Raw genomic sequence first — 57,671 nt, forward strand, 5'->3', positions numbered from 1 at the left:
GCTGCGCCGATGGTAGTGTGGTTTATTCCATGCAAGAGTAGGTCACCGCCAGGGGCTTTATCCCAACCCTCGTCACTCACGTGACGGGGGTTGTTCTTTTTTATGGCTCACGCGCTTGCGCGCTGCCGTCTCCGCTTAATCCGAAACGCCTCTCCTGCCGGGAGGCGTTTTTTTGTGTGCACTTTCGAGGCTTTCACGCCAACGCCAACACCGGTTAACACCTATGATGCATGTACTAGCCACCGCGATCGGTGTTGCTCGGGAGATCCTTCAGCGTGTTTGTCCAAGTCGAAACTCGGCGGCGTCCGCGTCTGCAGTGGGCAACCACTTTGTTGGTCATTGTCTGCGTGATGAGCTTTGTGGCCTTTGCCTTGATGCCATTGCCGCAACGGGTTTCGATGTGGCTGGAGTGGGGCACGGTGCCGGCGAATATCTTCGATGCGAAAGAACCGATACTCAGGCAATTACATGATCCCGCCCTGCTGCGGTTGGTCACTGCCTTGTTTATCCATTTGGCCTGGCTGCATTTACTCGGCAACCTATTGTTCTTGGTGATTTTCGGCCTGCCGGCTGAGCGTACGCTCGGTTCGCTGTGGTTCTTATTGTTGTTCGTACTGGGCGGCGTGGTTTCGAACTTGGTCGGCGCGTTGTCGCTGGCTGGAGTGCGTGCACCGATCATTGGCTGCAGCGGCGCGGTATCAGCCGTACTGGGCGCTTATATCGCTTTGTTTCCACGCGCAAAATTAGGATTGGTGCTGCCTCTGGGGCTGTTTCTGGAGTTTGTGCGGGTACCGGCTTTTCTGCTGATTGGTATCTGGGTGTTGCTGCAACTGATCTTTAGCTACGCCGGTCCAAGCTATGGCGCCGTGGTGTGGTGGACGCACATCGCTGGATTTTTGTTCGGGGTGGTATTTGCCCTGGTATCGCGTGATGCCATCGCGCGTCGCTTACGCGGCTAAACTGACGCCATGCGCCATAAGAAACTTTATAAAGTCACCTTTCTGCATCTGGGCAAATGCTACGAGCTCTATGCGCGACATGTCGCATCCAGCGGGCTTTGGGGGTTTACCGAAGTCGGCGAACTGGTGTTTGAGCCGGTAGGCGAGGGGCTGTTGATCGATCCCACCGAAGAGCGGCTGCGCGAGGAGTTCAAAGACACGCGCGTACTGCATTTGCCGATGCAGACAGTGTTGCGAATCGAAGAAGTCGAGCGCAAAGGTTCACTGGCCATTCGCGATGCCAGTGATGGGCAGAAAGTGATGCCGTTTCCGATGCCGCCGCGCGAACGTTAGGTTTTGGCCAGGCCATGATGGCGAGCGAAATGCGATAGCAAGCGGCGGGCGATCGGGGTGGCTCCCACTTGTTTGAAAGTGTGCCGCGGATCGAAGCCTTCGCGCTGCATATCCTCGCGTTTGCGATGGATATAGGCACGCATCACGTCAGCATTGAATTCAGGATGAAACTGCGTGCTGATCGCGTGCTGGCCATAACGCAATAGCTGATTGGGATCACGCGCGGATTGCGCCAGCACGGTGGCACTGGAGGGTGGCTCGATCACGCTCTGCTCATGGGTGGTATGCGCGCGAAAATTCGCTGGCAGACTGGCAGCGAGAGCATCGTGCTTGGCGTGAGCCAATACCTCGATCGGCACCGTCCCGATTTCACGGCCGCCCGGCAGATAATCCACTCGGCCACCCAAGGCATGAGCCATCAGTTGATGGCCGTAGCAGACGCCGAATAAGGGAAGCTCGACATCCATCGCATTGCGAATCCAGCCCGCGGTCCGCTCACTCCAATCGGCGCGCTCGGTAACCATGGCCGCGGAGCCGGTAATCAGCGCACCGGCGACTTCATGCGGTGCCGGCAAACGCTCGCCAGCGGCTACATCGACGATGCGTAGTTTCTGCAATGCCAACTGAGCGCTGATACGAAACCAGTGAGGGAAATCGCCATGGCGGGCGCGGATCGTGTCGGGAGCGCGTCCCGTGCGGATGATAAGAACTGGCTTCATGCGTATAGAGTCGCTGCAATATCAATAACAGGTAGGTGTTCTTTATAGCGGATCAGGCATGGCTTCGATCGGCGGTAGCACCATAAGCACTTCTTTCACGGTGGTCAGACCGCGCGCTACTTGGGTTGCCGCCGAGATGCGCAGCGGACACAGGCCTTCAGCCAATGCCGCCGCACCGAAATTACCCAGATCCAATTGAGCTGAGATCAGACCGCGCAGTCGCGGGGAGAGTTGCATCATCTCGTAGATACCCGTGCGGCCCATGAAGCCAGTGTGTCGGCATTCCAGGCAACCGACGGGCTTGAAGACCTGCTCCGGCACCGGCACCGACCAACCATGAGTGAGCGCGAGCCATTCGTGTGGATCCTGTTCCGTCGCCTGCTTGCAGTGCGCGCACAGCGTTCGCACCAGGCGCTGCGCCACTACGCCGGTCAGGGTGGATTGAATCAAGTAGTGCGGTACACCCAGGTCGAGCAGACGGGTGACGGCGCTGGGTGCATCGTTGGTGTGCAGGGTGGAGAGCACCAAGTGGCCGGTAAGCGACGCCTGCACGGCCATCTGTGCGGTTTCCAGATCGCGAATTTCGCCGACCATGATGATGTCCGGGTCTTGTCGCAACAGGGTGCGCACGCCGGTGGCGAAGTCCAGATCGATCGCAGGCTGTACCTGCATTTGATTGAACTCGGGGCTGACCATTTCGATCGGGTCTTCGACCGTGCACACATTGATTGCCGGCGTGGCCAAGTGCTTCAGCGTGGAATACAGCGTCGTGGTTTTACCCGAGCCGGTGGGGCCGGTAACCAGCACGATGCCGTGCGGCCGCTCGACCATACTGCGCCAGCGAGCGCCTTCCTCGGCGGAGAAACCCAGTTGGCCGAAATCTTTAGCAACGATGTCTGGATCGAAAATGCGCATCACCATCTTCTCGCCGAAAGCGGTGGGCATGGACGAAATGCGCAACTCCACCTCACGACCAGTGGATGAGCGAGTTTTGATGCGGCCATCTTGCGGGCGGCGTTTTTCGGCCACATCCATGCGTGCGAGGATCTTGATGCGGGCCGTTACCGCCGTCATTACGGGTGGCGGCAATTCGAACACTTTGTGCATCACACCGTCGATACGAAAGCGCATCTGTCCGGCTTCGCGACGAGGCTCCAGATGGATGTCCGAGGCGCGCTGTTCAAAAGCGTATTGCAGCAGCCAGTCGACGATGTGCACGACGTGGCGATCGTCCGCGCCGACTTCGCCGTTCTTGCCCAGCTCAACCAGTTGTTCAAAATTGAGGATCGCGGATGAGTCATAGCCACCGGTCTGCTTGGCGTCCTGCGCTAGCTGAATCGAGCGCTGAACACCGTAGAACTCCAACAGATAGCGATTGATGTCCAGCGGATTGGCCACCACGCGGCGCACGTCTCGGCGCAACATGTGGGCCAGGTCGCTGGCCCAGCCGGCATCAAACGGCTCGCAGGTGGCAAAGGTCACTTCGCCGGCAGCGGCAGCCACCGGCAGAATTCGATGCCGCTGCGCGTAAGCATGGCTTACCACCTGGGTTACCACGGCGGCATTGATCTTCATCGGATCAATCTTGAGATAGGGCAGGCCGGCCTGCGCGGCGAGCCATTCGGTCAATGCCTCAAGACTGAGCGGTCGGCCCGGCATACGCTGGTTTGGCAGTTTCGCGTTCGCCAGCACGACCAGCGGGTGCAACTCCACGGTGCTGCGTCCGCTACGAGCACCCATGCGCACGTGCTTGGCGTCTTCAGCCAGCAGGTAGCCATCCACCACCAAGCTAGCCAGCAGCTCATCAAGTGCAAGGCGGCCGCGACGGCCGAGCAAGGACGCGGATTGCGGTAATGCGACCATGCAACGATCTCTCAGGTCAGGTTTCGCCGGCCGAAACGCCGGCGACGAAAGCGGTCGCAGCTATACTACCCCGCTTTATTCCAGGTCACGGAAAGCTATGTCCGCGCGTACCTTCCAGGATGTGATCCAGACCCTGAACCGCTATTGGGCGGCGCAGGGTTGTGTGTTGTTGCAGCCGCTCGATACCGAAGTCGGCGCTGGCACGTTTCACCCCGCTACTTTCCTGCGTTCACTCGGCCCAGAACCGTGGGCGGCGGCGTATGTGCAGCCCTCCCGCCGCCCCACCGACGGCCGTTACGGCGAAAACCCGAACCGTTTGCAGCATTACTACCAATACCAGGTGGTGATGAAGCCCAACCCTGAGAACATTCTGGAGCTCTATATCGGCTCGCTGAAGGAGCTTGGCCTTGATCCGCTGGTGCATGATCTGCGCTTTGTCGAGGACAACTGGGAGTCGCCGACACTGGGTGCCTGGGGGCTCGGCTGGGAGGTCTGGCTTAACGGGATGGAGGTGACTCAGTTCACCTATTTCCAGCAGGCCGGCGGCTTGGAATGTCGCCCGGTGACGGGCGAGATCACCTATGGCCTGGAGCGCTTGGCGATGTACCTGCAGAACGTGGACAACGTCTACGACCTGATCTGGACCGATGGCCCGCGCGGCAAGGTTACCTATGGCGATGTGTTCCATCAAAACGAAGTGGAGCAGAGCACCTACAACTTCGAGCATGCGAATGTTGCCGAGCTGCTGCGCTGGTTCGATGTTTGCGAGGGCGAGGCGAACAAGTTGATCGCAGTGAATCTGCCATTACCCGCTTACGAGCAGGTAATGAAGGCAAGCCACACATTCAATTTGCTCGATGCGCGTCGCGCGATCAGCGTTACCGAGCGCCAGCGTTACATTCTGCGTGTGCGCACTCTGGCTCGCAGTGTGGCCGAGACCTATGTGGCGCAGCGCGAGAAGCTCGGCTTTCCGGGTCTGAAGCATAAAAAGGAGCAGGCCGCATGAGCGCCGCCAAGTCATTGCTGATTGAGCTGGGTACCGAGGAGCTGCCGCCGAAGGCGCTGGATGAACTGGCTGCTGCTTTTCAACGCGGTATCTGCGACGGGTTGTCCAAGCGTGGCATCGATGCCGATCTGGATCTTGCCAAGGCCTATGCATCGCCGCGACGTTTAGCCGTTTTTGTTCCACGTGTTGGAGTTAAGCAAGCTGATGTGAATGGTTTGCAGATTGGCCCTCCGGTCTCTGTGGGGTTAGACGCCAACGGGGAGCCCACTGCTGCTCTTCGCGGATTCGCCGCCAAGTTTGGTGCGTCCGTTAAAGATCTATCTCGTGGTGATTTTGTTGGCATTGAGAAGTTCTTTTACACCTGGAGTGCTCCAGGTCAGCCGGTAACGGCGCTGCTGCCAGAAATTGTCATTGAAGCCCTAAAGAGCCTGCCGATTCCCAAGTCGATGCGGTGGAGCGATCACGACTACAGCTTTGTACGCCCGGTGCATTGGTTGGTGATTTTGCATGGTGCCGAGATCGTCGATGGTGAAGTGTTTGGCTTGAAGAGCGGCCGGCAATCGCGCGGACATCGCTTTATGCATCCGCAACCGGTGCATATGGCCGATGCCGACAGTTGGCTGGACGCGATGCGTGCCGCCAAAGTGCTGGCCGATCCAGTCGAGCGTGGAAAGAAAATTGAACAAGAATTAGCAAATGCTGGTGGTAGTTTGCGTGGCAAGACGGGACGCCTAGATTTAACTGTTCATTTGGATGTAGACAATTTAATTGAGGTAAAGAATCTTACTGAGTGGCCGATTGCGATCACATGCAGTTTTGACACTGAGTTTCTGTCTGTACCGAAAGAAGTGTTAATACAAACGATGCAGCTAAATCAGAAATTTTTCCCGGTCTTGGACGAAGGTAATAAGCTCACCGAACACTTCATCGGCATCGCCAATATCCAAAGCAAAGACCCGGCCGAGATTCGCAAGGGCTACGAGCGGGTCATACGTCCGCGCTTTGCCGATGCCAAATTCTTCTGGGATGAAGACCTGAAAACCCCGCTCGCGGGTTATCAGGATGCGCTAAAGAATGTCACCTATCAGCAAGCGCTTGGTAGCCTGTGGGATAAGAGTGTGCGCGTGGCCGAACTGGCACGCATTATCGCCAACCGCGTCGGCGTCGATGCTGGCCAGGCCACTCGTGCGGCGGCGTTGAGCAAATGCGATCTGCTGACCCGCATGGTCGGTGAATTCCCCGAGCTGCAAGGTGTGATGGGTCGCTACTACGCCGCCCATCACGGCGAGCCGGCTGAAGTAGCCGATGCATTGGATAGTTACTATCAGCCGCGCTTCGCTGGCGATGCCATCGCTACCGGTAAGGTGGGTCAGGTACTTGCCGTGGCCGAGCGGCTGGATACGCTGGCCGGTATCTTCGCGGTGGGCATGAAACCCAGTGGCAACAAAGATCCTTTTGCGTTGCGTCGCGCAGCGTTGGGTTTGGCGCGCACGCTGGTCGAAGGTAGGTTGGAGCTTGATCTCAAGGGCAGCTTTGTCGAGGCCTTGGAATTGCTCCCAGAGGCCGCGCTGGCTGCCGGTTTGAAGCCAGGTAAAGATGGCAAGGCTGCGGTGCTCGATGCCGGCAAGCGTCGCGCCGAACTGGTTGGTGACTTGTGCGATTTCGTGTTCGATCGCCTGCGCGGTTACTACGCCGAGCAAGGTTTCAGCAGCGAACAATTCGAGGCCGTACTGGCGGTACAACCGGCCAGCCTCGCCGATTTTGATCGCCGCCTGCGCGCAGTGGCCGAGTTCGGTCGGCGGCCTGAAGCGAGCAGTCTTGCCGCCGCAAACAAGCGCGTCGCGAATATTCTGCGCAAACAGGCAGAAGAAGCCGGTGCATTGACGATCGGTACCACCGTCGATCCCGCGCATTTCGAAGCGGAGGCCGAGAGCCAGTTGGCAACCGCGCTTGATGCGGCCAAAGCAGACACGGCCGCGTCCTTACATGCAGGGGACTACACGGCGGTGCTGGCTCGGTTAGCCCAGCTACAAGCCCCAGTGAATGCCTTTTTCGATGCCGTGCTGGTGAATGCCGAAGACCCGGCAGTACGCGCGAATCGTTTGGCTCTGCTAGGGCAGCTCAAGGCACAGTTCACGGCGATTGCGGATATCGCCCGTTTGTAAAGAGCGGCATCCTTCTCGTGAAATAAAAGCGGCAGCCATGGGGCTGCCGTTCTTATTTCAATGAATCACGTTGTCCACGTTGTCTTAGGCCGTCCGGCGATTGTGCTTGATGCGCTCGGCAAGCCGGTGATTGAACGCAACCATAGCCGTGGCCTCTACATCGTTGCCGCCTGGGCCGAGAATCTCGTAGAGGTCGGCGAGCATGTCGGCATTCTCCGTCAGGGAGAGTCGGCTCTCGGCCAGGTCCAGCTCCGACTGCAGAATGCGCAGAGCCGTATTCAAGCGCTGCGGATCCATCGCCAGCCCGCTTGCATGCAAGGTGTCCGCGGCCGTGCGCAGTTTGGTGCGATGGCGGTGCGATAGCGAAGATTCACTACCGGGCAGCTCCTCACCCGAAGTAATCGCCTCCGATTGAATGGTGCCTTCGCCGGCGACCAGCCAGACCAGCGAAATACCTAAAGTGCGCGCCAGCGTTACGCAGCGCGCGCGCGACGGGTCGGTGTTGCCGTCACGCCAGCTACGTACCACGCCCTCGGAAAACCCGCACATGCGAGCGATCTCGGTGACGCTGCCTACACGCTGGATCAATACCTTGACGCGATCAGCGAAGGTTCCTGCGGACTCATTGACCGTATGTTGTTGCGTAGACATGGCTGTTCCCGGGCAGATTAGGTGGAATTTCGACACATCCAGCTTTCTAAACGCTTACTTCTGGCATATCTGAATGGTGACGAACGTGTAGATCTTTACGTAATCTTCGTATGAACCAGCAATTTCTTTCGGCGATGGATCTTACGAAAGAAAGCTTGCGTGGGGTAGAACGCGCGACATCCCGTTCTGGACGACAGCGTCATACGCGTGGATTCATGTTGCAGATTTTTTAAAACGCAAAGTTTTATAACGCGCGGGCATGCCGTTGGTACATCGGACAAAGTCTGAGTATGTCCAGAAGCCGGGAGCCATGACGGTGTCCAGCTCGCGAATTCCGCGTACGGATATAGAAATTGCACTGCAAAGTGGTCCCCCGACGACTACGCAGATCGCAAAGCTGGGCTATAGATTTGCAAAAGCTTGAGCTAAAGGCTTACCCGGAAACGTCAAATAAAGTTGCAGTACAGCGTTGACGGCGACCGTCTATTGCTTTAGGTTCGTAAGTTCTTGCTGGTAACCGATGCTCTTGGAGGGCAGCGGCTACCGGGTCCATGTACGGCATTGTCGTCCATTGGTGGCCACCAGCGTATCGCAAGATTCGGCTGGCGGACAGGAAAGCTAAGGATGCCCACAGCCCTTTCGGTTGTGACATGTAAAGGGTTTTACGACGCCGGGGGGGATCACATCCGGTTATGAACGATAGATAGGGAGATCGCGAAACATGAAGTTTCGTAAGGTACTTAGTAACAGGCTTGCGGTAAGCGTTCGATTCGCACTGTCCATCAGCGCACTTGTGGCGGTTGTCCCGGTGTTTGCCCAGGCCGGCAATAGCGATCAGGGCAGGCCCGAGACAGCCAAAAAACTGGAAACCGTTACCGTCACTGGCTCACGTATCCCGCGAGTGGATATGGAAACAGCGCAGCCAGTCCTGACCATCGATCGCGCGCAAATCGAGAAGCAGGGCGCCGCATCGGTCGCAGACCTTCTGCAAAACCTGACCGAGGCTGGTTCTCCAACGATCAGCCGTGCCAATGCGTTGTCCTCGGGCGAAGACGTTGGCGGCTATTACATCGACTTGCGCAACATCGGCTCGACGCGCACCTTGGTGCTATTGAACGGCAAGCGCTTGGGCGCCACCACCTCCGGGCGCCAGGATCTCGGACAGATCCCCGCCTCCGCAATCGACCGCATCGAGATCCTCAAAGACGGTGCGTCATCCGTCTACGGGTCCGACGCCATCGGCGGCGTGGTCAATGTCATCACCCGAAAAAACTTCAAGGGTGCGGAAGCCAATGCTTATCTTGGTCAATACGGCCAAGGCGACGGGGCAGCGCAGGTCTACGATTTTAGTCTGGGTACGTCCAATGAACGCAGTTCGTTGATGCTCAGCGTGCAGCAGTACAAGGAGGATCCGGTATGGGCGAAGGATCGCTCTTATAGCCGTTATCCCAACGGTTCACGCTATCCCACGACGGGCTGGAGCCTCGTCAGCCAAAACGGCGCATTCAGCGGGCTGTGCGGTGCCGGTGGCGATCCTGCATGGTGTACTTTGACCAAAGGAAGCGACCCGCGCGATATCGCCAATTACCGGCCGCTTGCGCCATCCGAACGGACAAACTTTGCTGAGCAGATGATGCTGCAGACCGGCTTGGAGCGCACGTCGGTATTCGTCTCTGGACACTACGATGTCGCCAGCAACGTTCGCTTCAATGGCGAGCTGCTTTACAACAAGCGCAGCACGCGCCAGCAGATCGCCGGCTATCCATTCAGTACCGGTGGCTTCGATATGCCGCTGTCCGGCGAAAGTTACTTCAACCCGATCGGAAAGGATGTCGCGTTTCTCCGCCGTGGCTGGGAGGTTCCCCGCACGACCAACAGCGAACTGGAATCGTTTCGTTTCGTGGCCGGGTTCGAGGGAGGTTTTGATATCGGCGATCGGTTGTGGAACTGGGATGTCAGCGCACTGCACAACCGTAATGACTTGCTGAAGACCGGACACGGTGACTTCAACCTGGTGCATGCACGGAACGCCGTGGGGCCTTCCTATCTCGGCAGCGATGGCAAGGTGCATTGCGGGACCAGCGCCAGTCCGGTTAGCGACTGCGTACCGTGGAATCCGCTTCTTCCCTATGGGCAGGCGGGTCACGGGTCACTGGCTGATCCAGCCCTGCAGACCTATTTGTTTCCCGAGTTTCACGATACGGGTCGCACCACGACGACCATGTACAGCGCCAACCTCGCGGGCAGCCTGTTCTCGCTGCCGGCTGGTGACGTCGGCATGGCCATCGGCTACGAGTACCGCCGCGAGCAGGGTCGCTTCGCGCCGGATGCGTTCAACCAGTCGGGCTTGAGTTCGGGCCTGCCTGCAACCGGTACCTCGGGCAAGTACGCGGTCAACGAGGGTTATGTGGAGTTCGATGTGCCGGTACTCAGCGACAAGGCATTTGCGCGAGAGCTGTCGCTGAACGCGGCGACGCGTCATTCGCGCTACAGCAACTTCGGCAACACGACCAACAGCAAGTTCGGTGTCAAATGGAAGCCGATGGACGATCTGCTGGTCCGTGGAAGCTGGTCCCAAGGGTTCCGTGCGCCGTCGATCGACAACTTGTACGGTGGCGCGAACGGCACGTTTGCCTTCTACACAGACCCCTGCGATACGGTGTCGGGCAGCGCCAAAGGCAATGGATCGGTCGCAGCGCGTTGTAGCTCGGGCTTCGGCGGCCAAGCCGTGTTGAGCCCAGGCTTCGTGCAGTTGGGCCAGGGCGGATCGCCGTGCACGAGCTATCCATGCCAAACCAACTACCAGTTCATCTCCGGCTCCAACGATAAGCTCCGTCCCGAGACGGCAACCACGAGAACCCTCGGGCTGGTCTACAGCCCTAGCTATGCCCAGGGGTTCGACGTCTCGCTGGACTGGTACAAGATCCGTATCGACAATTCGATCAGCACCGATAGCGTGACCGACATCCTTGAGGACTGCTATCTGCGGGGCATTACTGCCCGTTGTTCCTCATTCACGCGCGATCCGAGTACCGGCGCCATCACCAGCATGTTCTTCGGGCTGACCAACAAGGGCTGGCTGGAAACGGCGGGATACGACATCGGGGTGAACTACCGTTTGCCGAAGTTCTCGTTCGGGCAGTTCAAGCTGCAGTGGAATACGACCTATGTGGACTATCTGAACGAGAAGAGCGATAACAACCCCGATACCAAGGTCCAGCCACTCAACAGCTATGCCGGCAACTTCCGGGTTCGGTCGAACGTCATGTTGGATTGGGCACTAGGCGATTTCGGTGCCAACTGGTCAATGCGCTACTACTCCGGGATGAAAGAACGTTGCGTGGCCGTAGCCATGGCCGAATGCAACGATCGAAATCACGTTGCGCCCGACACCGGGGCGCGTCCGTTGCGCCGGGTAGCGTCCACGATATTCAACGATATGCAGTTCCGTTGGAACGCGCCGTGGAATGCCACCATTGCTCTTGGCGCCAATAACGTCTTCGACAAGGTGGGGCCGACCATGTACTCCCAGCCCAATAGCGCCTTCCCGTACTACGGCGGCTTCGATATCGGCCGCTTTTATTACCTGAAATATCAGCAGCGCTTCTAGGCACCGGCCGTTGCGGGTCAAGGCAGGGCGATCCGGTAACGGGTCGTCCTGTTTTTTGGATCAGGGTTCACGCTTTACAACATACGAACGCGCATGGATCAGTGTGATTCTATTGACTTTTCCGTACGGCCTTCTTTCCGTTATGATAAAAGCTTCCCCCGTGAGAATGTGCGGCGCGTAGGCGTCTGGCAGGTTTCGCGCCCCGAATTGACAGTTGATTGAGGTTTTTCCCATGCGCAGGTTGGTTTGGTCGCTGATGTCGGTTGCAGTACTGGCTGCGGCCGGTTGCAACTCCTCGGATACGTCGCAGCAGGCGACGGACAAGAATGCTGGTGCCACTACGCCGGCAGCCAAGGCCAATGTGGTGTCTGGCACGGTGGCTTTGCGCGAGGCGGCTCAGTTGTCGCCGGCAGCCAAGCTGGAGATCAACCTGGTCGATGTGTCGGCAAGCAATGCCAAGCCTTTGGCCAGTAAGACGATCAGCCCGGTGGCGTCGCTGCCGCAGTCATTCGAGCTGGAGTACAACTCGGCCGATGTCGCTCCCTCTGATTTGTATGTGCTGCAGGCGGTGCTGACCGATGGCGATCGCCGTTATGTCATGCCGATCCAGGCACCGATTCAGGCGGCTGCATTGACCCAGGGCTCGCCCGGCCCGGTGTCGACCCAGCTAGTGGCCGAGCAGACCCCCGGCGAAAAAGAGTTAATCGCGTTCAAAGATGTGCAGGCGCATATCGGTGGCATGAAGATCACCCCAGGCACCAAGCTCGATAAAGACGTTTCGCGTAGCTGGCAGGTGTTCCGCGAAGGCGGCACGGTGAAGTTTATCCGTGAGCAGGTCGATTACGGCGACAAAGGCTTTACCAGCACCGACTACGCCTACAAAGACGGTAAGCCCTGGGTCGTTGTGCAGCAGAAGAAATCCGGCAAAGACGCCAAGCCGAGCTTGACCGAGCGTGCAAGCTGGAATGCCGATGGCGCTTTGGTGCTGAAGCAGAACGAAGCAGGCGGCAAGACGCAGCCGCTCAATGAAGATGACGCGGCGAGCCTGCAGAAGCAGTCGCAGTCGATTCTGAATCTGGCGACCGGCGGCAAGGGCAAGTAAGCCAACCTTAGCCGTTGAGTGAAAAAAAGCCGTCCGCGCAAGCGGACGGCTTTTTTATGGGTGGCGTAGAAGGCTGGAACAGCACAAGTCCCCACGGCTTGCAACCTGATTAGCGTCAACCCTCAGCTAACGTGAGTAGTTCGCTTGAGAGTCAACGCTGATCTGGTGCTTGCAAGGGACGGGCGCGGTACTTAGAAGCCGACTTTCACGCCCAGATTGACGCTGTTGTACTTCTGGCTGTTGTCGTTGAATCGACCGCTATAGCCCACCCAGCCACTGAGGTTCGGGCTGAGTTGGGCGGTCAGGCCGATATCGGCGCTGCCCCAGGTCTTGTCCGGGTTGTAGCCGCTCAACGCGAAACTGCCGGGCATGCTGTTCAGGCCAGCCGTGATGTTGCGCGGGTCGGCCTTGCTGTCGTGGTTCCAGGCAAGTTCGACGTAAGGGGTTAGCTTGGTGCCGCCGGCCTGCCACTCGCCCTGCAGGCGCCAGCCGAGGGTCGAGATCAACGCGTCACGCTGCTGCCTGCCGAACCACATGGCGGAACTGTCGTTGCCGCCTTCGCTATAGCCGTTGACCTTGACGCTCTGCCACTCGACATTGGCGAAGGGACCGGTGCGCAGGTTGTCGAAGTTGAACCACCAGCCGCCGGTAAGGCCGCCGCCAAGACGCGAGCCGTCGGCCTTGCCGCCTTCGCTGAGGCGTGCCGCGCCGAGATTGATGCGGCGGTCGATGTTGGAGAAGTTCGACTGACCGAAGGTGGCGTAGCCGCCCACATAGCCGCCGCCGGCGTGATAGGTGAGGTAGCCGAGGCCGCTGATGTCCTGCAGCTTGTAGCCACCGCCGCCGCTGAAGCTGGCATTGTGATTGCCGATGCCCAGGGCGATACCGGCGGAAATATGCTCGTTGGCGCGCACGTCGGCGCCCACCGTCAGGTTGACGTTGTTGCTTTTGGTCTTCGGCGAGCTGTTGCTGCCATCGAAACGCTGATTGGAGTAATCGATGTTGGCGAAGAAACGCGTGTCGCTGCCTACTTCGTCGGCCAGCATCTGATTGCGGATCGCGCGGGTCTGTGCGGTAGCGGCAGCCAGCGGAGCTTCGCCGAGCAGCGAGATGTAGCCTGGCGCACGGATGATCGAGGTTACGTACTGGCCGAGCATGGCATGGGCTGCCGTGGTCGGGTGCACGCCATCGGCGAACAAATACGTTTTATCGGTGCCCGGCGCATAGCTGAAGGGCAAGCCCGCGCCCTGAGGGCCGCACTGCACCGAGTTTGAGCCCGCGCCGCAGGCGGGAGTGGTGACATTGGTAAAGCCATAAGCCGCCGGATTGGCGATGACTTCATTGAGCAACTGGAACGTATTGGCCGGGATGACGTTCAGGCCATTGTTGCTGAGCTGGGTGATGCCGGCATTGAGTACGCCGTTGAACAGCAGCGAAAGCTGCGTACCGCCGGCCTGCGCCGCCGGGCCGCCGGCGGCAGACTCGGGCGTCTTGCCGATGTCAGGCAGGTTGTAGACCACCACATACTTGGCGCCGGCCGCCTGTAGCTGGCCAAGCAAGCCAACTTCGGTCTTGGCGGCTGCAGCGACACCGGCTGCCAACACATTGGGATCGGTCGACGTGGCAGTCAGATAGAAAATATCGTTGGCGCCGCCCCATACCTGATACAGCGCCTTGGAGTCGGCCGCGCCGCCATTGGCGCCCAGATACATCTGTAGCTGCTGCGGCATCGTCGGGATCGGACCCGCCGACGAATTATTGTTCAGGCCGGCGCCGCCAAAGGCGTAGTCGGTGCCGCCGGTAAGCGACGGGGTCAGCGTAAAGCCGAGTGATTTAGCCACGTTCTCCGCGGTCGTGGTGCCCGGATTGGTGGTGAAGCGCAGCGGTGGCTGGATGCCTGGCGCGGTGGCGAGCGAGATGTTGCCGCTGTCGCTAAGGCTGTCGCCGAAGACGACGACCTTGCTGAAATCAGTGGCGACAGCAGAGGTGCTGAACAGCAGAGCGGCGGTAATCGCGCCGGCAAGATAGCGAGTGCGGTGCATGTCGGTAACGCTCCTGGGTCATGATGGCTTGTTAACCAAATGTTGACGGTAATGCATGTCCATACGTAAGCGCATGCTGCGCTGCGTCGAGAGAGTACCGATAGAAGCGGTGAGCCCCCTCCCGAACCCTCCCTTACCTGCGGCCTGATGAGCTAAACGCTCGCCTCATTCAGCCCCCTCCCTTGCTTGTCCCAAAACGGGGACTCCCTACGGTCGCAGGGGAGGGAGAAAACATAAGCGGAGATTCGACGCTCATCAGGTGCAAGCAAGGGAGGGCCTTTGAGGCTTTAGCGTTTCATAGCTCGCGTCAACGCATCGGCAAAGGCGCTGTTGCCAGGAGCCGGCGCTGCGGGCTTGGGTGCGCCGCCGCTCGGGCGTGGTCCGCGCTGGTCGCGTGAGCCACCGCCACGGCCCTCGTTGCCGTCAGCCGGGCGTCCGCCCCGTGCCTGGCCCGGCTCGTCGTCCAGGCGCATCGACAGGGCGATACGCTGGCGGGGCAGATCGATCTCCATCACTTTGACTTTGACGATATCGCCGGCCTTCACCGCATCGCGCGGATCTTTGACGAAGGTGTGCGACAGCGCAGAGACATGGACCAGGCCGTCTTGATGCACGCCGATGTCGACGAAGGCGCCGAACGCGGCCACGTTGGTGACGCGCCCCTCCAGCACCATGCCGGGCTTGAGGTCTTTCAGATCCTCCACACCTTCGGCGAAGCTCGGTGCGACGAACTCGGGACGCGGGTCGCGGCCCGGTTTCTCAAGCTCTTTGAGGATGTCGCGCACGGTCGGCAAGCCGAAGCGCTCGTCGGTGAATTGCTCGGGCTTGAGGCCACGCAGGAAGCCGCTGTCGCCGATGATGGTTTTCACTTCACGGCCGCACTGGGCGATGATCCGCTCAACCACCGGATAGGCTTCTGGATGCACCGAGCTGGCGTCGAGCGGGTTATCGCCGCTCGATACGCGCAAGAAGCCGGCGCACTGCTCGAACGCTTTGTCGCCCAGGCGCGGCACTTTCAGCAGGGCCTTGCGGTTGGCGAAGGGGCCATTCGCGTCGCGATGCTTCACCACGTTCTCGGCGACGCTGGCCGACAGGCCCGCAACACGCGACAACAGTGCCGCCGAGGCGGTATTTACGTCCACGCCCACGGCGTTCACGCAATCCTCCACACGGGCATCCAGTGCGCGCGCCAGCTTTACCTGATTCACGTCGTGCTGATATTGGCCTACGCCAATGGCTTTCGGCTCGATCTTGACCAGCTCGGCCAGCGGATCTTGCAGGCGACGGGCGATGGAGACTGCGCCGCGCAGGCTCACGTCCAGTTCGGGAAATTCTTTGGCGGCTGTTTCCGACGCGGAGTACACCGACGCGCCAGCTTCGCTCACGACCACCTTCGACAGCATCAACTCGGCGTGTTTTTTCATCATCTCACCGGCGAGTTTGTCGGTCTCGCGCGAGGCGGTACCGTTGCCGATCGCAATCAGGTTGACGCCGTGCTGTTTGCTCAACTGCGCAAGGCGCGCTACGGATTCATTCCACTGATTGCGTGGCTGATGCGGATAAATCGTGTCGGTGGCGAGCAGCTTGCCGGTGGCATCGACGACGGCCACCTTCACCCCGGTGCGGATACCCGGATCCAGGCCCATTACCGTTTTGGCACCTGCCGGTGCGGCCAGCATCAGGTCCTTCAAATTGTCGCCGAAGACGCGAATCGCTTCATCCTCGGCGCCTTCGCGCACGCGTCCGAACAGATCCAGCGTCAGATGCAGATGCAGTTTTACGCGCCAGGTCAACCGCACGGTTTCGCGCAGCCACGCATCGGCAGGGCGATTGCGATGGGTGATATCGGCGCGTGCGGCGACACGGCCCTCGCCTTCGAGATGGCCCTGCTCGGCATCCACGTTGGGCGCGAGCTCCAGTTCGATGACGCCCTCGTTGCGCGCGCGCATCAGCGCCAGCAAGCGGTGCGAGGGAATCTTGCCGATGGGTTCGATATGGTCGAAATAGTCGCGGAATTTCGCGCCTTCGTTCTCTTTGCCGGCGACCACCTTGGCGCGGATCTGGCCCTTGTCCCACAGCCAGTCACGCAGCTCGCCGACCAAATAAGCATCTTCGGCAATGCTTTCCATCAGGATCGCGCGGGCGCCATCGAGCGCGGCGCGCACGTCGGCCACGCCCTTCTCGGCGTCGACAAAGGCCTCGGCGAACGCTTCCGGCGACTGCGTGGGGTCTTCACGCAAGCCTGTCGCCAGCGGCTCCAAGCCGGCTTCGCGGGCGATCTGCGCCTTGGTGCGGCGCTTGGGCTTGTAGGGTAGGTAGAGATCCTCCAGCCGTGCCTTGGTGTCGGCGCTGAGGATGTCGCCCTTCAATGCATCGGTGAGCTTGCCCTGTTCCTCGATGCTGGCGAGGATCGCTTCGCGGCGCTCTTCCAGCTCGCGCAGATAACGCAGGCGCTCTTCCAGCATGCGTAGCTGGGTATCGTCCAGGCCGCCGGTGGCTTCCTTGCGGTAGCGCGCAATGAACGGAACGGTGGCGCCGCCGTCGAGTAGATCTACGGCCGCCTGCACTTGTTCGGGCTTGGCGGCGATGTCTTGGGCAATACGTTGTTCGATGCTGAGCATGAGGCTGAATCGGTTCCTTGGTAGCCGGCACGTGCCGGGTCAGACGAAGCGAGTAGGGGATGATAGCAAGCCGGGTTTTCGGGCCAGGATTGGCGAATGGATCGCGACACATAGAAACGGCGCCGAACCTAGGGGTTTCGGCACCGTTTGTGGCGCGACAGCATCGTCACTGGCAAAAAATCAGGCGCTGAACGAGTCAGTGCTGTTGTCGGTGCGCTTTGGCTGGCCCTTGGCCTCATTAGCGCGGCCATTCAGCACCAAGGTGCCGGCGATCAGGTCGTGCAGGCCCTGTTTGCGTTGAGTCCAGGCGACCATCAAGAAACCAATGCCAAAGATCAGCGAGCTCAGGTATTTCGCTGGATAGCGGGCGAGCGCGCGCGGCAGGCTGATACGCGCGCCGTGCATGTCAGTGACGCGAATCCCCAGCGCCAGCTTGCCGGGGGTGGCTTGCCAGGCGGAGCTTTCGCACAACGCGAAATAAAGCCAGGTCACTACGGTGATGGCGATGATGGCTGGAACCATGACCGAGTAGTACTGGCCGAAGGCGGCAAACAACGCAGTAGGGTCACTCGCCGCCGAGGTTTGCGCATCGGCCACGGCCGCTTGCAGCGCGGCTTGCGCCGCATCCCCGCCCATCATCTTTTGAATCAGCAAGCCGGGAATGTAAAGAATGATGGTGTCCAGCAGATAGGCGCCGACGCGCTTCCAGAAACCCGCGTCGTCTTCGATGGAAGCCATCGCCGGCAGTGGCTGCGGCAGCGGTGTCGGCAACATCGGCGGGACGGATGCGGGTGGGGCCACCGGCCGTTCTTCGGGAAACAAGATAGCCAGCGACTGCCAATCGGCGAGTCCTTCGTACCAGCCCAGATCATCGCGGCTTACCTGGCCGCTACGCAGCCATTGCCGAATATCACCTTCGTTGTAAGGGCCATGACGCTCCCCATCTCGGCCGATCCAGACTTCCATCCTAGGCACTCCGTTCATGATTTAAGCCACGCATGATGCCACGGCTTGGTGATCGCCTTGTCTGCTTTATGCGCCAAGGTGTGTGGGGCACTCGCTATGCGGCGTTGCGACGCTTGATATGCACCAGCAGCAGCGAGATCGCCGCCGGGGTAACGCCGCTGATCCGCGCAGCCTGGCCGATGGTTGCCGGCAAGCTGCGCTTGAGTTTGAGCAAGACCTCGATGGAGAGGCCACGGACCTTGTCGTAGTCGAAACTCGCCGGAATGGCTGTGTGCTCGTTGCGGCGCTGGCGCTCGATTTCATCGCGCTGGCGTTCGAGATAGCCGGTGTACTTGGTCTGCACCTCTACTTGGGCGGCGACATCCGCGCGCTCCACCGCCGGGCCGAGCTCGCTGACGGTGGTGAGCTTGGCGTAGTCGAGCTCCGGCCGGCGCAGCAGATCCAGCGCATTGGTCTCGCGGCTCACGGCGATGCCGAGCTGGCGCTCGATCGCCGCACCTAGCGCGTTGTTCGGCGCGGCCCATAGCGTGCCAAGGCGCTGTATCTCGCGTTCCACCGCCTCGCGCTTGGCGCGTAGCGCGTCGAAGCGTGCCTGCGGCACCACCCCGAGCCCGTGGCCGGTTTCGGTAAGGCGCAGGTCGGCGTTGTCCTCGCGCAAATGCAGCCGGTATTCGGCGCGCGAGGTAAACATACGGTAGGGCTCGATGGTGCCGTTACTGGTCAGGTCGTCAATCAATACGCCGATATAGGCCTCATCGCGACGCGGATACCACGGCGCTTTGCCCTGCACGGCCAATGCGGCATTGAGGCCGGCGATCAAACCTTGCGCGCCGGCCTCCTCGTAGCCGGTGGTGCCGTTGATCTGGCCCGCGAAATACAGGCCGGGAATGGTCTTGGTCTCCAGCCATGGCTGCAGGCCGCGTGGATCGAAGTAGTCATATTCAATCGCGTAGCCGGGGCGGGTAATGTGCGCGTGCTCGAAACCCTTGATCGAACGCACCAGTGCCAACTGCACGTCATATGGCAGCGAGGTGGAAATGCCGTTCGGGTAGATCTCGAAGGTGTCCAGGCCCTCCGGCTCGATGAAGATCTGGTGCGAGGACTTCTCGGCGAAGCGCACCACCTTGTCCTCGATCGAGGGGCAATAGCGCGGGCCGATACCCTCGATCTGGCCGCTGTAGAGCGGCGAGCGATCCAGCGATCCGCGGATCAGCTCGTGGGTTTGCTCGCTGGTATGGGTGATCCAGCAACTGACCTGGCGCGGATGCTCGCTGGATGAGCCAAGGTAGGAGAACACCGGCGCCGGATCGTCGCCTGGCTGTTCTTGCAGTGCCGAGAAATCAATGCTGCGCGTATCGATGCGCGGCGGCGTGCCGGTTTTCAGCCGGTCGGCCGCTACCGGCAGTTCGCGTAGACGCTGCGCCAGGGTGCTCGCCGGCGGATCGCCTGCCCGGCCGCCAGCGTACTGCGCCTGGCCGATATGGATCTTGCCGGCGAGAAAGGTGCCGGCGGTCAACACCACCGTCTTGGCGTGAAAAGCCAGCCCCATCTGCGTGACCACGCCGGTAACCCGGCCGCCCTCGATCAGAAGGTCATCCACCGCCTGTTGAAACAGTTCGAGATTGGGTTGGGTCTCGACGATGTGCCGAATGGCTGCCTTGTATAGCGAACGATCGGCCTGGCAGCGCGTCGCGCGCACGGCGGGGCCTTTGGAGGCGTTCAGCGTGCGCCACTGAATGCCGGCGCGGTCGGCCGCCCGCGCCATGGCGCCGCCTAAGGCATCGATTTCCTTGACCAGATGGCCTTTGCCGATACCGCCGATGGCCGGGTTGCAGCTCATCTGTCCGATCGTTTCGATGTTGTGGCTGAGCAATAAAGTGCGCGCACCGGAACGCGCCGCGGCCAGCGCGGCCTCGGTGCCGGCGTGACCGCCGCCAATCACGATGACGTCGTAATACGTGGGATGAAACATCGAAACTGCCTTAGCAGAGCAAAAGTGGACCAAATTGAGCGCTATGGTAACGCGATCAACGCTTTAGAGCCTGTCTAAAGTCTCCGCGCCGCCGGGTCTGGCCGCACTTCAGCGGCTGGCACACTCCATGCTTTTCTCATCTGGCACTTTCAAGGGCAGAAGCAGCGCGATCAAGCGCGCGCCGAGATCGAATACAGGGGTTCGATCGCGTGCCGAGAGAGGAAGCAAGGCGGCGCCCCTCGGGGCGCCGTCGTCTTTTCAGGCTTTGCGGCAGCTCAGATTCACTGCGCCGCGCCAGATAAGATCTGGCGCCCGGCGGTCTCAGGAACAGGGGGAATCCAGGATGACCGTGTTGCCGGGCGCCAGAAATCGAAGAACCGGTGGGTGTGTGGACGTACTTGCCGCACAGCCGCATGGGTAGATAGTTGCGCGTAGCGTGTGAACACGAAGTGACTAAAACGGGCTTATTCGACCAAAAACTGTGTCCGATTGCGGCAGCAGATGACACGGTGCGTCATGTTGTGATCGAGTGCCGAGCGACGTCGTGAATTCCATCACGTTACTGGCACGGTGGTTGCATTGCCTCCGGTACGACAACTCGGAGGAGTGTCATGGGGCAGAAGATGGATGTGAGTCAGATGGACTTTACGCAGGCCGATTTTGGCTGGGTGCATTCGCACCACGACCTGCTGATTGAAATCAGCAGGGTCGAAATGGCCATGGAACACCTCGATGCGCGCAGCGAGCAAGAGCGCACCGCGCTACGGCCACGGCTGGAGTCGCGGATGAACCGTTTGCGCGATGAGCTCAAGCACCTGCCAGTGCTGCCGTGACTGTGGCTGGCTGGGCGCTTTAGTCGCCCAACCATCAGTCGCCCTGCGCTGAGTCGCCGAGTATGTTCTGCACGATTTCGGTCAGGTTGCGCGACAGTTCGGGCCCGGTAGTCAAACTGCTGATAGCCGAGCGGGCAGCTTCGCGGCGCACCGGTTCCAATCGTTTCCAGCCATTGAGCACCGTGGCGAGGCGGGCGGCGACCTGCGGATTAAGTGCATCCAACGGTCGCAATTGTTGAACCAGCCAGCGATAACCGGCGCCATCGGCGCGATGGAAGCCGGCGGGATTACTGCGCGCCCACGCGCCGAATAGGGCATTGACGCGATTCGGATTTTTCAGCGTAAAGGCGGGGTCGCCCGCCAGCAACTGCACGCGGGCCAGGGTCAGTTCGCCCGGCAACTGCGTTTGTACCGAGAACCATTTATCCAGCGCGAGCGGATCGCCGGCATAGCGCTCGCGAAAGTGCGCGAGCGCAAGCGTCGCCTGCGGGGCATTCCCCCGTACCAGGACAGCGAGCGCGGCCAGTCGATCGGTCATGCTCGGTGCGTCCTGATATTGGCCTGCGGCCACGGCATGTGCCGCAGGCGCATCGATCAACGCCAGCAGTTCGAGTACACGCCGCTTGAGGCGGCGCTGCGCCTGGCTGCTCGCGTCGAGCTGGCGGTTGGTTTGCGCGGCCAGGGCTTCGTAGCGTCGTAGCAAGGGGCCGGCGCCAATGCGGGCACCGAGCCGCTGCTGCAGTTCTTGCCGCAAGGCATGGACACGCGCCGGGTCTACTACCTGTTCGCGTTCGGCCAGTTCGATCTCGCCGGGCGGACTGAGCAGGTCGGCCAGCAGGGCGTCGTCTGCGAATAGCTCATCATCGAATAGCTCGGCCAGCGCATCGCACCAGGCGGTCAAGGCGGTGGTGTCGCCACCGTCGCGAAGTGCGTCGTAGGCGCGTGAGGCGAGTTGTTGTGCCGCCTCCCAGCGATTGAAGCCGTCGATATCGTGGCGCAATAGCAAGGCCAGCTCGGTCGGTGCGTAGTCGCCATCGAGGATCACCGGTGCCGAGAAACCGCGCAGCAGCGAGGGTATGGGTGCTGCATCGATGTTGCGAAACACGAATGACTGCTCCGCCTGCTCGAGCACGATGACGTGTTCGTCGCCCAAGGCATTTGAATGGCCGTCTAAATGTAGCGGAAGCATGCGGCCGTCAGTGGCGAATAGCGCCAGCTTCACCGGAATGGGCAACGCCCGCTTGTGCGCTTGTCCTGGTGTCGGCAGCGTGTGTTGCGTAAGGGTCAGCGTGTAGCTGTGTTGCGCGGCGTCGTAGTGGCCGCGTGCTTTCATGCGCGGCGTGCCGGCTTGGCCGTACCAGGCCAGATACGGCATCAAGTCGATGTCATTGGCCTCGCCCAGCGCGCCGAGAAAATCTTCCAGGGTCGCGGCATGGCCATCGTTATGCTCAAAGTAGCGATCCATGCCGCGACGAAAACCGGCCTGACCAAGCCGGCCCGCCAGCATGCGCACCAGCTCCGAGCCTTTCTCGTAGACCGTCGCGGTATAGAAGTTATTGATCTCACGGTATTCGGCGGGGCGCACCGGGTGCGCCAGCGGGCCGGCGTCTTCGGGAAACTGCGCGCGGCGCAACAGGGCGACATCTTCGATGCGCTTGAGAGCGGGCGAATTCATGTCGGCAGAAAACTGTTGCTCGCGGAAAACGGTGAGGCCTTCTTTTAGCGACAACTGAAACCAATCGCGGCAAGTGACCCGGTTGCCGCTCCAGTTATGAAAGTATTCGTGCGCCACCACGGCCTCCACCGCACGGTATTCATCGTCGGTGGTGCTATCAGGATCGGCCAACAGGTATTTCGCGTTGAAGATATTGAGGCCCTTGTTCTCCATCGCGCCCATGTTGAAATCGTGCGTGGCGACGACGTGGAATACGTCCAGGTCGTAGTTGCGGCCATAGGCTTGTTCGTCCCAGCGCATCGAGCGTTCGAGTGCATCCATGGCGTAGTGGCAGCGTTCGATCGCATCGGCCTCGGCCCAGATCACCAATTGCACCGGCCGACCGTCGGCGGTGACGTACTCGCGCCCGATTTTTTCCAGCCGGCCGGCGACCAGGGCGAACAAATAACTCGGTTTAGGGTGCGGATCGACAAAGCGCGCCCAGTGGCGGCCGCCGTCGAGATCGCCCGCGCCGTCGGGGTTGCCGCCGGCCAACAGCACGGGGAAACGCGCGCGATCGGCGCGCAGCGTTACGGTGTAGCTGGCCAGTACGTCGGGCTGGTCGGGGAAGAAGGTGATGTGACGAAAACCTTGCGCCTCGCACTGCGTCAGCAGAAAGCCGGATTCGCGTGGGCCGGACAAGTACAGGCCTTCCAATGCGGTATTGGCGGCCGGGTTCAGTCGTACGCGGGTTTCCAGCACGCTGCCGTCGTGAGCATGGTCAATTTCCAGAACGTTGTCTGCATAACGGTAATCATCGGGTGACAGCAATTGGCCATCCAACATGATCGTCAACAGCTCAAGCCCTTCGCCATCCAGGCACAGTGGCGTTGCCTGCGTCGAATCGCGGCGCAGCCGCAGGCACGAGCGCACTTGCGTGGCATCGATGCCGAGATCGAAGTCCAGCTCGATCTGCTCCACCTGCCACGCAGGTGCGCGGTAGTCGCTGAGCAGGATAGGCGCGGAGGCTGAGTCGGGGCGTGCGTTCATGGAACAGGCTCTAAGCAGACGGGCAGTCACGGAGTGAGGCAGGCTAACATGCGCAGCTTTACAGACAGGATAAGTAGATGCACTTCCGAGCCGAACATGACCAATGGGAATCTCATGATGTCGTGGTGCTGAGCGACGAGGTGCGACAGCGCCGAGTGCGCATTGCTTGCCGCGGTGCCACGGTACTCAATATGCAGCTACTGCGGCATGGACAAATGCACGATCTGGCGGCGGGCTACCAGGATGCGGCAGAGCTGGAGGCGCGGCCGGGTTCGCGTTTCGCGATCATGGCGCCCTTTGCCAATCGTATTGCCGATGCGCGCTACCGTTTCGACGGCGAGTCGCAAGATATGCAGCCGGGCATGACAGGGGCGGCCCGCGCAGCACGGCATGGATATCTGCGCGGTGAGGACTTTGCGATAGAGCAGCTCGGCGCAGACGCCGCGAGTGCCTCGGTGCTACTCACCAATACATCGATTCGTCCCGGCGTACACCCTGGTTATCCTTACGCGGTGGACGTCAGCGTGCGTTACACGCTGGCCGCGGATGGACTCACCATCGAAACCATCATGCGCAATGCAGGGGATCATGCCGCGCCGTGTTTCTTCGGTTGGCATCCGTATTTCCGGGTCAACGACGCGCAGGTGGACGAGTGGGAATTGACCGTGCCGGCAAGCAAGTTCGTCCGCACCGACCCTAACTACATCCCCTTGCCGGGTGATGCCGCGTATGTGGCGTTGGATGCCGAGCCGGCGCTGGATTTTCGCCAGCCACGGCGCATCGGTGCGCTGAAACTCGATCACGCCTACGTCGAGCTGCAATACGACGCCGATGGCCGCGCGCGAACGCGGTTGCGCGATCCTGTCACCGGCTTGGGGCTGGCTGTGTGGCAGGAGTCGGGCGTGATGTTGGTATTCAGCGCCGACACGATAAGCCGCGACGTACGCCGATCGCTAGCGCTGGAGCCGATGGAAAGCATGGCCGATGCCTTTAATCGGGACGATTGCGCGGCGGCGATTCGCCTGGAACCAGGTGCCGTACGCAGCTATCGCTGTGGCGTGGAGCTGGACTCGCCATGACCGTTGCACTGCCAAGCTTCGATGACATCTGCGATGCCGCTGCACGCATCGCGCCCTATGCCAGGATCACCCCGGTGCTGCGCAGCGATGTTCTGGATGCGCTGGTCGGCGCGCAGCTCTATTTCAAATGCGAAAACCTGCAGCGCGGCGGTGCGTTCAAATTCCGCGGTGCTTGCAACGCGGTGTGGTCGCTCGACGATGCGCAAGCAAAACATGGCGTGGTCACGCACTCGTCCGGCAACCACGGCAATGCCTTGGCCTTGGCGGCAGTCACCCGTGGCATCGCCGCGCATGTGGTCGTGCCGGAGGGCGCTGTGCGCGCCAAGCTGGAGGCAATCGAGCGAGCCGGTGCCGTATTGCACCGCTGTGCAGCTACGCAGGCCGCACGTGAGGCCACGGCTGCGCAAGTGCAGCAAGCGACCGGTGCGGCGTTTGTGCATCCCTATGCCGACACCCGCGTCATGGCTGGGCAAGGCAGCTTGGTATTGGAATTGCTCGATCAGGTTGGCGAGCTGGATGCGCTGATAACGCCGGTTGGCGGCGGTGGCCTGGCGGCGGGCTGTGCGATCGCCGCGCATGGATTGGATCCAGCGCTGGCCTTGTACGCCGCGGAGCCACAAGGTGCCGACGATGCCGCGCGTTCGCTGGCGCAAGGTATGCGTGTCGGCGCGTTCGTTCCCGATACGATTTGCGATGGCCTGCGCACGTTGATCGGCGAGCCTAATTTCAATGCGTTGCTTACGCATCGGGTCAAGGCGATCACCGTGAGCGATGCGGAAACGATCGCCGCGATGAAATGGCTATGGCGAGAACTCAAGCAGGTCGTCGAGGTATCCAGCGCCACTGTTCTTGCGGCCATGCTGCAACAACCGCAGTTATTTGCGGGCAAGCGCGTCGGCCTGGTACTCACCGGTGGCAATGTCGATCTGGATGCGCTGCCCTGGTAGCTGGCTGACGCCTTGCGCACCTCAAAAAAGCTTTCCTGAAAAATCGCATCAAACAGCTATATATGCGCGCTTTTGTGTATATGTTTCGTGATGATTTTTTAAGCCCTGATGCAGGTTCTTCGAACTACGTCACAGCTTTGAGCAAGCATCTTGACCATATAAAACTTGTGTACCAGCATCCGGCGAAGGCATAGGGGGAATGCTTCAATGATTGAGCTGGAGATCCAGATTTTGTCGGATCGACGGGAGGGCCTTTTAGTCGAACTTGGCCGCACCGTAGTAGCTAATGGTTTTACTTTATTGCGGCAACGCTTAGCCCAGGACGATCGGGGCGCATGGTTGACGATGATCGTGCGCGGGCCGCCCGAACGGCAGTTGGCGCTGGAAGAAGAGCTGGCCACGCATAGTCGTGTGCGCAGTTTCGAATGCTCGTTATTCGAAGGCGGTGCCGCACCGCCGCCGGCCAGTGGGCCAGCGGTAGCGCGCGCTCCGATAGCCGCCGCACCGGCGACATTTGCGGCACCGGCTTCATCCGTGCCGCCGGCTGGGCCTGATGTACGTCAGGTCGAGAGCATGCTGCCGCAAATAGCGAAGGACTATCCGCGCATCACTCCATGGCTGCTCACCTTGCAGCGCACGGTGGCGGCGGAGTCGCGCGAGGCGTCACTGCTGCTGGTCGGTCGCCGTACCGGCGCCTGGGTATTCAAGCGTGACTACGCCATGGGCGCCAAGCTCGGCTTGGCCGACGCGATCAAGCGCATCGGAGTACCGGCGCTGCGCGCGTTGGCCACCATCGAACAACACGGTGAACAACTGCATATCCAAAACAGTCCCCTGTGCTCGCCCAATGGACATTCGGGCTGCAAGTTTTTCAGTGGTTACCTGGAAGGTTTGCTTGGCGCCTCTATCGAGCCACAGAACGTCTTTGTACGTAGCCTTTACTGCCGCAGTACCGGGGCAGTCGAGTGCATTCTCGAAATCTCGCATTGAGCATTTCGCACTGAGCTAGGGAAGCTCCGCATCAATCGTCATTCGGACTTTGCCGCGATGACGATCAATGAATTTGCTTCGACGAACTGCTTCGGTGTTCGCAAAAGCGTTCAGCGTGCGATTGGCGTTGTCGATCGCGCAACATCCACGTGACTTTCAGGAGATGAGTCATGCATGCACATCAGAACTACAACCTGTTGCTTGTCGTACTTTCATATGTGATCGCCGTGCTTGGTTCGTTCACTGCCTTGCAGTTGGCGGTGGGCATTCCAAATGCCCAGACCTCCCGCCAGCGCTGGATGAGCGTGCTCGCTGCCGGCGCGGTGATGGGGGTGGGCGCGATCTGGGCAATGCATTTCATCGCCATGCTGGCCTGCGATACCGGTATGGCAGTGACTTACAACCTGCCGCGCACGGCCTTGTCGGCGCTGATCGCCTTCGGTGCCTGTTCGCTTGGGCTGGCGGTGGCCGGCAGTGCCATCTTCAGTTGGTCGAAACTGGTCGTCGCCGGCGTGTGCATGGGCCTGGGCGTGGCCGGCATGCACTATCTGGGCATGGCCGCAATGATGATGGGCGCCGACTTGAGCTATGACGTCAGCCTGGTCGCGGTTTCGGTAGTGATCGCCATCGTCGCGTCGATCGCCGCATTGTGGCTGGCTTTCAATTTGCGTGGTCCGCTGCAAATGCTGGGCAGCGCCTTGGTGATGGGCGTGGCGGTTTGCGGCATGCACTACACCGGTATGGCCGCGGTGATTTTCGAGGACAACGGCGGCCAGGTACCGGCAAACTTCGCCAGCGGCCTGCGCGGCAACAATCTGGGCATGAGCATCTTCGTCGTCGCGGTAGCGATGCTGCTGATTGTGCTGGCGGTCAACTACCTGCGTCAGCAGCGTCGTTCGCAGTTGAGTATCTAAAAACTTAACCCCTCCCCAACCCTCCCCTGCAAGCAGGGGAGGGTTGGGGAGGGGTGCGACCCAGCCGCGACAGTTACCGCATCGACCCGGACGCCACGCGTAGGTTGGGGTGAGCAAAGCGAACCCCAACGTTGCGCGACGTTAGAAATCACCGCGAATTTCAATGTTGGCCGGGTTGGGCATCACGTGAATTTCAAGGTTGGTTGTGTTGGGCGTCACCGTGAATTTCAATGTTGGCCGGGTTGGGCGTCACCGTGAATTTCAAGGTTGGCCATGTTGGGTGTCGCCGCGAATCTCAAGGTTGCGCAACGTTGGGGTTCGCTTTGCTCACCCCAACCTACGTCATGCGCCCTCTTGATGTCGCGGTATCCTGCGCTATCCACGATAGGAGATGCAGGTATGGCGACACGTATTCGCTGCCACTGGGCGGCCGGTAGCGACATCGAGCGCGATTATCACGATGCGGAATGGGGCGTACCCCTGCACGACGATCAGGCACTGTTCGAATTTCTGTGCCTTGAGGGCGCGCAGGCCGGGTTGTCATGGCGCACGGTATTGGCCAAGCGCGATAACTATCGGCGTGCTTTTCATCATTTCGAGATCGCTCGCGTTGCGGCCATGAAGGACCGCGAGTTGGAAAAGCTGCTGCTCGATCCGGGCTTGATCCGTAATCGCCTGAAAATCAGCTCCACACGCAGTAACGCCATCGCCGCGCTGAAGGTGATCGAGGAATACGGCAGCCTGGACAGCTATCTATGGTCGTTCGTGGACGGCAAGCCGATCCAGAATCGCTGGCGCGAGCGGGGCGACGTGCCCGCCACCACGCCGTTGTCAGACCGCATGAGCAAAGAGCTGAAGAAGAAGGGTTTCCGCTTCGTTGGCAGCACGATCTGCTACGCCTTGATGCAGGCTACCGGTATGGTCAATGACCATCGCGTGGATTGTTTTCGGCACAAAGTCTGCGCCGGTAAACGTTAGAGACTTCGGACGGGCTCTTAGCGCGGCGGGCGCAGCGCGGAGTCGCGTAGAGCAGCCTCATGCAGGATCTCATCCAGGGCGGCTATCTCCAGCGTATCGAGCACGCCATGGCCCTGGGGATGGCGCTGGGCTACGGGCGGTACGGTGATGTCCGAGGTATCCCCTTCCAGGGCGTTGGGATCCGGGGGCGTAGTGCTCATAAGCGGTTCCTTGGGGTTTGCCGGATTCTACTGTGCCGCGGTTATCGAACGGCAGTGTCAGCGCCGCCGCGAGCCACGCAAGCTATCGACCGAGAAGCTGGCGATTTCACCGCCGTCCTTGCCGCGGCGCGACTGGCCGGGCGGCGGCCCCCAGGCGTGTGCGGTCACTACCTCCCAGGTGGCCGGAATGCGGCCATCGACACGCATGTTTTCGTAGGCGGCGAGCATTTGCCGATAGTGGCGCTTGCCGGTGAGGCCGCGTTCGCGGTCGTGGTCGGCATTGGTGGCGCCCAGCCCTTGCAGCTCTTTGAGCAGCATGCGCGGTTCGCTGTACGTCATGGTGTAGCGGTCTACATCCAGCACCGGATCACGCAGGCCGGCGGCGATCATGGCGTCGCCGAGGTCGTGCATGTCGAGAAAGCGGCTGACATGCGGCTGCTGATCGGCTGCGGCCCAGGCCGCGCGCAGTTCTTTCAGCGTATCGGGCCCAAAGGTGGAAAAGGTCAGCATGCCACCGGGCTTGAGTACCCGCGCGCACTCGCCGAACAATGCCGAGAGATCGTCGATCCACTGAAAGCATAGGTTGGAGTGCAGCACGTCGACGCTGTGGTCGGGCAGGGGTAGTGCCGTAGCTTCCGCGCAAATACGGCCGAAGGGCTTGAGCCAGCCCATGTGCTGCTTTGCGGCGCGCAGCATCGGCAAGGCGAGATCGATAGCGAGCACCTGTGCCTTGGCGTAGCGCTTCTTGAGCAAGGCGCTGCCACGGCCGGTACCGGCACCGACGTCGATCACTCGCTCGGGTGTTTGCAGATAGAAGTCCAAACGTTCCAGCAACAAGCTTTGCACTTCGCGCTGCAGAGCGTCGTGCTGTTCGTAAGTGACGGCGGCGCGGCTGAAGTTATGACGCACCTGGCGGCGGTCGATGTGGAAATCATTCATAGAACAAAACCGTACTCATCGAAAAGCATCCAGCAGCGGTGCGAACGATTGCGCGACGGTATCGGCATAGCCAAAGAACGGGGCATGGCCGGCGTGGTCGATTTCGCCGTAGTGGCCGCCGCATTGGGTGGCCGACCATTGCATGGCTTGCGGCGGCACCAGCCGGTCGCGGGCGCCGGCGATCCAGATGCTGGGTACGGTGAGATCCGGCAAGGCGGCGCGGCGGTCGGTGTTTTCCAGCAGGCGGATACCTTCTTGCAGCACGCGCAGCTCAGGCTCGCCGCGTGCAAAAGCTAACGCGCGCAGGCGGCGCAGTTCGCTGCGCGGGTCGGGGCTGCCCATGGCCTCAAGGGTAAAAAAACGCTCCAGCGTGGCGTGGTAATCCGATTCCAGATCGGTGGCCAGTTGATGCACGAGCGCGTCATTGCTGCCGTGTGGCCAGCCCGGATCGCGTACGAACTTGGGCGTAGCGCACAGCATGCCGAGCGCACGTACCTGACGCGGATATTCCAGCGCGGCAGTGAGTGCAATTAATCCACCCATCGACCAGCCCAGCCATATGGCCGGCGGTGTGGCGGCGGCAATCGCGGTAGCGCAGGCGCGTGGTTCCAGCGGCAAGGTGCTGTCGCGTGAATAGCCATGGCCGGGCAGGTCGACGATGTAAAGCGTGCAGCGTTCACGCAGCGCATCGACCAGGGGCTCCATGACGCCGCCATGCATGGCCCAGCCGTGGATCAACACGAGTGGAGTAGGGCCGCGACCCTGGACATCGATATGAAGCGTCACGCGTTGGGATCCTTTTCCCCGTATGGGAGGGCATCGACGCCGGCTGGAAATAGCTGTTTGTCGACCGCGCCGCGCTCATCGAACACGAAGCAGTCGCCCTGCCAATGGGTGCCGTCGGTCTCTTCAAAATATTTGAGGATGCCGCCCTCAAGCTGATACGCGTTCTCGATGCCGATGTCCTGCATATGCAACACGGCCTTTTCGCAGCGAATGCCGCCGGTGCAGTACGACACCACGGTTTTGTCTGCGAAACGGGCGCGGTCGGCGGCAATCGCGGCAGGGAACTCAGTGAAACTGCTCAGGCGATAATCGATCGCGTTCTTGAACAGTCCGACCCTGGTTTCGTAATCATTGCGGGTATCGAGCAGTACGACTTCGCGGCCGGCATCGTCATGGCCTTGTGCCAGCCAGCGTTGCAGCGTGCTTGGCGTTACCGCGGGTGCGCGCGAGCCTTCGGGCCGAATGGCCGGCATCCGCATGGTGATGATTTCTTTCTTCAGGCGCACCCGCATGCGGCCGAACGGCACGGCTTCGGAAAGCGATTCTTTCGGTGTGAGGTCGGCGAAACGCGAGTCCTCGCGCAGCCAGTCCATAAAGATGTCGATCGGTTCACGCGCGCCGGCAAGAAACAGATTGATGCCCTCGGGTGCGAGCAGAATCGTGCCTTTCAATGCCAGTGCCTGGCAGCGTTCAAGCAGGCGCTCGCGCAGCGCCGGGAGATCATCCAGGCTGACGAAACGATAGGCGGAGAGGTTGACGATCGGCATGAGGGGGGCGTATGCGGCTAATGCGCGATTATACGTGGGGGGCCGGAACGCCGTGCTGCGGCAGTTTGGCAAGGGCCTCAAGTAGCTGATCCACGTGCTCTTCTTCGTGCGTGGCCGATAGCGTGATGCGCAGGCGCGCCTGGCCCGCGGGCACCGTTGGTGGGCGAATCGCGCTGACCAGAAAGCCGTGTTGCTCCAGCATCTGCGCGGCGGCCAGTGCGGTATCGGCATCGCCGAGCAAGAGTGGCTGAATAGCCGTCGATGACGGCATGAGTGCCAGGCCAAGCTCGGCGGCGCCCTGGCGAAAGCGCTCAATATGCGAGTTAAGCCGTTCGCGCCGCCAGCTCTCTGTGCGGGCCAGTTGCACGGCGGCCAGGGCGGCGGCGGCCAACGCAGGCGGCATCGCGGTCGTATAGATATAGGGTCGTGCCGATTGCAATAGGCCCTCAATCAAGGCGGCGGAGCCGGCGACAAAGGCGCCATGGCAGCCAAGCGCCTTGCCTAGTGTGGCCATCAGCACCGGTACTTCACGCGGGCTGAGTCCGGCGGCTGCAACACTGCCGGCACCGTCGTCACCGAGCACGCCAAGGCCATGCGCATCGTCCACCATCAAGGTGGCGCCTTCACGCGTACACAATGTGGCCAATTCGCGCAGCGGCGCCATATCGCCGTCCATGCTGAAGACGCCGTCGGTGGCGAGCAAGGCAGCGGCCGTGCTGCGGCTGGCGAGTTGGCGCGCCGCGCCGGCGACATCGCCATGCGGGTAACGCTTCAATTCGGCGCCGCTCAGCTTGGCGCCATCAAGCAGGCAGGCATGATTGAGCTTGTCTTGCACGCAGACATCGCCATCGCTCAGCAGTGCCTGCTGCACGCCGAGGTTTGCCATATAGCCAGTTGAAAACAGCAAGGCGCGCTCGCGTCCGGTCCATTCGGCCAGGGCTTGTTCCAGCGCCGCGTGCTCGGCGCGATGACCGCAGATCAGATGTGCCGAGCCGCTGCCGACGCCTTCGTCATCGGCTACGCGCTTGAAGGCGGCGATTAGCTGTGGATGTTGCGCCAGCCCGAGATAGTCGTTGCTGCAGAACGACAACAATTGTTTGCCGTCCAGCTCCAGCCAGGGACCATCGACATGATCGATGGTCCGCAGGCGGCGGCGAAGATTGGCTTGCTCGCGTTCGGCCGTTCGGGCGGCCAGGCGTGCAAGAAGGCTGGGGCGCAGCGACATCGATTCGTTCTTATGTAGGAGCGCAGCGGCTGCGCGACAGAGACTATGGCCTTATCGCACCGTGGGCTTGCCTACATCAGAATCAAGCAACGCGGGATTCGAGAATGTCGGCATGCACGGTGCTGGATTCCTCAACGATATCGAGCGGATACAGATCGAGTCGGGTAAACAGCCGGCGATCGTGCTCCACATCCGGGTTCTTGGTAATCAGCAGCTTTTCGCCATAAAAGATCGAGTTGGCGCCGGCAAAGAAGCACAGCGCCTGCACGGCGTCGTCCATCTGCTGGCGGCCGGCGGTGAGACGCACCACGGAGGCCGGCATCAGCAGGCGTGCAACCGCAATCGTGCGGACGAACTCGAACGGGTCCAGCGTCTCGGTGCCATTGAGCGGGGTGCCTTCTACCTGCACGAGCTGGTTGATCGGCACCGACTGCGGATGCTCTGGCAGGTTGACCAGCGCTTGCAGCAGGCCGGCGCGTTGCTCGCGCGTTTCGCCCATGCCGACGATGCCGCCGCAGCAGGTTTTCAGACCAGCCTCGCGTACATGGGCAAGCGTGTCGAGGCGGTCCTGGAATTGCCGTGTGTGGATGATCTCGCCATAGAACTCCGGCGCGGTGTCCAGATTATGGTTGTAGTAGTCCAGTCCGGCGGTTTTCAGGGTGTCGGCCTGTTCGCCGCTGAGCATGCCGAGCGTGGCGCAGGTTTCCAGGCCAAGCGCCTTCACCGCCGAGACGATTTCGGCCACCTTGGCGACGTCGCGATCTTTCGGGCTGCGCCACGCCGCGCCCATGCAGAAACGGCTGGCACCGGCATTCTTCGCCGCCTGTGCTCGTTCCAGTACAGCGTCCACGCTCATCAATTTCTGCGCTTGCACGCCGGTGTCGTAGCGCGCGGCTTGCGGGCAGTAAGCGCAATCTTCCGGGCAGCCGCCGGTCTTGATCGACAGCAAGGTCGAGATCTGGATGGCGTTCGGATCGTGATATTCACGATGCACCGTATGCGCACGATGCAGCAGCTCGTTGAATGGCAGGGCGAACAGCGCGGAGATCTCCTCGCGCGTCCAGTCGTGGCGAATAACGGCTGCGACCATGAAATCACTACTCCGGTACATGAAGCGCGACAGTGTGGCAGGGCTTTGCGGGCTGTCAACTCAGTACGCAGGCGTCTGGTTGACGATGCGGCAGGGTCGCATCGCCGTTACCATGCGGCATACCCCTTACGGAGTGCTTTGGTATGACGACAGGACAAGGCAGCGCGGGCAACGTATTAGCTGCCATCTGCAGTTTCTTCATTCCCGGTCTCGGCCAGTTGGTACAGGGCCGCTTGCTGATGGCAATCATCATGTTTGTGCTTGCCGCGGCGCTATGGATCGTCTTGATGGGCTGGATCATCCATCTGTGGTCCATCCTTGACGCCGCTCTGTATAAGCCAAGGGTCTGACGGAGCGCTGCGCATGGATGCGCCATGGCAACAACTGCAACGCCTGCTGCTGCCATGGCGTTGCCTGCTCTGCGATGCCGCCGGCCGTGACGGTATCGATCTATGCGCGGGCTGCATCGACGAATTGCCGCGCAATCACAGCAGTTGCGCACGCTGCGCCCTTCCATTGCCGTTGCCTGCCGCGCTGTGTGGTGAGTGCCAGCGGCGCATACCGCCATGGGATGCCGCATGGGCGCCGTTTCGCTACCTGTGGCCGCTGGATCGGTTGGAATCGCGTTTTAAGTTCGGTGCCGATCTGGCCGCCGGCCGTTGCTTGTCGACTTTATGGCAGCGCGAGCCGATGCCGGTCGAACGGCCGGAGTTGATCGTGCCGGTGCCGCTGCATCGTGCGCGCTTGCGCCAGCGTGGCTATAACCAGGTTAGTGTAACCATGAAAAAACGCTATGTGAGTTTGCAAGGAAAGCAGGGTCTCTTCTAGGATTCAACGGCCAAAGCACATTGGGTCATTGCTATGCGTTGGACTATGCCGGCAGAGTGCTTTTTTCTAAACCTCAAAGCGCCAAAACTCCAATTCATACCAATCCTCATTGGCGAAGATCATAGCTACCCCATAGAGCCCAACACTTACATTGTTGAAAGATGCTGCGGTGAGTGGGGACCTAATGATGATGTGGATCCCATTGTTCCAACTCTGAAGTCTCGGCAAGGAATCGCATCCCGGCTTTGTGCTTTCCTGCGATTTTGTGGTCAAAATCCAGCGCAGGATTGGCGCCGAATAACATACGACGAGCATCTTATGCTCGAGTACCAGCCTGGGCTTTTGAAGGGGACCTGTTCCGCGACCCGACGCCCACTTAGTGCGGCGAGCGTCAACGCGTACATAGACGAAGCGGTGCTTTTCCTATACTGGGCCGCGGAACGGGGCTACCGGCCACCGTTCAAGGTTCCGCGTCGTAGAATCAGAGTGAAAGGTGGCAGAGGCAATCATTCGCTTAGCTATATAGGTAAAGTCGCCTTGCAACGACACGGCAAGATGCAAGTCGTGAGTGATGCGTTACCTACATTGCCTACGCCGGAAGAGGTCAGCCGTTGGCTTAAAGGCATTCGTGTTCGCGCTCCAGTAAAGGCGCTTGCATACGAATTTATGTTGCGGACGGGCTCAAGGCTTTCAGAAACGAACCAAATACGCGCCGCTTGCTTTCCCAATAAAGAATTCGAGGGCGGAGAGCGCTGGTCTTCGCGCTGGTTGAACCAGGGTTGGGTGCCGGTGACGCTGCGATACGGCGTCAAGGGCGGCAAAGTGGAGCCTGCATCCAGCCTTAGTACTCGATCCAGAACCGTTCAAGTACCTATTGATCTCGCTGAGCGAATTTGGGATTACAAAAAACTCATTCGACCTACCCAATTGCGTCGATTCAAACAGAATGGAGCTGAAAGAGACCTTAGCGATGGGCGGCTATGGTTAGGCGAGCGCAAAAGCCAGCCGGTCAGCAACACGATGTTGTATAGAACTTGGACTGACTCGCTATTTTGTCCGAAAGACTGGAATCCCCATGACGGGAGGCATTTTTTCGCCGTCGAGAAAGTTTGCGAATACATTCGCCAGATGATGGCTCTTCATGGAAAAGGTGAGCCTTTAAGTGTCAATGTCGGCTGGCTTCACGGACTTATGGCTGGTCAAGTGAGACTGATACTTAGTCCGTTGATGGGCCATGTCACTGAAGAAACGACAATGCGCTACTTAACATGTGCCCATCAACGATTGATCGAGACGTTCGGACATCCGGCGTTGGACTGGAATGATTTGCTCGATTCCGATGATCTTGGTGATGAATGAGTCCGGCGAACGGCTTAAATCCTTGGGAGATTCCATGTACGCATCCCGATTATCCGGGTGATGCTCATGATCTGTCTGAATTTGCGTTTGGCGCGCCGGATGCAAAGAAAGGACCTGGGTCGTACCACTGGCGAGGAGGCTTTCGTGGGCGTTCGGGTTTGCTCGAGGATTTGATGCCAGTAATCCGAACCAAATACAGTAAAGATCCATCAGCTCATTTTTCGACTTGCGTGACGTCTGGCTTACGCAGTCTATACCGCTTCCTCGACGCTTACGAAAATTCGCTTGACCGCAAACAGGTGGCGTATCAGCCGGTCGAACGTTTGCATCACCTTACAGGTTCGCACCTCGATTTGATGTGCAAACCTGGTCCGCATGGAGAATGGGTTGCGGCTAAAAACGGCGTGTCGAAACATGTGAGAACGTTGATTCTAGACGCTATCCATACAAACGAATTGCCGGCAATTCACATTCCGGCACTTTTTAAGCTTCGCGCGAAACCGAAGGATCCACCTACGCTGGACGAATTCACTGCGATAGTTCGTCATTTGCGCAGTCATGTCTTAAAAATGCTTGCACGATGGCAGCGAACCGACGGCCTCGCCGCCGTGGGGCGGGACTTGCTGATCATGCAAGCAACCAAGCATAAATTGCCCGCCAAGCTTAGTACGACAGAAGCGGATGCGCATGCCACGTATCGCGCATTAATTAGGCGAACGGGTCATCCAGTACCGAATGCAATCATGTTGAAAGACGTACTGGGAATTGCTGCTGCGAATTCGATACCTAAATGGTGGCCACGATATGGTGAAGATAACCTGCCACCAGGACGTCAACAAGGATCCATTGTTAACTTCGCTGATATGGCTGCGGGGCTCTATCCCACAACTGAGGACGTCGCGCTGTGCGCTTTACTGTGCTTAGGTCGCAGTGCTTGGAACCCCGCCACGTTATTTTCGATGGATATAGCAAGCTGGTATAGCCAGTACGACGAACAAGCCATTTGGATGTTCGCTCCTAAAGGCCGAGCTGATGGAGCCTATCAATACACGGTTGGGAGAGTCGGCGAGAGAACAGGGATGTTCAACGTCGTTCGTGCGTTAATAGAACGCTCGGCGCCGCTCCGATCGTGGCTAATCGACAATCGAAACGGCCACCCGAGACCCGACATCGCACTGAGAAGTCCGTGGCTTGGTTTGAATGATAGAGCCACCGAGTATGTCTACGTGGCGAATCCCAAGGGCGATTGCTCGCCCAATCGGCACCTCAAGAAGGCCATCGAACGACACAATCAATCATTGAACGCAAAGATACAAGTGCGACCTATGAGTTGCGGAGACTTCCGAGATGTCGCAGCAGCTTGGGTTTACCGACAGTCAAGGTATTCGACGTGGGTCACGAGGCTTTTATTGGGGCACAAGCATTTATCGACCACGCGCATCTATCTTGCTACGCGTGCGGCACGCGAAGAGTCACATCGTCAGCTTAAGTCAGTGATGGATGACGTTTTTGAGCAATTCACGTTAGTGCACCGATGGGACCCCGTACTCACCCGCGCGAAGATCGAGGGGGTTTCTTTGGATGATGATGCCAATGATCGATTGGACGAATACCGTAGGCAACGGACATATGATGGAAGTATTTGCAGTGACCCATTTAATCCGCCGCGGGACGTCGATCCTGACCACCCACGGGACGGAAAAGCACGATGTATCCAAGGGCATCGGTGCGTAGCATCCTGTTGTCCGAATGCTAATGTTTTCGAGGAAAGTTTGCCGTTTCTGGCACGCCGTGTAGTAGAGCTGGAATGGCTCGAGAGACAACTAGGCACGGTAAGATTTTCAACTTCAACAGATCAACACGATTTACTTGAGCTCCGTAAAACGCTTACGCAATGGCCGAAGGAGCAAGTCGCGGAGCAACTCAGACACTGGCGAGGCCGAATTGAAGATGGCTCTCATCGACCATTGCGTTTAGCGGGCCGGCACTAATGGGTAGATCTCTTTTATCACTAGAGATTGTTGAGCTAATCGAACATATTCGTTCGAAAGCCATCGTAACAACAGGAATATCGCCGCACCACCTGCGAATCGCGAGCGATGAGAAGCTGTTAGAACTACAAGCGCAATTATGCTTGGGGGAAGCCTGGGGTGTATGGGAATGCCCGAAAGAATGGTCGCCTGGATTTACAAACCGGAGCAGACAACATTATCGATTAGAACTTGCACTGCCAGACGGAACGGATCTGCATAGCGAACCGGCACACCGCACTTGGCGCGAATTATTGCGGCTTAGCTTGGCAATGGCGCTGTGGCCTGGCGCAAGTGGAAAAGTCAGAAAGCCGAGGTCTGCGCTGACCATCCTTTACACGCTCGGGCACGCCCTTAAGCTGATGGGATTACCAGAAGACGGCGCCTTTTGGTCACGCATCGATAGACCACAAGCCCGCAAGCTTTTGGGAAAACCCGGTGTGAACAGTCTGAATACCGTCGCGTTCTACTACGGCATGGGAGCCCTCCCTGACGGACCGTCGACAGCCAAAAGAAAGGGCATACAGTCTCGTCGAGATCGGCTTGGCGAGCCAGAGCATTCGGAATGTCCAGACAATGCGAAGCAATGGCAGCCGTTCCCCGACACCTACACCGCGGAGGCAGGTTGGAGAGCAGTGCACATGATGAGTATCGTTGGTCCGACGCTGATTGATGCAATCGAAACAGCCGCATTTGTTCCTGTTCGCACAACTCGGGCGGATGGGGCGCCATTGAGTAAGCGATCAATTCAGCTTATCAAGAAGCAAGCTTTCGACAATGTTATTTCGACCTGGGATTGGCGGGCACCAGACGGTTCTGCTCTTCAGGATTTGCCGATGCCAATTCACTCCAGGTCACAGCGATCCTTGGAGCATTCACAACCTATTTCATGGCCGCCACGTAGCTATTTTGAGGCGTTCTCCCTACTCGTAATACTCCAGTCATGTCACTTATGGATCGTCGCGCTATCCTTCGCCTCTCGACACGGCGAGCTACTATCACTGCGAGAAAATTGCCTACGTCGTGAGACGTCAGATATTTCCACGGCGAGCCTATCCACTTGGAAGCTCGACGGCATCGTGGGACGAAGTCACGAAGTTCCGTTGCCCGATATTGTCGTTGCTACGCTTCGACAACAGGTACGCTTGGCAAAGTTAGCTAAGCGTATTGCGAACTTCGACGGCGATCACTTGTGGGTTCGACTGGATACTAGGGGAAGTCCTGAGGAACGCATCGGAAGCCCCATAACAAATTTCGCTCGCTACCTTCAGGGGTTTAATTTCGCTTTCGACCTCACTCCGCTTTTGGAGAATACGAATGCACATATGCATCGATTTCGTAAGACGCTAGCCCGCATAGTTGCCTTGGCGCTGGTACATGCGCCGAAAATTCTCATGGACGTGCTTGGACACCGTGACGAACAGATGACAGTGATGCGTTACATTCTTTCCGATCCAGGCATACTTGTGGAGATCGAAGAGATAAGCCGAGAGCTGATCATCTTGAAAGGCGTCGACGCGGTTGGAAAGCTCGAACAATTGCAGGGTAAAGCAGCCCGGACATTGAGAGAAAGGGTTGCGCAACACGTAAAGCGTTTGGGCAAGAATGCGCTTGAGCCTCAAAATCTCCGTGAATTCGTTGAAGCTATGACTGAGCATGGCGCCGGGTGGGCGATCATCGGCCCTGGTAAGGTCTGTACTGGCTTCAAAAAAGGCGGTCTATGCAACGACATTAATGGAGAGGCCAATCCACATTATTGTTCGACGGATTGCCACAATCAGCTCCTGTTGCCTGACTACGAACGAGCTGATGGAACTTTTGCATCTTCGATTGTCGAGGCAATTGATACCATCGACTACGTCGTTGATCATTTTCTGAAATCTGAGAAGAGAGGCGAGGAGATGTTGGTAGCTGCACTCTCCGGACAGATCAGGGGGCTTCTCGGTCAGTGGCGAGAAGTGGATCAACACTTTCAAAATCGACATCTGCTCAATCCCGAAGTGAAGAAACATTTTCTCCAGGTTGTACTACTGTCATGACAGAGCCAAATGGCAGTCCTATTGTAAGAAGTGCAAAAGAGCGTACATTCCGCGTCGTCGAAGCAATCAAAGTGGCGATGAAAGCGATTGAGGCGGAGATAAAAGAGAACGAAGGTATTTATCCGTTTAATCGTGGCCGATTATCAATAGCAGAAGTCTGTAGACGCGCGCGAGTGCACGAAATAACGATGATGGGACCGACGCATAAGAAAACGACGCTTCCCATGATCAAAAATTGGATGGAGAACCTTGGGGCGATAAAAGGTTCTCGCAGAATCAAAACCGATGTAACTAGGCGATCTGACGAAGCTAAGTACAAATACGTCCTCATTGCTAGCCAGTTTCAGGCCATGTATCAGGTGGAAATGCCAGAGCGAGACAAGGAAATTGAGCAGTTACGGGGAAAAGTTGCCGAGCTTGAGGCTGAGAACTTGCAACTTCGCGCACAAAACTCGGAATCCCGAGTAATTCGATTACCAGTCGGTGGGCGAGGCAACAAGTGATGGTGAATATCGTTATGCCAACTGATTTACCGCCCGATAAATGGTAGCTAGCCTCTGGAAGCCGCGCCAATTCAGTAGGGAGGGAGCATGGGGCTACGCTGTCCCAACTGGGACAACAGCGAGCGACCGGCCACTATTTGGCAGATTCCGGCATCCATCAGTCGCGTGGATTCGCGCAACGGGCCATTCCGGCAATCGCTGCCCCACTTCTCGACGTCACCTTTGGGTGCCAGCTCTAACCCGAACCCCATTGGGGTAGGAACCCAGTCGTTGCAAGGGTTCATCGCAGTAAAGCATTGCAATGTATGCATGCATCGTAATGCATCGCAACTTGGAGGCGCCGGCTGAAAGTCGGCGCCTTTTCTCTATGTGCGTGCTCATCTGAGTGTTATCCACATCCAGCATTTTTTAGTTGGCAAAGCCTCAATGGAGAGTTATGAGCATTTGTTCTCTTTGTTGAGTACATTTGTTCTCCATGAATACAGCCAGCGCCCGCCGCCGTCAGATCCTTAATTTCATCCGCTCGCGCGTGGTGACTGAAGGCCAACCACCAACCTTGGAAGAAATTGCCGCCGCTTGCGGTTTGGCATCGCGTAGCGCCGCCCAGAAACACGTAAGGGCGCTTCAGGCGAGCGGCGAACTTGAGGTCACCCCGGGCAAAGCCCGAAGCGCCCGCCCCAAGCAGCGCCGGACGAGCCCGGCTGGGGCCGCTCCATTGTTTGAAGTGTCTGTACAGGACGTAGTAAGCCTGAGTGACGGGGATCTCCGGGAGCTGGTTGCGCGCTTGTGCATTGCAGGACTCGCCGAGGTCGACCTGCCTCCTACCCCTGTCACGTGGGGTGGCGACCAGCGCGCTCCTGACGGCGGCATCGACGTGAGGGTGCAACTTCCGGCGGGCACAAAGCGGCCTGCTCGGTTTCCACGCGCTGCGATCGGATTCCAGGTTAAGGCGACAAAGATGGGGGACGGTGAAATCCGGCGGGAAATGTGCCCCAACGGCTTGCTCCGGCCCTCGATCCAAGAATTCATTCGTGCTGAGGGCTCCTACATTATCGCGACGTCGGATTCAGTCGCGGACGAGGAGTACAAAAAGCGCGTGGCCGCCATGAGGGCAGCGATTGCTTCGGAAGTCAGTCACGAGCAGGCCGAAGTGGACTACTACGATGCACGTCGACTCGCCGACTGGACGAACCAGCACCCAGGCGTTGTCGCGTGGGCGCGCACCCGACTTGGTCGGCCTCTGCAGGGCTGGCAACCGCACGGGCAATGGGCCGGCACCCGAGGTGGCAAACCACAACCTTTCGTTCCGGACGAAAAGCAGCGACTCACAGATCCGCATCAGCCTGAGCGCAAGTTCCCACTCGCCGAGGGCCTGGTCCACGTCCGACAGGTCCTGCGGACGGGTGGTAGCTCGGTCCGTCTAACGGGATTGTCCGGGGTAGGCAAGACCCGTTTCGCACAAGCGCTGTTCGAGGCCGAAGCTGCTTCTGATCCGCTTTCGGGGGAGTTGGCCGTATATACGGACACGTCGCACAGCCCAAACCCCGCCCCCTTGGCCGTGCTGGACGAACTGCTTGCCTCCAGGCGCCAAGCTATCTTGGTTGTCGATAACTGCGCATCACAGCTCCACAACCAACTCACGGCACGCTGTAGGGCTTCCAATCGGGTAAGTCTGCTCACGATTGAATATGACATTCGTGAGGACCTACCCAACGAAACGAATGTGTTTCATTTGGCAACCGGTTCTTCCGAGCTTATTGAAAAAGTCATCGAACAGCAGTTCCCCTACATTTCTCAAGTGAATGTCGCAACGATCACACGGTTCGCGGATGGCAACTCGCGCGTTGCCATCGCGTTAGCGAACACTATGGAACGAAACGATTCGCTGTCAGGACTCAACGACCGGGAGTTGTTCGAACGACTATTCTGGCTGGGCAAGGAGGTCCAGCACGAGCTCATGATCGCTGCGGAGGCGTGTGCGCTAGTTTACTCGTTCGACGGAGAGGACTTGGACGGGGAGTTGGCACAACTCGCCGCGCTAACGGAAGAATCGGTCACGGTGCTCTATCGCCGCGTGGCTGATCTCGAGCATCGTGGACTGGCCCAGCGTCGTGGAGTGTGGCGCGCGGTGTTGCCGCACGCGGTGGCGAATACTTTGGCTAGTCAGGCGTTGGACTCTATACCGTATGCGTTGATCGCTCGCCATCTCGTGCATGGACAGGAGCGTCTGCTCAAGTCCTTCTCGCGGCGTCTTGGGTACTTAGGCACGTCGAAAACGGCCATCACCATCGTGAGTAAATGGCTCTCAGCGGGCGAGCTCCTCGGCGATTTCGCTCGGCTCACGCCGCTGCTCGTTGAGGTACTCGTCAATGTGGCTCCAGTCGCCCCCGAAGGAACCCTGGAGGCCATTGAGCGCGCAATCCGGGGACCGGACGCAGCGATGGTACTGGCTCCCGATAACGCAGCGAGAACGCGCATCGTCGGACTGGTGCGCTCGATTGCGTATGAGGCCGCGCACTTCGATCGGTGCGTCGATGTACTTATGGCATTCGCACTCGTTGAAGCGCCAGACAATGGCACGAATTCAACTCGCGACGTCATCGCGTCGCTCTTTTTGCTCTACCTGTCGGGTACCCATGCATCCACAGAGCAGAGGGAGAGCTGGATCAAGGCAGCGCTCAACTCGTCCAATTCCGACGTTCAGTCGATCGGCCGCCTATGCCTATCCAAGGCGCTCGAGTGCGACCACTTCTATTCGCATTACGGGTTCGAGTTCGGCGCGCGGACACGCGATTACGGCTGGTCCCCTGGGGCGCGCGAAGCCCAAGCCTGGTTTGAGACATTCATCGCTTTGGCAGCGGATGAGGAACAACGGGACATCAATGTCGCAAATGCCACTAGTGATCTCTTAGCGCGGCATTTTCGTTCTCTCTGGACGATCGCCGGTATGGTCGATGCTCTGGAGAAGGCGGCAATTCCGTTACTTGAAGCTGGATGGGAGAAGGGCTGGCTCGCCATCCGGCAGACGATGCAGTTCGATGCCGCAGGCTTTCCCAGCGAGATCAAGGCCCGACTGCAAGACCTGGAAGAACGCGCGAAGCCTAAAACCCTCGTTGGGCGCGTCAAGGCGATCGTTCTCAATGGCTACGCCGCTGGTCTTGATTTTTCCGACGGAGAAAATACATCGATCGGATATGAGCGGGCCGAGCGCGCTGCGCGTGATCTTGGCGAACTCGTGGCTGTGGATTCTGATGTTTTTGCCACCGTGCTGCCGCTGGTCGTAAGCAACGATCAGGGGCGGCAGTGGATGTTCGGGTCAGGCCTCGCAGTCGGCGCAAAGTCGATTGACGCCTGCTGGGCGGCTCTAATCGGCGCATTTGAAGCTGCGCCCGAAGAACAGCGGAATGTGCAGGTCTTGCGAGGCTTCATGGCAGGCGTGTTCGAAAAAGATAGAGCTTCATTTGACCGACTCATGGACGCTGCGATGCATCGCGCGTCACTCGCCAAGTGGGCGCCCGTTCTCCAGCTCAGCGCCCCCCTCGATGGCGCCGGTTGCGCTCGACTTTTAGCCTCGATGGACAATCCCAATGTCCCGGCATGGGTATTCCAATACCTCAGCCTCGGGCGAGCGACCCAGGAGCTGGCCGACGGGGTCATCGCCCTGCTTCTCCAGCGGTTGAGCATCAAGCCCGATGGCATGGAGATCGCGATCGATGTGTTGTCGATGCATGTCTTCGACAACCCCGGGCCGATGGGTCCGCGAATCACCGAAGTCGCTCGCACGTTTCTTGCGAGCGTTCCGCTGAGCCGTCGCAACCAGCGTTTGGACCATGCGCTCAAGTGCCTCGTCGAGGTCTTCTTGAAAGGTGCCGAAGGCGAAGCGGCAGCCATCGAGTTGCTGGTGGCTGTACGTAAGGGCCTCGAGAGCTACACATTGTCCAAGTACGACCTTACGGAGATGCTCGCAGCCCTCTTTAAGGTTCAGCCGCGCGCAGCTCTAGAAATCCTAGTCGGTGACGAGACCGATGAGGGTGATGCACACACGCGGAGACACGCCGTTGCCGGAGGAGTCCGCTCAAGCGCTCTGGCTAGGGTTCCCCAGGACGCGCTGTTGGAATGGTGCAGAGAGGGTGGACCGAAGCGATGGGCTCATGTCGCACCTCTCTTGCCCGCATTCGCGCCGAAGACCGATGAGGGTGGGATTCAGTGGTCGGAGGCCGTACTAGCTCTCCTCAACCAGGCGCCTCAGCCAGTCGAGGTGGCTGCATCACTTGTGGATCTGATCGAACCGATGAGCTGGAGTGGATCGCGAGCCGAGGTGATTAAACAGCGCTTGCCTTTGCTGGATGAGTTGGCTTCCGTGCTTGGTCCTATACATACGGAGCAGCTAGCGACTTGGAGGAGCAAGATCAACAGAACGATCGAACGGGAGATGCGGCGCGAACTGGATGAGCATCGGGCCAGCAATGAACGCTTCGAATAGCGCTCGTCCAGACCGAGCGGTTTCTCGCGGCGAGTCAGTTATCTCGGGCGCTGAATGAATACTGCCCTTGCCACTGCATTCATCTTCTCGATGGCCGTCTTTGCTGCATCCGAGATTGGCGCTGGAGCTGAAGGGTTACCGAAGCTGATCAGGTAACTGGAGTGATCCGTGGCGTAAAGTCTCATAGTTAGACGGCCAAGATATCGCGCAGCCCTCTCCTGGTCGGAAAATTTTCCACGGAGAAGGGCGGCGACGCCGGACACGAGTAGATCGGCAATCTGTACACCAAGGCTTCTCGCGGAGTCGACGAATGCCTGGCGCTCACGATAGACACGCTGTGCATTGACCATCACCTCTGCGCGTGTCTGGCGCGGGCTCGTTGGCCGAAGCGCAGCAGCGCCCCCTCGGATGAATCGCCCGAAATCCGAATAATCGGCCCCAGCGACAAAAGGCATCGGTTTGGTTCTGGACATTTCGCCGGCCAGCCCAGCCATCAGTGGTCCATGCGCCTTCTCAAACGCAGCACCGGCGCCTCCCTTCGCATCGAAGCACCAATTCATGCACCACAACGTCTGGGGCTCGGTTTGTACGTAGTGAGCAACACCAATATTCACGGCTAGCCACGCCAGATGCATCCTACAGATGATTTCCACATATAGCTGCGGTGATAGGACTTCCATCGCTGTGGCGAGGGCTTCGGTTTCCAATTTGTCCTCCAGCCCTTTCAGACTGTCGATCGCTTCTCGGATGACGCGTACTTGCCCTGCCTGGCTTTCCGCAGCCCATTCGTTCATCCCTGCATCTGTCGCTACGGATACGAGGAATCCACCCTGAGCGCAGAGATCCTCAAGGAACCGGAAGTATTCCCTTTCACTCACGTCGTGGCGCTTTATTTCGTCCGTTGGATTGCGACCAACCGACACCTTGAGGGCATTAAGGGCATGTTCCGCTCCAACTCGATCGCGCGAGCCAACTACATAGGCGGCGACCACGCACCATGCCCCAGATTGGCTTGCCGGAGCGAACGTCCCGGATTCGTCGATAAAGATGTGCACGAGCCTTGAGTTGCTCTTTGTTGGCGGGGGGCTTTTGGCCGGGACCATATTTGTGCTCTGTCCTGCGCCATCAGGTCGACCAGCTCGGTATTGTTCTGCCGGAAGTGATCGACCCACACGCTGGTATCGACCAGCACGTTCGGAACAGACGGCATCAGCGCCCCGTTTCCTGACGGCGACGGGGCACGTCCGGCATGTCCGGCTCCTTTCCACCCAAGGCGGCCAGACGCTTGGCGGACTGCACGCGGACAAAGGTTCGGATGGCCTCGCGGAAAAGATCGGCCCGGTCCATGTCAGGGTCGGCTATCTCTAGCGCCTGCTCATACAGCGCGTCTTCAATAGTAACGGTGGTACGCATGATGAATCCTCCTATAGGCATACATCAAAGATGTATGTGGCATTACATCATTTTTAGCATCAGAACAAGTCAGGGATGCGCAGCATCTACTCAACTATGGCAAACCCAAGCCTGTCGCTTGGCGCACACCTCTGCCCTCTTGGCAGCCTATGCCCCGGATCCCCAAATGGTTCGTTGCGAACAACGATTTGACCCGCGACAGGGTTAACGTCCGAATGGAAGGCCAGTGACACGGTTAAGTGCTCCAGCGAGCCCCGATGACACGGTTAAGGTTCCTAGCAACAAGGTTAGGTACTTCCGACAATAGCAAAGAGCCCCAGGGAGAACGCGCCGGCCACGGCCGCACGCGACAACCCCAGGTCATGCTCCATCGGGATCAGGAATACGGAGAAGCTGTAGTGCAGGACACCCCACAGGACGCAATGGGATAACCCCAGTAACCAGACGGCGCGGCGCACCTTAGCGGAGATGAGCTTAGCGGCAACAGGATGACGGCTTGACCGTCGGTGAGGCGACGACCGAATTGCCACAATCGCTGCCGGCTTCGCCCGCTGCTTTGTAGTCAGCGTCCTTCCCGCAACATGCCTCCACTCCCGCCGGCGCCCGGTCCGCTACAACACGAGGTGGTGGCAACGGCTTCGGCAGCATCTTCTTCCGCAAACTGCGTGATGCATACGCCGGTCTCGGGTAGCACCAGTTCTATGCGGCGGGCCGCCGCCCAGTCGCCGGCGATTGCGGCCACGACGGAGCGCGCCTGTTCATAGCCCGTCAGCAGCAGGAACGTGGGCGCTCGGCCGTAGCTCTTCATGCCGACGATATAGACGTTGGCGTCCGGATGCTTGAGCTCTTCCGCACCGTGCGGACGCACGCTGCCGCAGCTATGCATATTGGGATCGATCAAGGGCGCTAGGGCCGTCGGCGCCTGTGTACCAAGGTCGAGGGCCATGCGCAGCTCCGACAGCACGCCCACGTCAGGGCGAAACCCAGTGGCCCCCACGATTTCATCGACAGGCGAAAGTACTTTGCCCTCACCGTGCGCCACGATGCCCGTGGTCGTCTGCTCCAGACGTTCAAGATGGAATCCGGTGGTGACGGTGAGTACGCCTTCCTTCACCAAGCGACCGATGGTCAAGCCCAGACGGCCACGCTCCTTCAACTGATCCTGTTCGCCGCCGCCGAGAACGCGTTGCAACGACGGTCGACGAATGGCCCACTGAATCTGTGTGCCGGGAGCCTGGGCCGCCAATCGTGCGAGATCACTCAGTGCGTTGAAGGCCGAGTGACCGCTGCCGACGACCAGTACACGTTTGCCTGCATAGCGCTCGCGTTGAGCACCCAGGACATGCGGCATGCCGTAGAAGATGTGTTCCCGCAGACCTTGCTCGCCTAACGCGGGAATTCCGGAACCCCCAAGGGGGTTGGGCGTCTCCATGGTCCCGGAGGCATCGATGACTGCTTGAGCCAGAACCTCGTGCTCACCCGTGCTATCCGTATAGCGAACGATGAAGGGCACATCATTGCGTTGCGTGTCTTTCATGCGATCGCGTCGTTGCTTGGTCACCGCCGTGACCCGAGTCCCTGTCCGGAGATGAGGCTGAATCTCAGGCAGATCGGCTAACGGTTGCAGATACCGCTCGACCACTTCGCCGCCGGTCGGAAAGCTCGCCAGATCGGGCGACAACCAATGGTGCTTCTTAAGCAGTGCCAGCGCCGCTTTGTCGAGCGCGTACTCCCAGGGCGAAAACATGCGCACATGTGCCCACTGGCGAATGCCTGCGCCCACGTCGGTCCCCGCTTCAAGGACCAGAGGCGTCAATCCACGGCCCAGCAGATGAGCGGCAGCGGCTAGACCGACCGGGCCGGCACCCATGACAACGACAGGCAAGGACGAATTCATGAGGGCCTCCTCGGATTAGAGCGCGGCACCGGCGGCGTTGTCCGCCAGGGCAAGGTTTTCGGGGATGAGGTGCTCGACGATCACGACATCGAGCCAACGGCCTTCCAGCTGGCCGTGCTTTTCATAGACGCCGACCTCGCGAAAACCACAGGCACGACAGAGGGCGCGACTCGCCGTGTTGAAGAGAAATATGCGTGAGAGGAGCTTCCAATAGCCCTCGGCCCGAGCGGTATCGATCAGCGCGCGCAACAGCAGGCGCCCAACGCCGCGCCCTCGGGCATCCGGTGCCAGATAGACCGAGAACTCACCAATCCCGGCGTAGCAATCTCGTGGACGGTAGTCGCTCAGGCCAGCCCAGCCGATGACTGTCCCCGAGGGATCGACTGCGACCAGCAGTGGATAGCGCGATGCATCGGCAATGCGCATTTGCATGTCTTCCAAGCGTCGCGGCACGGTCTCGAAGGTGGCCGAGCGTTCGGCGATGCCATGGTTGTAGATCGTCGTGATGGCCGAGGCATCGTCGGCGGCAGCGGAGCGAATCTGGGTCATACATCCTCCATACTGTTGTTAGTAACAACTATTTGAACGAAAAAATATCAACTGCTGGACTTACCTTGGTCGGCGTTGGCGCCACAGACCACGGCACAGCTACCTACGCTGACACCTGACATGAAGCGGGCCTGTGCCGCTTTGGCCAAGCGCCGAAGAATTTCTGTCGCGCCGGCGCGCACATCCGGTTCGAGATCGCGCAGTAGGTCGACTTGCTGGGCGATCAATTCGGCATTGATCCGGTCGTACAACGCTCGTCCCGACGCAGTCACCTGCAGAGACACCGCGCGCGCATCAACGGGGTCGGGACTGCGCTTCACATACCCCTTGCGCACCAACGCGTCGACAACCCGCGTCGTCGTGCTCTTGTCCAGCCGCAATGTTTCCGCCAGTGTCTGGCTGCGACATGGTCCTTGCTCGACAAGGGCTTCCAGCGCATAGCACTGGGTGACGGAAATGTCATAGCAGCAAATCTTGTCGCGATCCCGAAATTGGTAGATCCGCACAAGATCGGACACCGCCGCATTCAACATCTCAGCATCGCGCTGAAGGGTGGATGACGGGGATGGAGACTTGGCTCGTGAACGTGGCATAGGGATGCAATTAGGTTGCTAGTAACAACTATATGGATAAGCAGATGCCAGTCAAGTGCATCTTCAATGGCACGGCTTACGCCGTGCGCTTCCGAGGCCGTACGGCGTTGGCCGCGGACTTGGCCGTAGACGACGGTGCGCAAGATTGGCCGGTCGCGCTACAGCAATTCTCGGTGAGATAACCCACTAACTCGCTCATGACCTCAATGATCGGCGAGTAATAGATGAATCGGCCATCCTGTCGGCTGGTAATCAGCCCCGCATGGACGAGCTCCTTCAGATGGAACGAGAGTGTGGCGTTGGCCAAGCCCAATCGTTCGGCGATGACGCTCGCTGCCAAGCCATCGGGCGCATGCTCCACAAGCAAGCGGTACACCGCCAATCGCGACTCTTGGGCGAGCGCGGACAGGACGATGATGGCTTGTTTGGTCTGCATAGGAGGAATCGGCGATTTCGGTTGAGAACACGCTCAGTGTAAGAGGATTGCTATGCCCTTGGCGGTTAGGATTGGCCAGGTGTCATGGCGGTCTGCCCTATGACGGCTAGCCGACTCGATAGTGCTAGGCGGTCGAGGGCCTCGATGCGCAGGTTCATCAACAAACCGATGCGTTGCTGCAGCATGTTGCGCGCGAGAAGAAATGCCTTGTACGTCGTCTCGGTGTTACCCACCCCTTTGGCAGGATCCGGGATGCTCCAGTGCGCGGTGATGGGCGCCCCCGGCCAGGCGGGGCAAACCTCACCGGCCACCTGATCGCACACGGTGATCACAAAATCCATCACAGGAGCCTCAGGATGGGTGAATTCTTCCCAGCCTTTGCTCCGCAGTGTTTCGGTGGGTAGATCAACTGCCCGGAGGACTTCCAACGTTTGCGGATAGATGAAGCCCTTCGGCTGACTGCCAGCGCTATAGCCGTGGAACTGGCCTTTGCCAAAGTGATTGGTGATCACCTCAGCCAGAATGCTGCGTGCCGAGTTTCCCGTGCAAACAAACAAGACGTTGTAGTGACCCCGCATGGCACTCTCCTCGCTCAGGCTGTGCGTGCTTCGTACCAGTGCTTACTGACGGTGACGATACGCACCACCGAGAGCATCACCGGGACCTCGATCAAGACTCCCACCACCGTGGCCAGGGCAGCACCCGAATGCACGCCGAACAAGCCAACGGCCGTAGCCACGGCTAACTCGAAGAAATTGCTTGCCCCGATCAGTGCTGAGGGTGCCGCGACACAGTGCGGCACACCGAGCTTCCGATTGAGCAGATAAGCCAAACCCGAGTTGAAATAGACCTGGATCAAGATCGGCACAGCAAGCATCGCGATGACCAGCGGCTGGGTCAGGATCTGCTGTCCCTGAAAGCCGAACAGCAGCACCAAGGTCAGTAGCAAGGCACCCAACGAGATAGGTCCCAGGCGACTCAGTAAACGCTGGAGTGCATCCTTGCCGCCATGGGCCAACACCGCCCGGCGCAGAATCACGCTGATCAACACGGGCACCACGATATAGAGCACTACCGAGAGGATCAGTGTGTTCCATGGCACCGTGATCGCCGAGATACCCAGTAACAACCCGACGATCGGCGCGAAGGCGACCACCATAATGGCGTCGTTCACGGCGACTTGGCTTAGGGTGAAGTTGGGTTCCCCTCCGCACAGATTGCTCCATACGAACACCATCGCCGTGCACGGTGCAGCGGCTAAAAGAATCAGGCCTGCCACATAGGAATCGAGCTGGTCCGCTGGTAACCAGGCAGCAAACACATGGCGAATGAAGATCCAAGCCAGCAAGGCCATGGAGAATGGCTTGACCGCCCAGTTAATGAAGAGTGTGACGCCGATACCTTTCCACTGGCGGCGTACGCCGGCCATCGCGCCGAAGTCGATCTTCAGCAGCATCGGAATGATCATGAGCCAGATCAGCACGGCTACCGGTAGGTTGACCTGCGCCACCTGCATTTGGCCTAAGGCTTCAAACGATTCGGGCAGGAGGTGACCGAGGAGCGTTCCTGCCACGATGCAGAGCAACACCCATACGGTGAGATAACGTTCGAAGAAGCCGATTCGCGCCGGCGTAGGTTTGTCGGCAGCGATGACTTCCAGCTCAATCTGGCTCATGCCACATCCTCACTGTCGTCGTCATCCGAAATCGCGCCGATGCCATCAAGCGCCCACTTCAATGCCTCTGGCGTCATCGTCTCGACAGGCAACTGCAGCAGCGCCATCAAGCGATAGGTAATCAATGCGTGTGCGTGTTGGAACGCTGCACTGATCGCGATGGGGTTGCCCTTCACCGCGGCCGGGTCGTGCAACCCCCAATGCGTGCGCACAAAGTTGCCAAAGAGCACTGGGCATGGCTCGTTCGCCGCGCTGTCGCATACCGTGATCACCATATCGAGTGGAGGTGCGCCTTCGCCCACAAATTGATCCCACGACTTGCTCGACAGGTTCTCGCAGGAGATGCCAGCACTGGCCAGCTCATCCAGCGCATAGGGATTGACCCGGCCTGTGGGCTGGCTGCCAGCGCTGAACGCCTCAAACCGTCCCTTTCCGAGATGATTGAGGGTGGCTTCCGACAGGATGCTTCGGGCGGAGTTGCCGGTGCAGATGAAGAGAACGCGACAGGGATGCATAACGCCTTGGATCCGAGGTGGCTGGGGTGGCTACAATTCTATATTTCCATAATGATAGAATCATTGCATCAACGCAACCAGATCGGACTTTCGCCATGACGCTGCATGATTTGCCCCACATTACGGCCGACGTGCTCGACAAACCCAGCCTGGACAAGCTGGCTCTGCCTGAAGGGGCCAGTCATCCACCACGGATCTTGATTCTGTACGGATCGCTCCGTCCCCAGTCCTTCAGTCGAAAGTTGGCTTTGGAGGCCGAACGGATTCTTCGGCAGTTCGGTGCGGAGACTCGCGTGTTCGATCCTCACGATCTACCCATCCTCGATAGCGTACCCGTGAGCCACCCCAAGGTGCAGGAGCTGCGCGAACTCTCCCTGTGGTCGGAGGGTCAGGTTTGGGTAAGCCCGGAGCGTCACGGTTCGGTGACAGGCGTTTTCAAGAATCAGATCGACTGGCTGCCGCTGGAAGACGGCAGCGTGCGGCCCACCCAGGGACGTACGCTGGCTGTCATGCAGGTCTGTGGCGGATCGCAGTCATTCAATGTCGTCAATGCGCTGCGTGTGCTCGGCCGCTGGATGCGCATGGTGACCATCCCGAACCAGTCGTCCGTCGCCAAGGCATGGCAAGAGTTCGACGACAACGGTCGGATGAAGCCATCAGCGTTCTACGATCGTGTTGTCGATGTCATGGAGGAGTTATTCAAATTCACACTGATGGTGCGCGATCGCAGTGATTACTTGGTCGATCGTTACAGCGAGCGCAAGGGGGCGGCTGAGGCGCGTGCGCTATCCGCTGCGGCCAGCGTGGTGGAGGCTGCGGTAGAACAGGTGCCTGCTCCCCAGGAAGCCGAGCAAGTCATGACCACGCCAGCGACGATGCGCAGCTGCTGCGCGAGTGGAGCCTGCTGATCATGAGCATATCGACAACCATGAACGCTACGATCTATCACAACCCCGATTGCGGTACGTCACGCAACACATTGGCCCTCATCCGCCATGCTGGGATTGAGCCGACCGTGATCGAATACCTCAAGGCACCGCCAAGCCGAGAACAGTTGGTTGGCCTTATCACCGAAGCGGGATTGACGCCCCGCGAAGTGTTGCGTGAGAAAGGGACGCCCTTCGCCGACTTGGGCCTTGGCGAGGCGAGCGTTACACAAGAGGCCATGATCGATGCCATGTTGGAGCATCCGATATTGATCAATCGGCCGTTCGTGGTGACACCGCTCGGCACTCGACTGTGTCGCCCTTCCGAGGTCGTACTGGATATCCTTCCGCCGTTGACCAGGCCATTCGTCAAAGAAGACGGCGAAGTAGTCATCGACAACGATGGTCACCGTCTGCGATAAGTGATGCATCCACGATCAGCAGTCCTGAATTTCACTCGCGAGATGAACAAAAGATAAGTGTAGAGTGACATAGCACTATGAGTGGTATGCCACTTCGCGGAGCGCCATTCACCTATGTCGCATAGCAAATTGGTTGCACTTATCGGGCCTTTGGAATTGGCCAAACCGCTGGCCCGAGCCTGGAACATAGCGCTGCGCCATGACGTACTGCAGCGTCAACGCGCGACCAACGCACAAACCGAACTCGATGCCGCTGCGCGCAGACGCAATGTGCGTGATGCATTCGTTGTACGCGAAGGGGCGGCATTACCTGCGCACGTGGTTGTGCTCGATGACGTGATGACTACCGGTGCTACGTTGGCCGAGTGTGCGCGCATATTGAAGCGGGCTGGCGCGGTGCGGGTCGACGTATGGGTTCTGGCGCGTGCGCCACGACGTTTCTTTGGCCATTGATTCATGCGACCTGCTTTTCCGGCTGGCCGGCCCATGCTTCGGTCAATCAGTAATAACGCGGAACGCAGGACTCGGCTTTTTCACGCAGATCTCCAAGCGCCGAAAGTAGGCAGTTCATCACTCTGACTTCAAAGCGCAGCGATACAAACTCATTGACCCAGTATTCGAAGACCGTGCCCATGATCTCGACGGTCACCATCTTGTGGGCGTCCTGACTCCAGGAGAAAGAGGTCTGTACCTGTCGAACGACGGACTCATCACCTTTCATGGGCTCATAGGTGCAGGCGATGGTCACTTTAAGCAGTTCGTTGCTGTCGTCGGATGGCCAGCGAATGTCGAGATAGTGCCCTTTGAATACCTGCCGTAGTTCGCTTGCGATCAAGCTGGTGCTGGCGCGGCGCACCCATGTGCTGAACATGCTCCGGCAGGCCTTCTTTTCAGCTTGCAGGCGGGCTAGCGCTGCATGATGTTCCTTCAGGCCGGCTTCGAGCTCTTCCCTAATCCCTTGATCCACTCCGCTTCTCCGTGTCGTGCTGCAAACCATGCCTGATCGTCCTGTCACGGCGTGGCTTGTACGTGCTGCGCCATGGAATGTGCCCTTAAGGCGGTTGAAAAAGGCCGTTTCCGATGCGGGATATTTGGAAGTCCTGCGACTTCGAAGCAACGGTGCCACGGCGTGGATTTCGCAAACGCCTGCATAAGCGTAGACAAACGGCAAAGACCAAGAGCATCCCGTAAATAAGCGTCATGGCCGCAACCAGCGGCACGCGCGATCCGGCTGAGTGCGCCCATTGATGCGCCGCTCTGATCGTATGAAAGCAAACAAGTTGGCGCTATGAGAAAACTCTGAAAGTTGCACATGATCCGCGCACACGCTTTTAACGATTTCGGCCTGGATCACGCCTGGTAGTTCGCATTGATGAACCAAAAAAACAGTGCCAGGCAAGCGATGACGATCAGGGTGGCGATAAATCCGTAGAGCCCCCGCAAACGCCCATACTTTCGAAACACGAAACCGATCAGCACAGGGGCCGCGATCGCCAGTGGAAGCCGAAACCATAGAATGATTTCATCGAGAGTGCTGCGTGGTCCCTCCAGAGGTACGTGCAGCAAGTCCAGCAGCATCGGATAGAACAAGAGCGGCACGAGGAGGGCGCCGACCGCAGCCAGGAAACCCTCGAAGGCGGAGCTGCGGTCGGTTGCCTTGAGCGCGGGTGGGGATGAGTCGTTCATAGGGAGACAGGCCTTGTTCGTCGTCAGGTCTTGGGTGCTTACATTTACGTCGTTCGCGCAGATGTCGACCGGCTATCATTCGCGTCTTCACATTGTGCAACGCCTTGCTTATCACGTGGCGCTGCCGCCCAACCTCGTACGTTTTCATCTCGGTGATTCAATGAAACGCTTGCGTAGCGTTTGAAACGGGCAAGCCCTGTCAGGCCACTCGTCAGTACCTAGTTGTCGAATGCTTACCTACCTATCGATGGAGTGATTTCAAATGAAGCAGCAACGGCTCGAGATTTTCGGTGCATGGCTCTTCGTGGCAAGCATGATGTTTTGTCACGGCGCTACGGCACAAGATGTAGAGAAAACAGACGCATCCGCTGAGAATTTCTTACGGCGGGTGTATGCAACCTACAAGACAGGTTCGGAACCCCCGGAGCTGAGTTCCATCGCCACCCCCGCATTGCGTGATTTGCTCCATCAAGAACAGGTGGCCTTGGATGGTGAGATGGGGGTCCTTGATGCTGACCCGTTGTGCAACTGTCAGGATTTCGACATAAAAGTACAAAGCATCCACTTCGATCATGTGAGCGACGCACATGCTTCGGCCGTCGTGACATTCACCAATTTCGGCAAGGCCAGCAAGCCGGTCGAACTGGAGCTGGCCAAGGTCAAGGGTGTTTGGCGCATCGACGACGTCGCGGGGCTGCAAGGCGAGCTCAAGAAAGAACTCAAGTCACTCAAGAAGCACTGAGGCCTGTCTGCGCCCGGCCAGGCGGGTCGGCATCGATGGTCTGCAACCGCGATCAATCCATGCCGGCCCGGATAGCTTTTGAGAAGTCATCGCCTGGGGCCGTATGCCTCGCCCGATCCGTGATCCGCCCACGCCGGCGCAGTTCCTCGATGGAAACGCGGTTATCCAAGGCACCCACTTCTTGCAGATAGCCGGGCAGGTAGCCGGTCAGCAGCAGGCGGATGTCGCGTGGCAGGCCCGGACTGATCTGCTTGGCCATGCGGTAGACGATCGTCGTGCAGTTCGATGTGATGGTGTTGTAGAACGCCGGCTTGTCGACCAGCTCGTTGGCGGCGTGCACATACGATAGAAACAGTGCGCGCATGGTCGGCTTGTCCATTCGCAACGGGTAAAGATAATCGTCCTCGTCGCGGACATTAGTGCGGACGCGGATGATGTCGCGTTCATCGGCAGCGATCAGGATCGTCTCGAACTGTTTGAAGAAGCCGCCTATCTCCGAGAACTGCTCGTTGCGCTTCTTGCGGATCTCCACGGAGAAGACCACACGGCTGCCGTCGTCGAAGCCGAAAGAGATCATGGCGTGCGCGATGGCCGGACTCCCCCAATAAGAGAGCACGGTATCGGCCGACGTCAGCCGGTCGAGATCGTAGCGGCGGGTTTCCCAATGCGCGTCGTAGTCGTCGTCTGCGCGCCAGGTGAAGTTGCGCACATTGCTAAGCGTGACCTCGCTGCCCGATACCTTGCCGCTGAGCAGGTGGGAGACGTCATCGGACCAGACCCGGTCATTGGATGGCGCAATGCTCATCCACCAGCACAGCAGGATCACATAAGCCGCCGCATAGACCGCCAGCGCAAGCCAGCTCCGCCGTGTGACGGCGATGACGGCAAGGGCGATCACCGCGATGACCCAAGCTACGCTGCCCGCCGTTCGCATGAGCGTGCCGCCCGGTAGCTGATACCAAAGCGCGAGCGTGCCCCATACCCCGGAGCAGAAAGTGATGAGCGCCATCAAGCCGATAGCCGTGGCCCTGCCGATCGAGCGGTACTTTTGCTTCATGTCGTTGCCACTCTGTTTAAAAGGTAACGGGCGTCCACGATAGCGGCAGTCTTCAACAGGATGATTCGCCGCTTGATGGTTCCGCGTGGCTACAATTGCCCGACTGCCAATGGCCCCATCCCCAATTGTCTCAGCGCCGGAATGAGTGGACCTTATCGCCCATGAAACAGGGTACGCAAACCTGGATAGCGCGATACATCGTTCTGGCGATGCTGCTATGCCTCAATGCATGCGCAATCGTGGACGTAAGCCACGTCAAGACGCACGAGTACGTCAACGGGCGTCGCAACGACGTGATCGCCACCGGCCGGTCGAGCGATTGGACCGTACAGTCGCTTAATGTCGTAGCCCTGACTGCCGATAGCTGCGGCAAAGCGTTTCCGGCCTGTGTGGAAACCCTGGCGCATTCGCCCGGTCTCGATGACGAGCAGCGCCTATCCGCGCTTGCCGAGCTGTGGCTGGGGCAGGCGATCAAGAGTGAGCGCGCCGACCGCGACGCCATCATGGACGATCAGACATTCGATGCGTATCTGAAGGCTGCGCGTTATGCCTATGCCTATATTTTCCTCACCAAGCGCCAACCTGCCGAACGGGTTTTTGAGTTTCGGCAAGAGCAGGTGATCGGTTTCTACAATTTGTCTGTGCAGCGCACCTTGGCACGGCTCTTCGTGGAGCTGCCCAAGCTAGATCCGCAATGGATGCAAACGTCGTTGGCCGGCTGGACCATCTTGCGCCCGCAGAGCGATGTTGAACGGGCCGGCCTTGCCGGTGTTCCCACCGAGCTTATTCCCGCCTCGTCCTTGCGTTTCAAGGGGTTGCGCAATGTCTATCGGCGTGACGGCTTTGGCTCGGAGTTCGTTACCGTTACACCGCCAGCAGCCCCTGCGGACGACGTGCCGTGGCGCGAGCCTGAGTGCGCGTCCATCACCGGAGCCTTGGTTTTCGATGGCGCGACGCTGGATGAGGTGCTCGAATCCAAGCATGTCCAGTTGCTGGCCAGAGACCCGTATCGCGACGAGACGATCAGCGTCGGTGCGCGCACAGTTCCGCTGGCCGC

48 protein-coding genes and 2 pseudogenes (1 of these 50 running past the window's edge) are annotated in these 57,671 nt (G+C 59.3%); 24 read left to right on the forward strand and 26 right to left on the reverse strand.

Going from position 1 to position 57,671, the window contains the following annotated elements; all coding sequences use genetic code 11:
- Nucleotides 1-275: 275 nt before the first annotated feature.
- Together DVJ77_RS15125 and DVJ77_RS15130 are read left to right on the forward strand one after the other, a co-directional pair.
- Nucleotides 276-959, forward strand: a complete 684-nt coding sequence (locus tag DVJ77_RS15125; RefSeq protein WP_114846361.1) for a rhomboid family intramembrane serine protease — start codon at nucleotides 276-278, stop codon at nucleotides 957-959.
- A gap of 9 nt (nucleotides 960-968) precedes the next feature.
- Nucleotides 969-1,292, forward strand: coding sequence for a DUF1820 family protein (locus tag DVJ77_RS15130; RefSeq protein WP_114846362.1), 324 nt, complete (start codon nucleotides 969-971; stop codon nucleotides 1,290-1,292).
- Here DVJ77_RS15130 and DVJ77_RS15135 read toward each other — a convergent pair.
- Together DVJ77_RS15135 and tfpB are read right to left on the reverse strand one after the other, a co-directional pair.
- Nucleotides 1,289-2,011, reverse strand: a complete 723-nt coding sequence (locus tag DVJ77_RS15135; RefSeq protein ID WP_114846363.1) for a glutamine amidotransferase — start codon at nucleotides 2,009-2,011, stop codon at nucleotides 1,289-1,291. The genes DVJ77_RS15130 and DVJ77_RS15135 overlap by 4 nt on opposite strands.
- 42 nt (nucleotides 2,012-2,053) lie before the next feature.
- On the reverse strand, nucleotides 2,054-3,874 hold the full coding sequence (tfpB, locus tag DVJ77_RS15140) for a type IV pilus assembly ATPase TfpB (RefSeq protein WP_114846364.1): 1,821 nt from the start codon (nucleotides 3,872-3,874) through the stop codon (nucleotides 2,054-2,056).
- Between the two features lie 97 nt (nucleotides 3,875-3,971).
- Between tfpB and glyQ the strand changes: the two genes are divergently transcribed.
- Both glyQ and glyS read left to right on the forward strand, forming a co-directional pair.
- Nucleotides 3,972-4,880, forward strand: coding sequence for a glycine--tRNA ligase subunit alpha (gene glyQ, locus DVJ77_RS15145; protein WP_114846365.1), 909 nt, complete (start codon nucleotides 3,972-3,974; stop codon nucleotides 4,878-4,880).
- On the forward strand, nucleotides 4,877-7,045 hold the full coding sequence (glyS, locus tag DVJ77_RS15150) for a glycine--tRNA ligase subunit beta (protein ID WP_114846366.1): 2,169 nt from the start codon (nucleotides 4,877-4,879) through the stop codon (nucleotides 7,043-7,045). The genes glyQ and glyS overlap by 4 nt, the downstream gene beginning before the upstream one ends.
- An 84-nt stretch (nucleotides 7,046-7,129) precedes the next feature.
- Here glyS and DVJ77_RS15155 read toward each other — a convergent pair whose 3' ends face one another.
- Entirely contained in the window at nucleotides 7,130-7,696 is a 567-nt protein-coding gene (locus DVJ77_RS15155; protein ID WP_114846367.1) for a helix-turn-helix domain-containing protein, read from the reverse strand.
- A 721-nt stretch (nucleotides 7,697-8,417) separates the two neighbouring features.
- Between DVJ77_RS15155 and DVJ77_RS15160 the strand changes: the two genes are divergently transcribed.
- On the forward strand, nucleotides 8,418-11,306 hold the full coding sequence (locus DVJ77_RS15160) for a TonB-dependent receptor plug domain-containing protein (protein WP_114846368.1): 2,889 nt from the start codon (nucleotides 8,418-8,420) through the stop codon (nucleotides 11,304-11,306).
- A gap of 232 nt (nucleotides 11,307-11,538) precedes the next feature.
- The gene (locus DVJ77_RS15165; RefSeq protein WP_114846369.1) at nucleotides 11,539-12,408 is read left to right on the forward strand and encodes a YbaY family lipoprotein; all 870 of its coding nucleotides are present in this window, start codon (nucleotides 11,539-11,541) and stop codon (nucleotides 12,406-12,408) included.
- Between the two features lie 191 nt (nucleotides 12,409-12,599).
- Here DVJ77_RS15165 and DVJ77_RS15170 read toward each other — a convergent pair whose 3' ends face one another.
- From DVJ77_RS15170 to mnmG, 4 genes are all read right to left on the reverse strand, one after another.
- Nucleotides 12,600-14,450 carry an autotransporter domain-containing protein gene (locus DVJ77_RS15170; RefSeq protein ID WP_114846370.1) on the reverse strand — a complete coding sequence of 617 codons (1,851 nt, stop codon included), beginning with the start codon at nucleotides 14,448-14,450 and terminating at the stop codon, nucleotides 12,600-12,602.
- Nucleotides 14,451-14,737: 287 nt separating this feature from the next.
- Complete coding sequence (locus DVJ77_RS15175) at nucleotides 14,738-17,071, reverse strand: Tex family protein (RefSeq protein ID WP_114846371.1); 2,334 nt, start codon at nucleotides 17,069-17,071, stop codon at nucleotides 14,738-14,740.
- A gap of 180 nt (nucleotides 17,072-17,251) precedes the next feature.
- The gene (locus DVJ77_RS15180; RefSeq protein WP_114846372.1) at nucleotides 17,252-18,037 is read right to left on the reverse strand and encodes an RDD family protein; all 786 of its coding nucleotides are present in this window, start codon (nucleotides 18,035-18,037) and stop codon (nucleotides 17,252-17,254) included.
- A 94-nt stretch (nucleotides 18,038-18,131) separates the two neighbouring features.
- Nucleotides 18,132-20,009: a tRNA uridine-5-carboxymethylaminomethyl(34) synthesis enzyme MnmG gene (gene mnmG, locus DVJ77_RS15185; protein ID WP_114846373.1), complete on the reverse strand. Its 1,878-nt coding sequence runs from the start codon at nucleotides 20,007-20,009 to the stop codon at nucleotides 18,132-18,134.
- Nucleotides 20,010-20,620: 611 nt separating this feature from the next.
- Here mnmG and DVJ77_RS15190 point away from each other — a divergent pair.
- Nucleotides 20,621-20,842 carry a hypothetical protein gene (locus tag DVJ77_RS15190; RefSeq protein WP_225428028.1) on the forward strand — a complete coding sequence of 74 codons (222 nt, stop codon included), beginning with the start codon at nucleotides 20,621-20,623 and terminating at the stop codon, nucleotides 20,840-20,842.
- Nucleotides 20,843-20,876: 34 nt separating this feature from the next.
- Here DVJ77_RS15190 and pepN read toward each other — a convergent pair whose 3' ends face one another.
- On the reverse strand, nucleotides 20,877-23,546 hold the full coding sequence (pepN, locus tag DVJ77_RS15195) for an aminopeptidase N (protein WP_114846374.1): 2,670 nt from the start codon (nucleotides 23,544-23,546) through the stop codon (nucleotides 20,877-20,879).
- A 77-nt stretch (nucleotides 23,547-23,623) separates the two neighbouring features.
- Here pepN and DVJ77_RS15200 point away from each other — a divergent pair, with 77 nt between their 5' ends.
- From DVJ77_RS15200 to DVJ77_RS15220, 5 genes are all read left to right on the forward strand, one after another.
- Nucleotides 23,624-24,625 (forward strand): aldose 1-epimerase, encoded by a 1,002-nt coding sequence (locus DVJ77_RS15200; RefSeq protein ID WP_114846375.1) that lies wholly within the window; start codon nucleotides 23,624-23,626, stop codon nucleotides 24,623-24,625.
- Nucleotides 24,622-25,572 carry a pyridoxal-phosphate dependent enzyme gene (locus DVJ77_RS15205; RefSeq protein ID WP_114846376.1) on the forward strand — a complete coding sequence of 317 codons (951 nt, stop codon included), beginning with the start codon at nucleotides 24,622-24,624 and terminating at the stop codon, nucleotides 25,570-25,572. The genes DVJ77_RS15200 and DVJ77_RS15205 overlap by 4 nt, the downstream gene beginning before the upstream one ends.
- A 207-nt stretch (nucleotides 25,573-25,779) precedes the next feature.
- Nucleotides 25,780-26,562 carry a hypothetical protein gene (locus tag DVJ77_RS15210; protein WP_114846377.1) on the forward strand — a complete coding sequence of 261 codons (783 nt, stop codon included), beginning with the start codon at nucleotides 25,780-25,782 and terminating at the stop codon, nucleotides 26,560-26,562.
- 170 nt (nucleotides 26,563-26,732) lie between these two features.
- Nucleotides 26,733-27,476, forward strand: coding sequence for an MHYT domain-containing protein (locus DVJ77_RS15215; protein ID WP_114846378.1), 744 nt, complete (start codon nucleotides 26,733-26,735; stop codon nucleotides 27,474-27,476).
- A 399-nt stretch (nucleotides 27,477-27,875) separates the two neighbouring features.
- Nucleotides 27,876-28,454 carry a DNA-3-methyladenine glycosylase I gene (locus tag DVJ77_RS15220; protein ID WP_114846379.1) on the forward strand — a complete coding sequence of 193 codons (579 nt, stop codon included), beginning with the start codon at nucleotides 27,876-27,878 and terminating at the stop codon, nucleotides 28,452-28,454.
- Between the two features lie 17 nt (nucleotides 28,455-28,471).
- Here DVJ77_RS15220 and DVJ77_RS15225 read toward each other — a convergent pair whose 3' ends face one another.
- The 6 genes from DVJ77_RS15225 to bioB form a co-directional block, all read right to left on the reverse strand.
- Complete coding sequence (locus DVJ77_RS15225) at nucleotides 28,472-28,654, reverse strand: hypothetical protein (protein ID WP_114846380.1); 183 nt, start codon at nucleotides 28,652-28,654, stop codon at nucleotides 28,472-28,474.
- A gap of 57 nt (nucleotides 28,655-28,711) precedes the next feature.
- Nucleotides 28,712-29,593, reverse strand: coding sequence for a malonyl-ACP O-methyltransferase BioC (bioC, locus tag DVJ77_RS15230; RefSeq protein WP_114846381.1), 882 nt, complete (start codon nucleotides 29,591-29,593; stop codon nucleotides 28,712-28,714).
- A 15-nt stretch (nucleotides 29,594-29,608) separates the two neighbouring features.
- On the reverse strand, nucleotides 29,609-30,379 hold the full coding sequence (gene bioH / locus DVJ77_RS15235; protein ID WP_114846382.1) for a pimeloyl-ACP methyl ester esterase BioH: 771 nt from the start codon (nucleotides 30,377-30,379) through the stop codon (nucleotides 29,609-29,611).
- Entirely contained in the window at nucleotides 30,376-31,146 is a 771-nt protein-coding gene (locus tag DVJ77_RS15240) for a sulfurtransferase (protein ID WP_114846383.1), read from the reverse strand. The genes bioH and DVJ77_RS15240 overlap by 4 nt, the downstream gene beginning before the upstream one ends.
- 28 nt (nucleotides 31,147-31,174) lie before the next feature.
- Entirely contained in the window at nucleotides 31,175-32,371 is a 1,197-nt protein-coding gene (gene bioF, locus DVJ77_RS15245; protein WP_114846384.1) for an 8-amino-7-oxononanoate synthase, read from the reverse strand.
- An 82-nt stretch (nucleotides 32,372-32,453) separates the two neighbouring features.
- Entirely contained in the window at nucleotides 32,454-33,461 is a 1,008-nt protein-coding gene (gene bioB, locus DVJ77_RS15250) for a biotin synthase BioB (protein ID WP_114846385.1), read from the reverse strand.
- A 143-nt stretch (nucleotides 33,462-33,604) separates the two neighbouring features.
- Here bioB and DVJ77_RS15255 point away from each other — a divergent pair, with 143 nt between their 5' ends.
- The 7 genes and pseudogenes from DVJ77_RS15255 to DVJ77_RS15280 all read left to right on the forward strand — a co-directional run bounded on the left by DVJ77_RS15255 (nucleotide 33,605) and on the right by DVJ77_RS15280 (nucleotide 44,703).
- Nucleotides 33,605-33,811 (forward strand): hypothetical protein, encoded by a 207-nt coding sequence (locus tag DVJ77_RS15255; RefSeq protein ID WP_114846386.1) that lies wholly within the window; start codon nucleotides 33,605-33,607, stop codon nucleotides 33,809-33,811.
- Between the two features lie 13 nt (nucleotides 33,812-33,824).
- Nucleotides 33,825-34,229 (forward strand): annotated as a pseudogene (locus DVJ77_RS15260) (ComF family protein); the annotation flags it as partial.
- Between the two features lie 624 nt (nucleotides 34,230-34,853).
- On the forward strand, nucleotides 34,854-35,648 hold the full coding sequence (locus tag DVJ77_RS15265) for a site-specific integrase (protein WP_162791506.1): 795 nt from the start codon (nucleotides 34,854-34,856) through the stop codon (nucleotides 35,646-35,648).
- Nucleotides 35,645-37,639: a hypothetical protein gene (locus tag DVJ77_RS21150; protein ID WP_162791507.1), complete on the forward strand. Its 1,995-nt coding sequence runs from the start codon at nucleotides 35,645-35,647 to the stop codon at nucleotides 37,637-37,639. Before DVJ77_RS15265 ends, DVJ77_RS21150 begins: the two co-directional genes overlap by 4 nt.
- The gene (locus tag DVJ77_RS15270) at nucleotides 37,639-39,717 is read left to right on the forward strand and encodes a site-specific integrase (RefSeq protein WP_162791508.1); all 2,079 of its coding nucleotides are present in this window, start codon (nucleotides 37,639-37,641) and stop codon (nucleotides 39,715-39,717) included. The genes DVJ77_RS21150 and DVJ77_RS15270 overlap by 1 nt, the downstream gene beginning before the upstream one ends.
- Nucleotides 39,714-40,220, forward strand: coding sequence for a hypothetical protein (locus DVJ77_RS15275; RefSeq protein WP_162791509.1), 507 nt, complete (start codon nucleotides 39,714-39,716; stop codon nucleotides 40,218-40,220). The genes DVJ77_RS15270 and DVJ77_RS15275 overlap by 4 nt, the downstream gene beginning before the upstream one ends.
- A gap of 475 nt (nucleotides 40,221-40,695) precedes the next feature.
- Nucleotides 40,696-44,703 (forward strand): LexA family protein, encoded by a 4,008-nt coding sequence (locus DVJ77_RS15280; RefSeq protein ID WP_114846390.1) that lies wholly within the window; start codon nucleotides 40,696-40,698, stop codon nucleotides 44,701-44,703.
- A gap of 38 nt (nucleotides 44,704-44,741) precedes the next feature.
- On the opposite strand, the gene DVJ77_RS15285 is transcribed toward DVJ77_RS15280, so the two are convergent.
- The 9 genes from DVJ77_RS15285 to DVJ77_RS15325 all read right to left on the reverse strand — a co-directional run bounded on the left by DVJ77_RS15285 (nucleotide 44,742) and on the right by DVJ77_RS15325 (nucleotide 51,781).
- Nucleotides 44,742-45,758 carry a DUF3800 domain-containing protein gene (locus tag DVJ77_RS15285; protein ID WP_162791510.1) on the reverse strand — a complete coding sequence of 339 codons (1,017 nt, stop codon included), beginning with the start codon at nucleotides 45,756-45,758 and terminating at the stop codon, nucleotides 44,742-44,744.
- A 154-nt stretch (nucleotides 45,759-45,912) separates the two neighbouring features.
- Nucleotides 45,913-46,116 (reverse strand): type II toxin-antitoxin system VapB family antitoxin, encoded by a 204-nt coding sequence (locus DVJ77_RS15290; protein ID WP_114846392.1) that lies wholly within the window; start codon nucleotides 46,114-46,116, stop codon nucleotides 45,913-45,915.
- A 562-nt stretch (nucleotides 46,117-46,678) separates the two neighbouring features.
- The gene (locus DVJ77_RS15295) at nucleotides 46,679-48,013 is read right to left on the reverse strand and encodes an NAD(P)-binding domain-containing protein (RefSeq protein ID WP_225428029.1); all 1,335 of its coding nucleotides are present in this window, start codon (nucleotides 48,011-48,013) and stop codon (nucleotides 46,679-46,681) included.
- Between the two features lie 15 nt (nucleotides 48,014-48,028).
- A complete protein-coding gene (locus DVJ77_RS15300) occupies nucleotides 48,029-48,562 on the reverse strand; it encodes an arsinothricin resistance N-acetyltransferase ArsN1 family A (protein WP_114846393.1) in 534 nt (177 codons plus the stop codon).
- Between the two features lie 47 nt (nucleotides 48,563-48,609).
- Complete coding sequence (locus DVJ77_RS15305; RefSeq protein WP_225428030.1) at nucleotides 48,610-49,080, reverse strand: MarR family winged helix-turn-helix transcriptional regulator; 471 nt, start codon at nucleotides 49,078-49,080, stop codon at nucleotides 48,610-48,612.
- Nucleotides 49,081-49,231: 151 nt separating this feature from the next.
- Nucleotides 49,232-49,591 (reverse strand): ArsR/SmtB family transcription factor, encoded by a 360-nt coding sequence (locus tag DVJ77_RS15310; RefSeq protein ID WP_114846395.1) that lies wholly within the window; start codon nucleotides 49,589-49,591, stop codon nucleotides 49,232-49,234.
- A 65-nt stretch (nucleotides 49,592-49,656) separates the two neighbouring features.
- Nucleotides 49,657-50,169, reverse strand: a complete 513-nt coding sequence (locus DVJ77_RS15315) for an arsenate reductase ArsC (protein WP_114846396.1) — start codon at nucleotides 50,167-50,169, stop codon at nucleotides 49,657-49,659.
- Between the two features lie 14 nt (nucleotides 50,170-50,183).
- A complete protein-coding gene (gene arsB / locus DVJ77_RS15320; RefSeq protein WP_114846397.1) occupies nucleotides 50,184-51,266 on the reverse strand; it encodes an ACR3 family arsenite efflux transporter in 1,083 nt (360 codons plus the stop codon).
- Nucleotides 51,263-51,781, reverse strand: coding sequence for an arsenate reductase ArsC (locus DVJ77_RS15325; protein WP_114846398.1), 519 nt, complete (start codon nucleotides 51,779-51,781; stop codon nucleotides 51,263-51,265). Before DVJ77_RS15325 ends, arsB begins: the two co-directional genes overlap by 4 nt.
- 95 nt (nucleotides 51,782-51,876) lie before the next feature.
- On the opposite strand from DVJ77_RS15325, the gene arsH reads away from it, so the two are divergent.
- From arsH to DVJ77_RS15340, 3 genes and pseudogenes are all read left to right on the forward strand, one after another.
- A complete protein-coding gene (arsH, locus tag DVJ77_RS15330) occupies nucleotides 51,877-52,689 on the forward strand; it encodes an arsenical resistance protein ArsH (protein ID WP_114846399.1) in 813 nt (270 codons plus the stop codon).
- A gap of 20 nt (nucleotides 52,690-52,709) precedes the next feature.
- Nucleotides 52,710-53,129, forward strand: a complete 420-nt coding sequence (gene arsC, locus DVJ77_RS15335; protein WP_114846558.1) for an arsenate reductase (glutaredoxin) — start codon at nucleotides 52,710-52,712, stop codon at nucleotides 53,127-53,129.
- A 150-nt stretch (nucleotides 53,130-53,279) separates the two neighbouring features.
- Nucleotides 53,280-53,582: pseudogene (locus tag DVJ77_RS15340) on the forward strand (ComF family protein); the annotation flags it as partial.
- A gap of 46 nt (nucleotides 53,583-53,628) precedes the next feature.
- Here the strand turns inward: DVJ77_RS15340 and DVJ77_RS15345 are convergent.
- Together DVJ77_RS15345 and DVJ77_RS15350 are read right to left on the reverse strand one after the other, a co-directional pair.
- A complete protein-coding gene (locus DVJ77_RS15345) occupies nucleotides 53,629-54,096 on the reverse strand; it encodes a hypothetical protein (RefSeq protein WP_114846401.1) in 468 nt (155 codons plus the stop codon).
- Nucleotides 54,097-54,479: 383 nt separating this feature from the next.
- A complete protein-coding gene (locus DVJ77_RS15350) occupies nucleotides 54,480-54,815 on the reverse strand; it encodes a hypothetical protein (protein WP_114846402.1) in 336 nt (111 codons plus the stop codon).
- Between the two features lie 262 nt (nucleotides 54,816-55,077).
- Between DVJ77_RS15350 and DVJ77_RS15355 the strand changes: the two genes are divergently transcribed.
- The gene (locus DVJ77_RS15355) at nucleotides 55,078-55,557 is read left to right on the forward strand and encodes a DUF3828 domain-containing protein (RefSeq protein ID WP_114846403.1); all 480 of its coding nucleotides are present in this window, start codon (nucleotides 55,078-55,080) and stop codon (nucleotides 55,555-55,557) included.
- A gap of 52 nt (nucleotides 55,558-55,609) precedes the next feature.
- On the opposite strand, the gene DVJ77_RS15360 is transcribed toward DVJ77_RS15355, so the two are convergent.
- Nucleotides 55,610-56,566 (reverse strand): Lnb N-terminal periplasmic domain-containing protein, encoded by a 957-nt coding sequence (locus DVJ77_RS15360; protein WP_380038141.1) that lies wholly within the window; start codon nucleotides 56,564-56,566, stop codon nucleotides 55,610-55,612.
- Nucleotides 56,567-56,775: 209 nt separating this feature from the next.
- Here DVJ77_RS15360 and DVJ77_RS15365 point away from each other — a divergent pair, with 209 nt between their 5' ends.
- On the forward strand, nucleotides 56,776-57,671 hold the 5' portion of the coding sequence (locus tag DVJ77_RS15365) for an esterase/lipase family protein (RefSeq protein WP_114846405.1). It continues 994 nt past the right edge of the window; the window shows 896 of its 1,890 coding nt (coding positions 1-896); it begins with the start codon at nucleotides 56,776-56,778; the stop codon falls past the right edge of the window.

This window comes from Dyella tabacisoli (assembly GCF_003350925.1).
Taxonomy (GTDB): Bacteria; Pseudomonadota; Gammaproteobacteria; order Xanthomonadales; family Rhodanobacteraceae; genus Dyella_C; species Dyella_C tabacisoli.

Bases quoted from the DNA above. Each gene is read 5' to 3' on its own strand.
- DVJ77_RS15130 (WP_114846362.1), top strand. From the start codon at position 969: ATGCGCCATAAGAAACTTTATAAAGTCACCTTTCTGCATCTGGGCAAA.
- DVJ77_RS15135 (WP_114846363.1), bottom strand. From the start codon at position 2,011: ATGAAGCCAGTTCTTATCATCCGCACGGGACGCGCTCCCGACACGATC.
- tfpB (WP_114846364.1), bottom strand. From the start codon at position 3,874: ATGGTCGCATTACCGCAATCCGCGTCCTTGCTCGGCCGTCGCGGCCGC.
- glyQ (WP_114846365.1), top strand. From the start codon at position 3,972: ATGTCCGCGCGTACCTTCCAGGATGTGATCCAGACCCTGAACCGCTAT.
- glyS (WP_114846366.1), top strand. From the start codon at position 4,877: ATGAGCGCCGCCAAGTCATTGCTGATTGAGCTGGGTACCGAGGAGCTG.
- DVJ77_RS15155 (WP_114846367.1), bottom strand. From the start codon at position 7,696: ATGTCTACGCAACAACATACGGTCAATGAGTCCGCAGGAACCTTCGCT.
- DVJ77_RS15160 (WP_114846368.1), top strand. From the start codon at position 8,418: ATGAAGTTTCGTAAGGTACTTAGTAACAGGCTTGCGGTAAGCGTTCGA.
- DVJ77_RS15165 (WP_114846369.1), top strand. From the start codon at position 11,539: ATGCGCAGGTTGGTTTGGTCGCTGATGTCGGTTGCAGTACTGGCTGCG.
- DVJ77_RS15170 (WP_114846370.1), bottom strand. From the start codon at position 14,450: ATGCACCGCACTCGCTATCTTGCCGGCGCGATTACCGCCGCTCTGCTG.
- DVJ77_RS15175 (WP_114846371.1), bottom strand. From the start codon at position 17,071: ATGCTCAGCATCGAACAACGTATTGCCCAAGACATCGCCGCCAAGCCC.
- DVJ77_RS15180 (WP_114846372.1), bottom strand. From the start codon at position 18,037: ATGGAAGTCTGGATCGGCCGAGATGGGGAGCGTCATGGCCCTTACAAC.
- mnmG (WP_114846373.1), bottom strand. From the start codon at position 20,009: ATGTTTCATCCCACGTATTACGACGTCATCGTGATTGGCGGCGGTCAC.
- DVJ77_RS15190 (WP_225428028.1), top strand. From the start codon at position 20,621: ATGGGGCAGAAGATGGATGTGAGTCAGATGGACTTTACGCAGGCCGAT.
- pepN (WP_114846374.1), bottom strand. From the start codon at position 23,546: ATGAACGCACGCCCCGACTCAGCCTCCGCGCCTATCCTGCTCAGCGAC.
- DVJ77_RS15200 (WP_114846375.1), top strand. From the start codon at position 23,624: ATGCACTTCCGAGCCGAACATGACCAATGGGAATCTCATGATGTCGTG.
- DVJ77_RS15205 (WP_114846376.1), top strand. From the start codon at position 24,622: ATGACCGTTGCACTGCCAAGCTTCGATGACATCTGCGATGCCGCTGCA.
- DVJ77_RS15210 (WP_114846377.1), top strand. From the start codon at position 25,780: ATGATTGAGCTGGAGATCCAGATTTTGTCGGATCGACGGGAGGGCCTT.
- DVJ77_RS15215 (WP_114846378.1), top strand. From the start codon at position 26,733: ATGCATGCACATCAGAACTACAACCTGTTGCTTGTCGTACTTTCATAT.
- DVJ77_RS15220 (WP_114846379.1), top strand. From the start codon at position 27,876: ATGGCGACACGTATTCGCTGCCACTGGGCGGCCGGTAGCGACATCGAG.
- DVJ77_RS15225 (WP_114846380.1), bottom strand. From the start codon at position 28,654: ATGAGCACTACGCCCCCGGATCCCAACGCCCTGGAAGGGGATACCTCG.
- bioC (WP_114846381.1), bottom strand. From the start codon at position 29,593: ATGAATGATTTCCACATCGACCGCCGCCAGGTGCGTCATAACTTCAGC.
- DVJ77_RS15240 (WP_114846383.1), bottom strand. From the start codon at position 31,146: ATGCCGATCGTCAACCTCTCCGCCTATCGTTTCGTCAGCCTGGATGAT.
- bioF (WP_114846384.1), bottom strand. From the start codon at position 32,371: ATGTCGCTGCGCCCCAGCCTTCTTGCACGCCTGGCCGCCCGAACGGCC.
- bioB (WP_114846385.1), bottom strand. From the start codon at position 33,461: ATGGTCGCAGCCGTTATTCGCCACGACTGGACGCGCGAGGAGATCTCC.
- DVJ77_RS15255 (WP_114846386.1), top strand. From the start codon at position 33,605: ATGACGACAGGACAAGGCAGCGCGGGCAACGTATTAGCTGCCATCTGC.
- DVJ77_RS21150 (WP_162791507.1), top strand. From the start codon at position 35,645: ATGAGTCCGGCGAACGGCTTAAATCCTTGGGAGATTCCATGTACGCAT.
- DVJ77_RS15270 (WP_162791508.1), top strand. From the start codon at position 37,639: ATGGGTAGATCTCTTTTATCACTAGAGATTGTTGAGCTAATCGAACAT.
- DVJ77_RS15275 (WP_162791509.1), top strand. From the start codon at position 39,714: ATGACAGAGCCAAATGGCAGTCCTATTGTAAGAAGTGCAAAAGAGCGT.
- DVJ77_RS15280 (WP_114846390.1), top strand. From the start codon at position 40,696: ATGAATACAGCCAGCGCCCGCCGCCGTCAGATCCTTAATTTCATCCGC.
- DVJ77_RS15290 (WP_114846392.1), bottom strand. From the start codon at position 46,116: ATGCGTACCACCGTTACTATTGAAGACGCGCTGTATGAGCAGGCGCTA.
- DVJ77_RS15295 (WP_225428029.1), bottom strand. From the start codon at position 48,013: ATGAATTCGTCCTTGCCTGTCGTTGTCATGGGTGCCGGCCCGGTCGGT.
- DVJ77_RS15300 (WP_114846393.1), bottom strand. From the start codon at position 48,562: ATGACCCAGATTCGCTCCGCTGCCGCCGACGATGCCTCGGCCATCACG.
- DVJ77_RS15310 (WP_114846395.1), bottom strand. From the start codon at position 49,591: ATGCAGACCAAACAAGCCATCATCGTCCTGTCCGCGCTCGCCCAAGAG.
- DVJ77_RS15315 (WP_114846396.1), bottom strand. From the start codon at position 50,169: ATGCGGGGTCACTACAACGTCTTGTTTGTTTGCACGGGAAACTCGGCA.
- arsB (WP_114846397.1), bottom strand. From the start codon at position 51,266: ATGAGCCAGATTGAGCTGGAAGTCATCGCTGCCGACAAACCTACGCCG.
- DVJ77_RS15325 (WP_114846398.1), bottom strand. From the start codon at position 51,781: ATGCATCCCTGTCGCGTTCTCTTCATCTGCACCGGCAACTCCGCCCGA.
- arsH (WP_114846399.1), top strand. From the start codon at position 51,877: ATGACGCTGCATGATTTGCCCCACATTACGGCCGACGTGCTCGACAAA.
- arsC (WP_114846558.1), top strand. From the start codon at position 52,710: ATGAACGCTACGATCTATCACAACCCCGATTGCGGTACGTCACGCAAC.
- DVJ77_RS15350 (WP_114846402.1), bottom strand. From the start codon at position 54,815: ATGAACGACTCATCCCCACCCGCGCTCAAGGCAACCGACCGCAGCTCC.
- DVJ77_RS15355 (WP_114846403.1), top strand. From the start codon at position 55,078: ATGAAGCAGCAACGGCTCGAGATTTTCGGTGCATGGCTCTTCGTGGCA.
- DVJ77_RS15360 (WP_380038141.1), bottom strand. From the start codon at position 56,566: ATGGCGCTCATCACTTTCTGCTCCGGGGTATGGGGCACGCTCGCGCTT.